This is a genomic window from Pseudoalteromonas sp. BZA4, from assembly GCF_040104395.1.
Taxonomy (GTDB): Bacteria; Pseudomonadota; Gammaproteobacteria; order Enterobacterales; family Alteromonadaceae; genus Pseudoalteromonas.
The window spans coordinates 1-57,671 of sequence record NZ_JBECOT010000012.1; the positions used below are offsets into that span (position 1 = coordinate 1).

Below are 57,671 nucleotides of genomic sequence, written 5' to 3' on the forward strand. Positions count from 1 at the left end.
TCATGTTTTTCCTTATATGACTTCGCTAAAAATCAAGTAAGGAATTAACATGAGTATTTTTTCAGGCAAAGCCTAAATGATGATAACCACCTACTGAAGTAGGTGGTTTAGGGCCGAAAATAAAAAAAGCCGCAATCAGCGGCTTTTCTCTACACTAAAAATAATTATTCAGCGTCTTTTTCTTTGTACTTTGCTGCTGTTTCAGTGATTAGTGGCTGTAATTCACCACGTTGAAACATTTCGATGATAATGTCACAACCACCGATAAGCTCGCCTTCTACCCATAGTTGTGGGAAAGTTGGCCAGTTTGCGTATGCAGGTAACTCTGCACGGATATCTGGGTTAAGTAGAATGTCAACGTAAGCAAACTGCTCACCACACGCCATAAGTGCTTGTGATGCTTGTGAAGAAAAACCACAGTTAGGTAACTTTGGTGATCCTTTCATGTAAAGAAGGATAGGATTTTCAGAAATTTGCTGTTTAATTTTATCGATGGTTTCCATTTACAACCTCAAAAAAGACATTGGCTTACTACATTGGCCTTGAAAAAGTTTCACTGTGGCCTCAGATATATAACTTAAAATCGGCATTCGTAGCCACAATTTTAAATAGTCTTTAGCAATAGCATTGCTGTTTGCTAAAACTTGAGTAAAATACTCAACAATTATAGTAACACTATAATACCACTTGGTATAGGGAAGTACGCGGTTTACCTTGCTATTACCTATAACTGAGTGGACTATCAACCAAGAAGATGGAGATAAAAAATGGCATTTGAACTACCGTCACTACCATACGCAATCGATGCATTAGAGCCACATATTTCAAAAGAGACTCTAGAGTTTCACCACGGTAAACACCACAACACTTACGTTGTGAAATTAAACGGTCTGATCCCAGGCACAGAATTCGAAAACAAATCTCTAGAAGAAATCGTATGTTCTTCAGAAGGTGGCGTATTTAACAATGCTGCACAAATCTGGAACCACACGTTCTACTGGAACAGCCTATCTCCAAACGGCGGTGGCGAGCCTACAGGCGCAATCGCTGACGCGATCAACGCTAAATGGGGTTCTTTCGACGCATTCAAAGAAGCGTTAAACGACAAAGCAGTAAACAACTTCGGTTCAAGCTGGACTTGGTTAGTTAAACTAGCTGACGGCACACTTGATATCGTTAACACATCAAATGCTGCAACGCCTTTAACTGACGAAGGTGTTACTCCAATCCTAACTGTGGATCTTTGGGAACACGCTTACTACATCGATTACCGTAACGTTCGTCCAGATTACCTAAAAGGTTTCTGGGCATTAGTTAACTGGGACTTCGCGAACGCTAACTTCGCTTAATCTTCTGTTACTAGCAGTAATCAAAAAAAGACGCTTCGGCGTCTTTTTTATTGCCAGTGCACGCCCCTTCTAAGTCGCAGCCAAGCCCTCAGCCAAAAAGCGTAATCAAGATGAGCTTTTTTCAATTAAATTCTTAATTTTCTTGCGCAAAAATTCAAAATCGTGACTAAGCTTTAATTAGCCTTTGCTTTTCTCTTAATCTAATTACACGTCATTTTAGCGGGTTTTCGGAGGTCTCTATGAGTATTTTTGAGCATTACCAATCACGATACGAAGCAGCGCAAGAAGAAGAATACAGTATTGAGGAATTTCTCGAGATCTGTAAGAAGAATAAATCAGCTTATGCCAGCGCACCTGAGCGGCTATTAATGGCCATCGGTGAGCCGGAGATTATCGACACATCAACCGATGCGCGTTTAAGCAGGCTGTTTTCTAATCGCGTAGTCGCACGCTACCCTGCATTTCACGATTTTTATGGTATGGAAGATGCCATTGAACAAATCGTCTCTTATTTAAAACATGCTGCGCAAGGCTTAGAAGAATGTAAGCAAGTCCTGTATTTACTTGGACCGGTAGGTGGCGGTAAATCATCTATTGCTGAAAAGCTAAAATACTTAATGCAGCAGGTACCTATTTACTCAATCAAAGGCTCGCCTGTTAACGACCACCCTTTAGCGTTATTTGACCCAAATGAAGACGCTGAGCTATTAGAAAAAGAATATGGCATTAAACCGCGTTATTTAAAAACAGTGATGTCACCATGGGCTGCAAAACGCTTAAGCGAATTTAACGGTGATATTAGCCAATTTAGAGTGGTTAAGCGCTTCCCATCTATTTTAAATCAAGTCGCGATTGCGAAAACAGAGCCTGGCGATGAAAACAATCAAGACATTTCAGCGTTAGTGGGTAAAGTCGATATTCGCCAGCTTGAGCACTTTGCACAGAACGACCCTGATGCCTATGCCTACTCAGGTGCACTTTGTTTAGCGAACCAAGGCTTAATGGAATTTGTGGAAATGTTTAAAGCGCCAATCAAGGTGCTACACCCACTGCTTACAGCAACGCAAGAAGGCAATTACAACGGCACAGAAGGCATTAGCGCCCTGCCGTTTAATGGCATGATTTTAGCTCACTCAAATGAATCTGAGTGGCAAACATTTAAGAACAACAAAAACAATGAAGCATTTTTAGACCGTGTTTACATCGTCAAAGTGCCTTATTGTTTACGTGTATCTGAAGAAGTTAAAATTTACAACAAACTACTCGAAAACAGTGAATTACATGATGCGCCTTGTGCACCGGGCACATTAAAAACACTGGCACAATTTACCACCCTTTCGCGAATTAAAGAGCCAGAAAACTCAAGTATCTATTCAAAAATGCGGGTGTATGACGGCGAAAGCTTAAAAGATACTGATCCGAAAGCGAAGTCGTATCAAGAATACCGCGATTACGCAGGTGTTGATGAGGGCATGACCGGGCTTTCTACCCGCTTTGCGTTCAAGATTCTATCGCGGGTATTTAACTTCGATACCACTGAAGTGGCAGCCAACCCAGTGCACTTATTCTATGTTCTTGAACAGCAAATTGAGCGAGAGCAATTTACCGCCGATGTTGAAGAGCGTTACTTAAGCCACTTAAAAGGATACCTCATTCCTCAGTATGTAGAGTTTATCGGGAAAGAGTTACAAACAGCCTATTTAGAATCGTACTCAGAATATGGGCAAAACATCTTTGACCGCTACGTCACTTATGCAGATTTCTGGATCCAAGATCAAGAATACCGTGACCCAGATACCGGCCAGTTATTTGACCGTGCAGCTCTAAACGCAGAACTTGAGAAGATTGAAAAACCTGCAGGTATTTCAAACCCTAAAGATTTTCGTAATGAGATAGTTAATTTCGTACTACGGGCGCGTGCCCACAACCAAGGCAAGAATCCGCTTTGGACCAGCTACGAAAAACTTCGCACAGTTATTGAGAAGAAAATGTTCTCAAATACCGAAGATCTGCTGCCGGTTATTTCCTTCAATGCGAAAACCTCGGCTGAAGATCAGAAAAAACACGAAGACTTTGTCAATCGTATGGTTGAGAAAGGCTATACCCAAAAACAAGTACGTTTACTTTCTGAATGGTATTTACGCGTTAGAAAATCGCAGTAAAAAACGTTTGTTTTAAGGGGGTTGTTATGGCGCATTTTATTGACCGACGCCTGAATGGAAAAAACAAAAGTACCTTGAATCGTCAACGGTTCATCAGGCGTTATAAAAAACAGATTAAAGAAGCGGTATCTGATGCCATTAATAAGCGCAGCGTAACCGATACCACCAGCGGCGAGAGTATCTCTATTCCGCAACGTGATATCAGTGAGCCAATTTTTCATCAAGGACGTGGTGGCGACCGTGAACAGATCCACCCAGGCAATGACCAGTTTTCTACGGGCGACAAAATCAAGCGCCCGCAAGGAGGCGGTCAAGGTGGTGGTAGTGGCGAAGGTGAAGCCAGAGACTCTGGTGAAGGACAAGACGACTTTGTATTTTCTATTTCAAAAGATGAATACTTAGACTTATTGTTCGAAGATCTTGAGCTGCCTAACCTGCAACAAAACCAGCTCGATAAACTGGTGCAAATGAAAACCCATCGCGCTGGTTTTTGTAACGACGGCATGCCAAGCAATATTGATATTGTTCGCTCATTGCAAGGCTCGCTTGCTCGCAGAGTGGCGATGACTGCAGGCAAAAAACGTCACCTTGCTGAGCTTGAAGGCCAGCTCGCTCTGCTACAAGCTGAGCAGCAGCCAGACAAGGCGGCAATTGCCTTACTTGAACGCCAAATTGAGGAGTTGCAAAACCGCATTAAAGCAGTGCCTTTTATTGATAATTACGACTTACGTTTTCGTAATTATGAAAAGCAACCACACCCAACAAGCAAAGCTGTGATGTTTTGTTTAATGGATGTGTCTGGCTCGATGGATCAAGCAACGAAAGACATGGCAAAACGCTTTTATATTCTGCTTTATCAATTTTTAACCCGTAGCTACAAAAATATAGAGGTTGTCTATATTCGTCATCATACCCAAGCGAAAGAAGTCGATGAGCAAGAGTTTTTCTATTCTCAAGAAACCGGTGGCACCATAGTATCAAGTGCATTAAAACTGATGAACGAAATCATCGCTGAACGTTATAACCCTGAAGAGTGGAATATTTACGCAGCGCAAGCCTCTGATGGTGATAACTGGGCTGATGATTCGCCAAACTGTGGCGAAATTTTACGTAATAAACTGTTAAAGGCGGTGCGCTATTACGCCTATATCGAAATTACCGCTCGTGCTCATCAAAGTTTATGGCGAGAGTATCAATCAATAGTGCAAACCCACGACAATTTTGCCATGCAACACATTCGTGGCGTTGAGGACATTTACCCTATTTTCCGTGAATTATTTAAAAAGAATCGTCAGCAGCAAGGCGCCGCATAGCCTTGCCAGTGAGGTAAAGTATGGCCGATAAACGTATTAGCGACGGTCCTGATTGGACATTTGATCTATTAACAGAGTATCAAACTGAAATTGAACGGGTAGCGAAAATTTATAAACTCGATACCTACCCGAATCAAATTGAGGTGATCACTGCTGAACAAATGATGGATGCCTATTCGAGTGTGGGTATGCCGATTGGCTACAGCCACTGGTCGTATGGTAAAAAATTCATTCAAACAGAGCAAAACTATAAACGTGGGCAAATGGGCCTTGCTTATGAAATAGTTATTAACTCAGACCCGTGTATTGCCTATTTAATGGAAGAAAACACACTGCCTATGCAAGCCTTGGTAATGGCCCACGCCTGCTATGGTCACAACTCATTTTTTAAAGGCAATTACTTATTCAAAACCTGGACTGATGCCAGCTCAATTATCGATTACTTATTATTTGCCAAAAATTACATTGCCAAGTGCGAAGAAAAATACGGTATTACCGAGGTCGAAAACCTGATTGATTCATGCCATGCGTTAATGAACTATGGTGTCGACCGATACAAACGCCCGCAACGTATTTCACTTTTTGAAGAACAAAAACGCCAACAAGAACGTGAAGACTACCTACAATCGCAAGTCAACGAGTTGTGGCGCACAATCCCTACTTCGCAGCAAGAGTCGAAAAAGCGTGAGCGCCGTTTTCCAGAAGAGCCACAAGAAAACATTTTGTACTTCATCGAAAAAAATGCCCCACTACTTGAGTCATGGCAACGAGAAATAATTCGTATTGTGCGTAAAATTTCGCAATATTTTTACCCACAAAAACAAACTCAAGTGATGAATGAGGGCTGGGCTACGTTTTGGCATTACACCATTTTGAACCACCTGTACGACGAAGGTAAGCTCACCGATGCCTTTATGCTCGAGTTTTTACAAAGTCACACCAATGTGGTGTATCAACCGCCCTATAACAGCAATTATTATTCAGGGATCAACCCCTATGCTCTTGGCTTTAACATGATGGTTGATATTCGCCGTATTTGTGAAAATCCAACAGAAGAAGACAAGAAATGGTTTCCGGAGTATGCCGGCAGTGATTGGTTAGAAACCCTGCACTTTGCAATGCAAAACTTTAAAGACGAGAGCTTTATTAGCCAGTTTTTATCACCAAAAATTATTCGTGATTTTAAGTTGTTTACCATTATTGATCATGAAAAAGAGCCGACCCTCAATGTCGGCGCCATCCATGATGAAATGGGCTATCACCAGGTTCGTGAAACCCTGTCGGCACAATACAACTTAAGTAACCACGAACCAAATATTCAAGTGTATAATGTTGATATTAGAGGAGATCGTTCACTTACTCTGCGTTATGTACCGCATAACAATATTCCGTTAGCTAAATCCAAAGATGAAGTGTTAAAACACCTTTACAGGCTATGGGGCTTTAAGGTAAAACTGGAACAAGAAACCGCAACAGGTGAAGTTTCATTATTGGGTGAATGCCCAAGCAGTGATACCCGACACACAACAGAGTAGCCAAAAATGAATAAAAAAATACTGGTGATCATCGACTCTACAGCCGATGCTAAAACGTCTATATTACATGCAAAGCAAAAAGCCAAAGGCGTGAAGCATATTGATATTGTTGCTTTTAGCTACGAAGACACCAATAACATTTTATTCTCTATTCCACCTGATGAAGCGCTCGCTATTCAAGACAAAGAGCTCGCTAAAGTTCGTGCAGCACTTGGTCCACTTATTAGTGAGCATTTAGATGATGGTAGCTATACTTTGCAAACCCTGTGGCATGAAAGCCCAGTACAGTGGCTAGCCAATGAGCTTGATACGTCAGACTATGAAATGGTGATTAAAACTCGCCACATCGACGAAGAAACGCAATTTACAGAGCTAGACTGGCAGCTTATTCGCTTTAGTCCACTACCGCTTTATTTGGCCGCCGATAACAAGTGGCGTAACAATACCAATGTACTGGCAGCCCTTGATTTAGGCAGCGAAAAGGCGACTAAATACTGTTTAAACGAAGCAATTATCAAAGCAGGCTTAGCCTATGCTAAAGACTACGACAGCGAGTTTTACGCTTGTTATACCGTACATGTATCGCCGTTTTTACGTGATTTAGGTATTGTATTTTCAGATGAGCAAGTGATTAACGCCTTTGAAAAGCTACCCGTAGCCCAGCGTACCTTAATCGAAGCCCACGACTTAAAAGACAAGCTTAAAATCAAAGCAGGTGTGGTTGAGCAAGTGATCCCAAGTGTTGCAGCTAAATTAAATGCAGACTTAGTGATTATGGGGTCGGTGGGTAATACAGGTATTAAAGGTCATCTAATTGGTAATACCGCCGAAAAAGTCATGAAGCTACTTAAAACAGATATTCTTGTTCTTCCGCCACTTGGGGTTTAACCCGCAAACTTAATCGGATTGTTATAAAAAAGGGGCTTATTTGCCCCTTGTTTGTTTATAAATCTGTATAAGCTGTGACCTTGTTACGGCCGTTTTCTTTTGAGTGATATAAGGCTTTATCGGCTGCTTCAACCCACTTTTCGTAGCGATCAAACTTCTCGTCGAAGCACGCAAAACCAATACTGACCGTCAGTTGAATTTGTTTGCCATCAAAGTAAATTGATGAGTTCTCAATCAGTGTTCTTAGTCGCTCAGCAAAGATATGTGCACCTTGATGATCAGTATCAAGCAAGGTTACCGCAAACTCTTCACCGCCATAGCGACCTGCTAAGTCTGTTTCACGTAGAGTTTTACGCAGTAAGTCTGCAATATGACGCAGCGCCTCATCACCGCCTCGATGGCCATGCTCATCATTCACCTTTTTAAAGTGGTCAATATCAAACATTAACAAGGTGCTGCACCCGCCACTACGCACTATGCGCATGTATTCTTTGCGTAGCTTTTCTTCCCAATAACCACGGTTAGTAAGCTTAGTAAGTGCATCGGTACGGCTCATTTGTTCAAGCTTACTGTTGGCTTCTTCTAGCTCTTTTTTATTCACCGCTTCATCGGTTACATCATAGATAATGATACAGATATGCGATACTTCACCTGTGGTCGTCGTCAGCGGAATAAAAGTGGCATTTTGATACATATGATCCGCTTTACCGGTAATCGGACGGTAATTTTTAAAACGGAAAATATACGGCTGCTGCTCCCAAATAGTAAACGAGCGATTATTTAGAATGAATACAGACTCAGATTTGCTGCGAAACCATTTTTCATCAATTGATGGAAATAAGTCAAACAGGTCTTTATCTTTTACCGCGCTTGGCAATAAGCCGGAATGGTTTTCCATAAACCCATTCCAGATGCATACTTTGTAGTCTCTATCGAGCACCACTAGGCCTACATCAACGGTATTAAACATATCCATTAACCAATGGAGTTCATTCATATTAAAATCGGCTGCAGGCATAGTTTAGTCTTCTAATAAATAAGCTACTTTGTACTTAAGGGTTTTTAATGAGTCCTCGGTGAACAGCAACATCAAATCACAGTTAATATTATGATTTTCGATGCCATAGCTGATCTCAATCGCCAGCGTTCGTTGCCAGCGAGATTTATTGGCTTTTACTAAGTCGGTCACATCACAATGCTGTCCTAGCACCACAGGATGACCTTGGCTAAAACGCATATCGAGCTGTTTAGAAAGCCCAGTTAAAATCGCGCCAATTAGAATATTGCTGACATCCATCAGCAGCTCAAGCTCAACTTTATCGTTAAGCTCGCCTTCGTAATTCATAAGTGACGCAATTTCTTTAAAACTTGAATCATTCAATAGCAATAAGGCTTCACCAGACACACCACCACCGATAAAACCTTGGCACACACCAGATGTAGTGGCATTCGCATCAATCGAGCGTAAAGCCATATCGAGCTCATTTACCTCTAATACATTTACATTAGGAATAGGAAGCTTTACGAATACATTAAGAAGACGCGCTAATAAGTCCCCTGCTTGCCCCATAGCCACGTTTGTGAGCTCTTGATAGATGTCACGTACATCAGGGTCAACTTGCTCACCTAGCTTATTAGCAAGGCGCTCACGCATGGCTTTATCTTTAATGCCATGGTGCTCGATGATATTAGCAAGCTTTTCTGCAGAGCAAGGTTTTTGAATAAAGTCGATAGCGCCTAACTCAAGCACACGTTGGTGAGCGTTAGGCTGAATATCACCAGACACAACCACGGTGAGAACATGAAGGTCTTGTTCTTGAATAGCTTGAAGTACTTCGTAGCCATCCATTTCAGGCATGTTTAAATCGAGAAACAGTATTTCAGGCTGAATTTTTTTGATTTGCTCAATACAATGAACACCGTCTTCAGCAAACTCAACTTTAATATCCCAATCATCGGGTAAAGAGCGTGCTAATTGTCGACGAGCTAACTTTGAATCATCACAAACTAATACCGATGTTGACATACTCTCTCTCTAAATCCGTACTTTTTAACTAGACGCAAATTGGCCTAGCAACTTTATTCTTATTTTTATATATAAAAAATAGGGTCACGAACACATGTTAATCAAACTACTGGTTATTTACAATTTTAAATTGTACTAATCCTTGGAGCCACCTCATGAGTATAATACACTGATGTTAAATGCGTTAATTTGAAGGAATCTTATAATGTTACGTCCACTTATATTTGCATTAAGTGCAGTGTGCACGTTTAGTTATGCAGGTGATTTATCAGAAAATAGTTTAGATGCTGGTAAGGTTTCTGCCCAGTCTAAGCCAGTCACTTTACTAGGACAAGGTGTTGAAGTTGGTCAAAAAGCGCCTAATTTTAAAGTAGTAGATGGCAGCTTTACGCCAGTCACACTAGACAACTATCAAGGCCAAGCCGTGCTTTTAAGCGTTGTGCCAAGTTTAGACACCGGTGTATGTAGTATTCAAACCAAACACTTTAATGAAAAAGTAGCTTCAGAATACCCAAGTGTGGCGATGCTAACCTTAAGCGCAGACTTACCGTTCGCACAGAAGCGTTTTTGTAAAGCGGAAAATATAGACAAAGTAGTAACTTTATCTGACTCAGTATGGCGTGACTTTGGTAAGAACTACGGTTTGATTATCAAAGATATGGGCTTGTTAACCCGCGCCGTATTTGTGCTCGATAAAGAACATAACATCGTTTACAAGCAGCTTGTCGATAACCTTTCAAAAGAGCCTGATTACGACAGTGCTATTGCGGCATTAAAGAAACTGTAAAGCGCAATTTTACTTGCAGTGAGACAGACACAAAAAAACCGCCCAGAGGCGGTTTTTTATTTGTGATTCTAAAAGGTAAATTAACCTAAAAGCTCACCAAGTTGTTGGCTAACAGCTTCAACAGCTTGAGTACCGTCTAATTTGTGGTACTGAGTGTTGCCTGCTTTCGCTTCAGCTTGGTAGTAATCAACTAATGGTTTAGTTTGGTCGTGGTAAATACCTAAACGCTTACGAACTGTTTCTTCAGTGTCGTCATCACGAATGATTAGGTCTTCACCTGTGATGTCATCTTTGCCATCAACTTTAGGTGGATTATAAACAACGTGATAAACACGACCAGAGACAGGGTGTACACGACGGCCGCCCATACGCTCAACGATGATTTCATCAGCAACGTCAAATTCGATAACGTGATCAACTACCACGCCATTCTCTTTCATTGCATCTGCTTGAGGAATAGTACGAGGGAAACCGTCTAGTAAGAAACCTTTTTCGCAATCTGGCTTAGCAATGCGCTCTTTAACTAGACCGATAATAATTTCATCAGATACTAATTGACCTGCATCCATTACTTTTTTAGCTTCAAGACCAAGTGGTGTACCTTCTTTGATTGCTGCACGCAGCATATCGCCCGTAGAAATTTGTGGAATACCGTATTTGTCCATCAAAAACTGAGCTTGAGTACCTTTACCTGCACCCGGCGCGCCCAAAAGAATAATGCGCATATCATTGTCCTCTGTGTGATACTAATCTTAAAAATGGTCGATCAGTGGAGTTTTGTTTTTAGAGTCTGAATTCTTCCACAACTAAGGCTATACCTCAAGTAACTTATACCAATTGCCTATATTAGCGGCAATAAAAAAGGGAGCCTTGCTCCCTTTTCCAACTCATTGCGCTAAAACGCTTATTTGCTTAAATCTAGCATAAGTTTGTTCAATCGAGTTACAAAGCCTGCGGGGTCTTTTAAAGTACCGCGCTCAGCCAATAATGCTTGATCTAGAAGTACTTGTGACCACTGGGCAAATTTGTCTTCGTCTTGTTCAACATTTAAGTGTTTAACAAGCTGATGCTCTGGGTTAAGCTCAAAAATTGGCTTTTGCTCAGGCACTGTTTGACCAACTGATTCCATTAACTTTTGCATTTGCGAGCTCATATCGTGCTCATCTGCAACAACACATGCAGGCGAGTCAGTTAGACGGTGCGTAAAGCGTACGTCTTTAACCTTATCACCTAGTGCTGTTTTAATGCGCTCGACTAGGCCAGCAACTTCTTTTTCTGACTCTTCTTGCGCTTTTTTCGTTTCTTCGTCATCCATGTTGCCTAAATCTAAGTCACCACGGGTAATTGACTGGAATGATTTTTCGTTAAACTCTGTTAAGTAGCTCATCATCCACTCATCAACACGGTCGCTTAGAAGCAATACTTCGATGCCCTTCTTACGGAAGATCTCTAAATGTGGTGAGTTCTTCGCTGCAGCGAATGAATCAGCAACTACATAGTAGATTTTGTCTTGCTCTGGCTTCATACGCTCAATATATTGCTCAAGCGATACATTTTGTGTGCTTTCATCAGTATGTGTAGAAGCAAAACGCAATAGCTTAGCAATGGCTTCTTTGTTAGCCGCATCTTCAGCTGGGCCTTCTTTTAACACCTGACCAAATTCGTTCCAGAACGTTTGGTAATCTTCTTCGCGGTTTTTCGCCATACGCTCAAGCATCTTAAGTACGCGCGATGTACACCCTTTACGGATTGCTTGCGTTACTTTGTTGTCTTGCAAGATTTCACGCGACACATTTAGTGGTAAGTCGTTTGAATCAAGTAAACCTTTTACAAAGCGTAAATAGCTTGGCATGAACTGCTCAGCATCATCCATAATGAAAACGCGTTGCACATACAGTTTCAAACCTGATTGACGTTCGCGGTTCCATAAATCGAAAGGTGCTTTTTTCGGGATGTATAACAAGCTGGTGTATTCTGTTTTACCTTCAACCTTGTTATGTGCCCAGCTTAGTGGCTCTTCCCAATCATGACCAATATGCTTATAAAACTCTTTGTACTCTTCGTCTGTTACTTCTGACTTATCACGAGTCCATAGTGCTGTTGCGCGGTTAATACCTTCCCACTCGCCTGGCTGCGCTGGAATTTTCTCGCCGTCAGGACCTTCAGATTCAGGTACTTCTGCTTTATACATTTCTACTGGAATAGAAATATGGTCTGAATACTTAGTTACGATGCTACGTAAACGGAACTCATCAGCAAACTCTGTTTCGTCTTCACGAAGGTGAAGAATGATTTCAGTACCACGTGATGGTTTATCAATCTCTTGTAATGTGTACTCACCTTCGCCTGCAGATTGCCATTCAATACCTTGGCTTTCACCTGCTTTACGCGTACGCACGGTAACTTTGTCAGCAACGATAAATGCTGAGTAAAAACCAACACCAAATTGACCAATCAATTGTGAATCTTTGCTTTGGTCACCTGTTAGGTTTTGGAAAAATTCTGCGGTGCCTGATTTGGCAATGGTACCTAGTGAATTGATCACATCTTCACGGCTCATACCAATACCATTATCAGTAATGGTGACCGTGTTTGCGTCTTTATCGGCGCTGATACGTACTTTTAATTCCGCATCGTTTTCGTATAAATCGCCATTAGAAAGCGCAAGGAAACGTAATTTATCTGCCGCATCTGACGCGTTTGATACAAGCTCACGTAGGAAAATCTCTTTATTAGAGTAAAGAGAGTGAATCATCAGGTTTAATAGTTGTTTGACTTCTGTTTGAAAGCCTAATGTTTCTTTTTGTGCTGCAGTCATTGTGTAAATCTCCAATTAACAAAGTGTCTAATCTGCACTATGACTCTTTATATGGGGCAGGCTTTTGGAACTTCAAGGCAAAAAATTAAATTAGCGGGTAAATTCAGGTTGCTCCATCTAATTAGCAACTTTCATATCGGCTGTTACGAGTAAAATTAATCAATCCTATTAAGATATTAACATTGAAGTTTTAAATACTGATACCAAGTTTACACATGACCTTTAATAGATAAGTGATACTTATCTATTAATGAAATAGCAATTACATCAAAAATATGAGCACTGAGTAGCAGGTAAGGTCTGTAATTCTTTATTAGAGCGCAATACAGACACGTTCAAATGAGAACACTCTTTAACTCTTCTTAAATTTTTTTCACCTAGAAAAGTCCACATTGCATGACTTGCTTCAAGGTCATAATTTCGGTTACCTAGCCAAGTATTATCACCTTGACTATAAATTTTATATATAAATTCAGAAGGATACATTTTTCCGTCAGAGTCACTATTGGGCCTGAAGTAGGCAGTAAAATCCCCTTGCGAGTTTAGGAACTTAAAGAACACTGGTTTGTTTGATTCTTTTAAGAAAATATCCAGCGAGGTTAGCACATCAGAAGAGGTAAGCTCAGCTCCTAATTCAACTAGCTTCTCATCAACTTTTTTAATCAGTATTTGTCTACCCATATTATTAGCTATTGATTTTTCAAATGACTTTAAGTTGCTATAATTTACCTCTAGATAATTAATATAATCTGAAAATTTACATTCACTGAGTACACAGTTTTTAAGTGGTACTTCAATATTAACATTGCTTAACTTAATGCTTTCTCTATTACTAATTAACCAAGCGCCTTTTGACTGAGACTCTGCAGTAACTGTGAAAAAGTATTTTATGATAAATTTATTTTCTGCATTAAGATGTTCACCCTCAACCATAAATGTATTTTTAGCAGTAGCCAAAACTTTTAATGGGCACTCTTTATAAAACTCAGGTTTCTGATTTACCTGATTGCATTTTGTATCTGTAGCAAATGCAGCTGAAGAGAATGGAATTAAAAAACTAAGTAATATCAGTATTTTCATTGTTTAAAATCCTTATCAAACCATTTAATAAGACAATACTACAATTAAAAGACAAATTAAACCGTACCCAGTTAAGTAACACTCTGCAAACAAAAAAGCCTGCTTAAAGCAGGCTTTTGATACCATATCAGGTATTAATTTTGGTTTACGGCGCGTCGTCCGCTAAATGCGTGCATCAATGTCATACCATCAAGTAAGTCGAGCTCACCACCAACAGGGACACCGTGAGCAATTCGAGATGCACCTACCTGATACTTATGACAAAGCTCAGCAATGTAGTGGGCTGTGGTTTCACCTTCAACACTTGGATTAGTTGCGAGGATCACCTCATTAATGCCGCCTTGCTGCAACTTGCTTTCAAGAATATCAAGGCCAATTTCTTTTGGTCCTATGCCATCAATTGGCGACAAGTGACCCATTAAAACAAAGTAAAGACCTTGGTATTGACCAGTTTGCTCAATAGCGAGTACATCGGTTGGTGATTCGACCACACACAATAAACCACTATCTTGGCGTTTAACACTTGAACAAATATCGCATACAGCTTGCTCTGTAAAAGTACGACAAGATTGACAGTGCCCTACTTCATCCATTGCCTTGGTTAATGCATGACCAAGCTGTTTACCACCCTGACGGTCACGCTCAAGCAAATGAAAAGCAATGCGCTGTGCCGACTTAGGACCTATGCCCGGCTGGCATCGTAGCGCTTCAATTAGCTGTGTTAAACTAGGAGATAGTTGCATACAAAATCACTTAGAATGGCATTTTCATACCTGGTGGTAATTGCATACCGCCAGTCACTTTGCTCATGCGCTCTTGAGTTTCTTCAGCAACACGACGTACAGCATCGTTACACGCTGCCGCTAATAAATCTTCGATCATGTCTTTGTCGTCTTCCATTAGGCTGTCATCTAATTCAACACGACGAACATTGTGGTTACCAAGCATAGTTACTTTAACTAGGCCTGCACCTGCTTCACCTACAACTTCAAGGTTTGCGATTTCTTCTTGGGCTTTTTGCATGCGCTCTTGCATTTGCTGCGCTTGCTTCATCATGTTACCCATTCCACCTTTAAACATAACTGTCTCTCTTTCTAAACTACTTTAATTGGCATGAAGATAAGGGCAATTGTAACTAATTACAATGCCTGAATACTGTTTTCATCGATTATAGCGCTAAATAACTGCTGAAATTGCACTATATTTTCATCATTATTTATTACATCAATCGCTTGTTGATGACGTCCCGCATCAATTTTTTGTTGAATCAAATACGGTGAATCAATTACGCCATCAGCAAACTCGATACTAAGCTCAACATTATGGCCGTAAATTTCACTTAATGCGGCATTGAGCTTTTGTCTAAGCACTGCGCTATCTAAATGGCGCTGTGATGAATCAACTTCAATGTGCAGCTGATTATTCTGCTTGGTAAAGATTGAATGCAGCGCAAATTGGCGCATGCGACCACCCAGTCCCATGCGTTTAATTAAATACGCCCATTCGTCTTGTTCATGTGCAAATTTAATACTGCTGATCGGGCTTTCAAAATCATCAGGTATCGGAATACTGGCTTCTTCAACTACTGGCTCTGGCGCTTTTTGTGGATTGATCTGCTCAAGTAACTCTGGCGCTAAGTTTTCGGTGATTGTTTGATGCTTTTCTCGAAAGTCGACTTTTTTTACTTTATTACTGCTCTCCCCCGTTTGCTGGGGGATGGGCTTTTTTACTTCAGCAGCCATTGCTTGCTGCTGAGGCTGAATATTGGTCGTGGCTATGCTTTGTTGCGCTGGCGGCTCTGCTTTGGGCTTAGCTTCAGGCTGTGGTTCTGCTTTAGCATTAGTGTGCGTTACCGCACCACTTAAGCGCCCGGCACCTGAAATATTGCGGTCTTGTAAAATACGAGCAATGGCCGACTGCGCCTGACTTTGCTGCTGTTGTAATTGTGCAGGTGCTGTTTGCTGTTGCTGAGGCGCAGATGCTTCATTGGCAGTAAAGCCCTGATCATAGGCGCTATTCATCACATCATCGTATTGCGCAGCAAGTGATGAGTCCATTTCTGCATCATGATCGTCCATGTAATCTTGCGAAGAATACTCTGGTGATGAGTACTCAGCTGCTGGCACTTGCTCTGAGTGGCTTTGCTCTTGCTGTTGAGGCGCTGGTTGAACTTCAGCGGCCATTGCAGTTTCAACAGATTGCTGAGGCTGTTGACCAGCATCAGGCTCTGCTACTGCAGTTGCTTCAACTTGCTGGGCAGGCTGATGACTATGCGCCGTCTCTGTCTTGGCAGCTTGAATAGGTTCAGCTTCAACAGGTTCAGCTTGTGTTGGCTGAGGCTCTGAAGGAACAGCAGTTGTCTGTGAAGAGCTATGTGCAACTGGTGCTTGCTCTGAAGCTGCTTGTTCACGTTGCGCCGTTGATTTTTTCAATATATCACGCAGTGCACCGGCACCACTTGGCTTAACCAGCTGCTGGGTATTCGTTGGTGTTTGGCTTTGTGCAAATTGCGTAGGCTGGAATGCAAGCAGTCGCAACATGATCATTTCAAAACCAAGTTTAGCATCGGGTGCCCATTGCAAATCTTTTTTTCCATTTAATAGCAATTGGTAGTAAACCTGCATCTGCTGTGCATCAGTGGTTTGTGCCACCTGCTCAATAAAATCTCGGTTAATATCATCAAGTGCCGCTGCACTAGGCACAAGTTGCACAAGCTGAATAAGATGCGTCAGGGCAATTAAATCGTCGAGTAAGGCTACAAAGTTAGGGTTTCGGCTAACGACGGCTTTTACTTCTTGAAGTAACGCATCGCCATCTTGACACAGCAACGCTGCTAACATGGTTTGGCTATATTGAGTATCCATCAAACCAAGCATAGTTTGCACAGCCTGATGATTAATATTGCCATTGGTTTGCGCAATTGCTTGGTCTGTAAGACTCAGAGCATCACGCATACTACCATCGGCTGCCTTAGCTAAAATAGACAATGATTTATCATCAAAACTTAGCTGTTCTTGATTAAGAACATGGGCAAGCTGATCATGAATTTCTGATTGCGACAAAGCATTTAAATTAAACTGTAAGCAACGCGATAAAATCGTCACTGGCAGTTTTTGCGGATCGGTTGTCGCTAATAAAAACTTCACATGCTCTGGCGGCTCTTCCAATGTTTTAAGTAATGCATTGAAACTATGCTTTGACAGCATGTGAACTTCATCGATTAGGTATACCTTGTAACGACCACGTGTTGGTGCGTATTGAACGTTATCAAGGATTTCGCGGGTATCTTCTACTTTGGTACGTGATGCCGCATCGATTTCTAACAAATCGATATAACGGCCTGCTTCAATGTCAGTACAACTTGAACATTGGCCGCATGGCTCAGCAGAGATACCCTTATCGCAGTTGAGACTTTTTGCGAATATACGTGCAATGGTTGTTTTACCCACCCCACGGGTTCCAGTAAAGAGATAAGCATGATGGAGTCTATTTTGTGTTAATGCATTAACCAATGCCTGTTTAACATGAGACTGCCCCACTAACTCGTGAAAGGTTTGTGGTCGCCATTTCCTTGCCAGAACCTGATAACTCATTAATTATTCGCCTTCGAATTCAACCAACTTTAAGATTTTGATGCCCATATCAGCAACTCGTTGTTCACCACCAAGCTCAGGTAAAGAAACAACAAATGCTGCATCAGTTGCGTTACCGCCTAGTTTAGCAACTAATTTTGCAGTTGCTTCGATTGTGCCACCTGTCGCCAGTAAGTCATCTACCAGTAACACTTTATCGCCAGGGACAATTGCGTCTGTATGAAGCTCAAGAATATCTTCACCATACTCTAATTGGTAACTTTGTGAAATCACTTCGCGAGGAAGTTTGCCTGGTTTACGAACTGGAATGAATGGAATACCTAGTGCATAAGAAAGTGGTGCACCGAAGATAAAACCACGAGATTCAGTACCGATGATTTTTGTAAAACCTTGGTCTTTATATGCTGCAATAAAGCTGTCGATAGTTGCTTTAAATGCGTCAGCATTAGCCATTAAAGTTGTTACGTCGCGGAACATAATGCCCGGCTTTGGGTAATCAGCGATCGTTGCAATGCTCTGTTTGATGAGCGTTGAAGTTGCTTGAGTCATAATTATACTGCTCAAAAAGTTTATCTAACAAAGCTCGAGAGTATAACATCACCTTAGGGGAAAGTCGGTAGCAAGTTTCGAAATTAATCACTTAACAAGAAATATCAACTATAAAAAAGGCTGCATTATGCAGCCTATTGTCTTAAATTTGCTTGCGCAGATTAAGATAAAGAAGTGATCCAACCAAGAATAGCGTTTAGACAGCCAATGCCACCGAATACAGCTAAAAACGCAATGAAATAAGTTGCATTGAACGGATCTTTAAAGTCTTTATCATTCGACATAGTTACTACCTTTATTTAAGCACGACAAAATAAGGCGCACATAATAGTCGAACTGCCCTCATCAATAAAGAGCTTTAGCCGATTTTCAAACCAATGTATTAGTCACCACAATGCCGCGCTCTGCCATGGCACTTAAGGTATTAAGCGCTCCCTGATACAGCTGCTCTTGGCTAAATTGAGGCGCATGCTCTGCAACTGCTTGGCATACATCATTTAAATCTGCACCCGGCTGAGATTCTATAATATTAAGAAGTAATGCGGTCATCGCATTTGTCGATAAAAATTGTACTTCGTCATCGCTATCACGATAAACCACAAAGTAACTTGGTTGTGCTGCCGGTTCACTTGGTTGATTATCTGCACTGATGGTATGAACAGGAAAACTGTAACTCAAGTTACGCGCAAGTGAACTTAAGAATAATGCAGAGCTTGTCACTTGATGAGCCGATAAGCTCACTTCTTCTGCCACCTCTTGAGCAACCGATACATCAAGCTCAACCCATTCATAGTGCGCTAGTTCTAACATAAACGCGGGATCATCGCTTTGCACTTCATAGTCATTAGCAAGGAAGGCCAAAAACTCCCCTGCAATATCTAAAAAATAAGGTGATTTACAATCATGCAGGCTAAAAAACTGCCTAACGAGTCTGTACCAAGCTTGCTCTGAATATAAACTTTTTAGTACTGGATACGCAGAGCTAACAAAGCCATCCACATTGTTAAAAAATAAGTCTCGGTAAATCGCCATCCGGCGCTCTTCAATATCGCTAGGCTTAGCATGTTGCTGAGGGTCGCGGATATGCGCCATAAACGCTTGCTGTACTTGAGTAAAATGTTCAGGCACTGTGTTTCACCCTTGCTTGGTTTTGCTTGCTCGCTGTTTGCTGCAGTGCTTCAATGGTTTTTAGCTCGGTTAACAACTCACTCATCGGCGGAATATTAAAATCACGCTCTAACAAGGTGGGAAATACCCCATGAACTTCATAAGCTTTTTCAAGTAATTGCCAAACAGGATCGATAACTGGCGCACCGTGGGTATCAACCAGTAAATCTTCTGCCTCAGTGTAGTGGCCCGCAACATGCCCATAGGCAATACGTTTTGTTGGTAACGCCGCTAGGAATTGCTCAGCGTCGTAACCATGATTAATCGAATTAACGTAAATGTTATTCACGTCGAGCAGTAGTTTACAATCCGCTTCTTCTAAAACGGCATTGGTAAATTCAAGTTCTGTCATTTGCTGGCCGGGCGCGCCATAGTAAGAGACATTTTCGATGGCAATTGGCTGCTCTAGAATATCTTGTACTTGCATAATACGAGAGGCCACATGTTTAATTGCATCTTCAGTAAACGGAATAGGCATTAAATCGTACATATGCCCTTCGCCCGAGCAGTAGCTTAAGTGTTCGCTGAATAAACGAATATTATGCTCTTTAAAGAAAGCTTTTAGCGATTGCACAAAGTCAATATCAAGTGCTGCAGGTGAGCCAATCGACAACGATAAACCATGGCATACAAAGGCATGTTGTTCGGTAAGCTGTTTAAATTGTTTACCAAAACGCCCGCCTAGCTTGAGCCAATTTTCTGGTGCAACTTCTAAAAACTCAATGGGTTTTGGAACATCAATGAGCATTTCATCAAGCATTTCTCGGCGCAAACCTAAACCAACCTGCCCAAAATCAGCTACTGATTCTTTTAACATACTACCTCCTACTAAAAAGGGCCTTTACGGCCCTTTTAAAAGCTAAATGAGCGCTTAGTGGTTAGAACCACATTTACCTTCGCCACACTTACCTTCTTTAGCTTTCTTTTTGTCTGCGCCACATTTACCTTCGCCGCACTTTCCTTCTTTAGCTGCTTTTTTGTCTGCGCCACATTTACCTTCGCCGCACTTGCCTTCTTTAGCTGCTTTTTTGTCTGCGCCGCATTTACCTTCACCGCACTTGCCTTCTTTAGCTGCTTTTTTGTCTACGCCACATTTACCTTCGCCGCACTTGCCTTCTTTAGCTGCTTTTTTGTCTGCGCCGCATTTACCTTCGCCACATTTGCCTTCTTTTTCGGCTTTTTTATCGCCGCCGCATTTACCTTCACCACATTTACCTTCTGCGGCGTCTAGTTGATAGCCTGCTTGCATTTGCTGAAATTCAAATGGATTTGCACTGGCATCAGTGGCTGCAAAACTTGACGCACCTACTACAACCGCACCTAATGTTAATGCAATTGAATTTTTCTTAACTGTGTTCATTCGATGACTCTCTTTTTTATAAAGGGTTATTAAACAAGACCCGAGAACTAAAAATTACTTTCAAAATTTTTATAATTATTTTCTGAAACTGCCAAGAATGCAAATTACGATTTATAAAACAATCCAGAACAGCTAGAATACGCGTCCTAATTTTTGATGAGTTAACAGGTATCATGCGACTAGTTTTAGCACCGATGGAAGGCGTTGTGGATTTTAAAATGCGACAACTCCTAACTGATTTAGGTGGATTTGATTTATGCGTAACAGAGTTTGTTCGTGTCGTTGAAGACACACTGCCCGAGCGCGTATTTCATCGCTATTGTCCGGAGCTGAAAACAGGTGGCTATACCCGTGCAGGTACGCCAGTGCGTATTCAGTTGCTAGGTCAAGTTGCCGATGCTTTGGCAGCAAATGCTGTTAAAGCAATACGCCTAGGCTCTCATGGCATCGACTTAAATTTTGGTTGCCCTGCTAAAACAGTGAACAAAAGTAAAGGTGGTGCGGTACTGTTAAAAGACCCTGAGCACATGTACGAAATTATTAAAGCCGTACGTGATGCTGTTGATCCTTGCCATGAAGTTAGTGCCAAAATTAGGCTTGGTTTTGATGATGATAGTAATAGCCAAGAAATTGTTGATGCTGTTGTTAGCGCGGGTGCTTCAAGTCTTGCTATTCATGCCAGAACTAAAAGAGATGGTTACAACCCACCGGCATACTGGGAAAAAATCCCCCCATTGATCAAAGATAAAAATATTTCGGTCGTTGCTAACGGCGAAATTTGGCAAGTTGAAGATGCCATGCTTTGTCAAAAGCGCAGTCATTGCCAAGACCTAATGCTTGGTCGTGGTGCATTAGCGATGCCTGATTTAGCAAAACAAATAAAATCTCATGCAGAAAATGAGCATTACACTCCGATGTTATGGGAGCATGTGATATACCACATTATTCATTCATCTATGCATCAAGACGAGAGCAAGTGTGAAAAGTATTTTGCTTCTCGTACTAAGCAGTGGCTCGGCTACTTAAAACGCCAATACCCACAAGCTAACGCACTTTTTGATGAGATCCGCCGCCTAAAAGCCAAAGATGAAGTTGCAGATGTACTAAGAAAGTACGCGAAAGCGCCGAGTATTGATACAAATCATAATTAGCCAATCGATTTTGTTTGATAATACTAGTATTGCCCACTTGGAAGAAAAGCGATGAACAATACTGAAATTCAAACAAAGTTATCTGCGGAACTTGCGCAGGTTAGACAACGTTTACTCGATATGCTGGCTAATTCTGATCAAGCTTATCATCAGCAACTGCTATCGCAACTCAAGGATAATCCCCCTTCAGACTGGTTAGAGCTGACAGCAAATAATCTCGGTTCTGAGTATCAAATATTGATTGCTCGAATAGAAAAGTTAGAAGCAGCACTATGCCAAATCGATATTGGGCAGTATGGCTATTGCTGTGATTGTGAAGAAAAAATTGATGACGAACGTTTACTTGCAGATCCTGCAAGCCAACGCTGTCGACGTTGCGCTCCATAGAGCGCAGCGCTGTACTAATTTATAAAAATAAAGCTCATCGCAGGATAAAGCACGATATCCTCAATTAACCAATCAGCTTGCTGCTGATCTACACCTAAACGCTTCATCAAGTTAACACGTGCTTGCTGTTCACTCCACGTGTGATAATGAATACCTAAGTCAGTTTCCATCATAACTTGCCAGAAGTATTGCTCGCCTTGTGTTAATTTACGCTTACTTTTGAGCGGGTCGAGATAATCAAGTTGCCAATCAAGGCCTGTGTGCTGATGATTTTCTACAAAATAATTCATTACTAATGGTTTAGCGTGAGAGTCTGATACAGGTAATACAAAATCTGCACTCTGCGATTGCTTTAACGAAGCCTGTATCTCACTTAACCAATTTAAAGGTGGCTTAGTTTCACCACTAAAGTAATTAAGTTTACTTTGATACCAATCTTTACCGTTTGCCAAACCAACTAAACCAAGTTTTGTACGCGGTTTATACTGAGTTAAATATTGATTAAGTTTGTTTAGTGCTGCTTGTACACTGTCATCGCTATTATCAAGGTACGATTTGACCATATTATGTAAAAGCGTTAATTCGATTTTATTTAATTTCAGATTGCTTTGCTCAGCTGCAATTAACTGTGTTTCAACTAACTCTAGCCAGTTAGCTAGTGCATTTTCTGAGTAGTCATCTAATGAACGAGCTTGGCTAATAACATCACGTTGTACAGGCCATACAAAGTAACGCTCAGGATAACGCTCAGCAATAATTAAATAATTTAATTGCGCCTGTTGTGACACATCTAACTTAGTCGCTTTTAGTCCTTGATAAGCTTGATGACGCGCTTGCAAATAACTTTCTGAGAAAGGCCAGCTAGCAGCTTCACTTTGCTGTTCTTGAGTCGATAATAAATTATTAATAGTTTGCAGCGCTTGCTGCCCTTCACTAAATGTTTTGAAACCTGATGTTTGCTCAGAGCAAGCTATCAGCATCAGACTTGCGACAACTAATAATACGATCTGTCTTAGCATTTTAAAATTCCATAAAAAAAGCCCCAGAGGGGCTTTTTAGTTTAAAACAACATCAATTAGATTTTTACACCGTTACGAGCGGCTTTATCTTTGATGAAGGTTGACCAGCTCTTCGCGAAACGACGCGTGCGCGGATCATCCATTGCTTTAGTGATAGCGTTGTAAGCTTGCTTGTACTTCTCTTGGTAGTAGTAAGCTTCAGCTAAATCAGAGTAGATAGTTCCTTTTTTGTCAGAACCTAACTCTAATGCCTTGTTCAAACGAACAACGGCTGCACTATAGTTTTGCGATTGTAAAAGTAATGAACCCGCTTTGCGGTAAAGCTCTGCATCATCATCAAATTTAGCCGCTTCTTCATAGTATTTAGCTGCTTTTTCAATATCTTTAGAACGGTGGTAGTTAGATGCCACTGCACTGATATTTTGCTTGTTACGGACAACTTTTTCTTCGTTGATTGCCTTTTCAAGCACGACTGCTGCTTTGTAAGGAATTTCATTTAACGAATAGAAGTTAGAAAGTACTTTGTATTCAACTTCGTTTTCAAAATAGCCATTTTTGTAGGCAACTTCCATGGTCGCTAGACCTTTCTTGAAGTCTTCGGTTTGTAGATAGTATTTACCTAAACCTACCCAGGCTTTTTTGTCTTCAGGCCAAACACGAACAATCTCTTCAGCTACTTCTACCATATTTTTGTACTGTTTGAGTTCAAAATAGGCAGCTAGCTTTAATTGGTAAGCAGCCTTTGCAGGCTCCTTAGCCAATTCAATTGCTTTGTCTGCAGCAGGAAGAACCTCTTTGAAAAGTTTTAACTCGTAGTTTGCTTGCGCAATACGTGTATAAACTTTGTCGTCTTCCTCACCTGTGAAGTCCATCCAATCTGCATAAGCTTCTTTCGCTTTTGCATATTGCTCAGTACCCGCGTACATATCACCAAGAAGTTTTAAACCTTGCTCTTGGTCAGCAAAATTCAAGACATCTGGCTTAACTGCCGCTGAGATATGCTTTATAGCCAATTGATACTGCTCTTTTTGAGCGTACATTTGACCTAAGTAACGATCAACTGTTGCCTTATCGAATTCATCCGAAGGATCAATTTCTTTAAGTAGTGCAATCGCTTCATCAAGCTTTTCTTCGTTATACAAGTCAAACGCTTTAATAACTTTCTTACCAACGCGCTCGCCCATTACTTTAGTTTTTGCTTTTTTACGCGCTTCAATCTTCGCATAATCTGGCGCCGCTAAAGCAGGTGCAGTGAAAGCTACACCTGAGAGAGACATAAGAAGCGCAAGTGCAGTTACTTTAGATAAATTTCTCATTACTCGCCTCCTTAGTTACCTTGGTTAAGTTTAAAGTCTAGTTGTACTTGAAGACCAAATTGCTTTTGTGGTTTACCATCAATTACTTTTGGACGGTACTTCCACTTACGTAGCGCACGTTTAGCTTCGCGGTCGAAGATACGTTTAGGATCTGCGTCGATCACTTCAACATCTTCTACACCACCTACTTCATTGATAGTAAATGAAAGTTGTACCCAACCTTCTTTACCGTCACGCGCTGCTTGCGTAGGGTATTTTGGTTCAATACGAACGATAGGTGTAGCATCACCATCACGTCCAAATGCACCTGGACCACTTAAGCCACCGGCTGTGCTACCCACATCGATGCTTGGCATATTAAATGACAATCCACCAGTGTTTGGGTTGCTGTTCTCCGGCTGAGGCGGCTGCGGTTTAGGCGGCTGCTTTGGCGGTGGCGGAGGCGGAGGCGGAACACGCTTCCTCTCCTGCACCTTAGATTCAGGCGGATTCGTCATAATTTCGACTACAATCTGTTCTTTTTGTTCAGTCGCACGGTCAGCTCCACCGGAGATGAGGTACGCCATGAAGTAGAACAAGCCGAAAGTAACTGCCCCACCTGCAATCAGTGAAAACAGAAAACGAATCATTACTGATCTCCAGCTATTGAAATTCTTAGGTTATCACCCGTTGCTTTAATCTGGTCCATAACTTTAACCACTACGCCGTGTTTTGCTTCTTTATCAGCTTGCAAAATTACAACTTCAGTAGGTTGTTCTGCTAATAAACTTTCGATTTTTGCTGAAACACGTTCAACATCAACTTGTTGTTTATCAATCCAGATTGCACCATCAGCACGGATAGCAACAAAAATATTTGCATTTTTTTGCTTCGTAGCTTGGGCCGCTTTAGGTTTATTGACTTCGATACCAGCCTCTTTAACGAACGATGTAGTTACGATAAAGAAAATAAGCATGATAAATACGATGTCAAGCATTGGCGTCATGTCAACCGCTGCTTCTTCTTCTTCACGAAAACGTTGTTTACGTGCCATATTTAATTCTCTCTCTAGTGATGAGGCATGCTATCTACAAGTTTAGCTTTCGCCATTCTCGCTCTCGCTTCTAAACGTGAGCTAAAGAATACTCCAGATAGTGCCGCAACCATTCCAGCCATTGTTGGGATTGTTGCCATTGAAATACCTGATGCCATTAAACGTGCGTTACCAGTACCTTGAGTAGCCATGGTTTCGAAAACCGCGATCATACCCGTTACAGTACCTAATAAGCCGATTAAAGGACAAACAGCTACTAATGTCTTAATCAACAACATACGCTGATCTAATTTTTCAGACGCTTCAGAAATCCATGCTTCACGGATTCTGTGTGCGTACCAAGACGTAGTGTCTTGGCGGGCATCCCACTTAGCTACGATGTTCTTCGTCATACGAGGAAACTCAGCTAGTAGGAACCAATAGCGCTCAATCATTAAAACCCACATAAGAAAGAGTGCTATCGCGACCACGTATAATACCTGGCCGCCTGTGCCAACAAAATCCCTGATAGATTCCCAGATCTCCATCAGGACTAGCATTAGGCTTTCTCCTTCTCCGCGTGAGCAGCAATGATACCTGCGCTTTGCTCATCAAGGACATGTAGAACCGACTTACTACGACCCGCAACAATTGAGTGAAGTAGGATAAGTGGTAGAGCTGCAATTAGACCTAACGCTGTAGTAACAAGTGCTAGAGAGATATTACCAGCCATGATCTTCGGATCACCTGTACCGAACAATGTGATTGTTTGGAACGTTAGGATCATACCGATTACCGTACCTAGTAGACCTAGTAATGGAGCGATTGCTGCCAAGATCTTGATGATGTTGATACCAGCTTCGATGCGAGGCGTTTCACGTAGAATTGCTTCGTCAAGTTTAAGCTCAAGGTTTTCAACGTCTTGATTCTTGTTGTCAGCGTAAACCTTAAGAATACGACCCAGTGGGTTGTTTGTATTCGGAGTAGAAAGGTTCTTAAGCTGGCTCTTAATCTTAGTGCTAGTAAGCGCAAGATCAATAAAGCGAACGATGAAGATTAGTAAACCAACAGCAAGTAATAGCGTGATGATGTAACCTACTTCAGCACCTTGCTCATAGTATTCCATTAGTGATTTTTTCTGCGTGTTGATACGTAAAATCGCGCCACGAGTAGGGTCGATAAATACGCCTGTGTAGTTATCTGCAGAAGTGTTTTGTAAATCACTGATACCAGAAAGGATGTAGCTATCAGGTTGTTTACCTAGTGGTTGAATCGCTTTAGTTTCTGGAGAGTAGATTAAATAACCGTCGTCAGTTACTAAGTTGAAGTTACCGATACGAGTTACTTTCTTCACAGAAGATGAACCGTCAAGACCAGCAACTTCAGTTTCGAAAGTTGATACCTTAGCTGACTCTGTCATTTCAGTTTGAAGTGCAATCCAAAGTTCTTCTAATTCACGAACAGTTGGAAGCTCTTTTGCAGCAGCTAGTGAACGAAGTACTTCAGCACGTCCAGGCTTTTCAGCAGATACTAATGATGCTTCGATTGTACCGATTGCATCAGCTGCAGAACGACGAACAACACCGAACATTTCGCCTAATGTACCTTGTGCATTAAGAAGCTCTTGCTCTTTTTCTGCTAGAGTATTTTCGTTTTGCGCATACTCTTTAGATAAACGGTCACCACGTGCTTTTTCAGCAGCTAGGTCACTTTTTGCTTTGTTAAGTAACGCTTGCTTGTCAGCACGAGCTGAAAGGAACTCTTGTTCACGTTGCTTGTTTAATTTACCTTCAGAGATACGTTCTTGCTTAACTTGCTCAAGAATTTTGTCTAAAGCACCAGTATTTGCATGTGCATTAAGCGCGGTACCTGCAGAAACAGATAGTACTGCTGCAACAGCAAAACCTTTAAATAGTTTCTTCATTATTGATTACTCCGCGCCAAAAATTGGTAGTTTAACAAGTTCTAATGTCGCTTGTTTACGTGCCATACGAATAACTTCTTTAACAGGTTTTAGGTATTCTTCACCTAATTCTTTCCACTGTTTAGTGTTGTTATCCCAAACCCACGCGTGCTTAAGGTCAAATGACTGAGCTACGTAAGTGATACGACCTAAACGACCGAAGTCAACGTTGATGCTCTTGCCATCAATTTCAAGAGTACCTTGAGAAGCTGTTACAGCTGAACTGTATGCTGCTTCTACAGTATACGCTTCTAGAACTTGGCGGAATTTTTCAGATGTAGTAACTGAAGCTGACGCCATGATGTCACGAAGTCTTTCAACACGTCCAAGACGAGTTTCTAGATTGAACGGAACGTCCGCTTTGATGAATTGCTCAAGCGTATCGATCATGCGATACATCAAAGGCACAACGTTTTGTTTCGTGTTATCGATAGTTGCGATTTGACGGTCAAACGATTCGATTGAAGCATTTTGGTCAGCGACCAAACGTGCTACGTGATCGTTATAAACCTTCATTAGCTCAGTTTCGTCAACAATGCTACGGTACTCAGCGATTAGCTCTTGAGTTTGACCATATACATTGTCAATTTTAGTTTGAGACTTAACAGCAGCCTTTTGAATTTGTTGACCTGCATTTTGCACATCTTTCAAAGGATCTGCAATCACATTGCTGCTTGCAAATGCAAAAGCGCCAACCAACGCTGATGCTACAAGACTCTTTCTGATTTTAACAGACATAGTTCCCAACCAATTAAGTAATGTTACTTTTATAATTTAATTACCCTCCGAAGAGGACAACCCTGATATCTTTTAATAGATATCAACTTTCCAATAATGCTAAATGCATCAGAGTCTGTCAACTTGATGTTCGGCTTTCATCGGAAAAATTTGGTGACTCGTCGTTGCTATGAAAACAGCCAAAACAACAAATTAACAAAAATATAACAGGGATATTCAAGATACACTTCTATAGCCCTTTACTGGCGAACATTGCATTCATGTAAGGTTCAACCTTAAACATAAATGTAACATTTTATGAAATCTGAAAACGCTGAAGAAAAATGAAAAAAAAATTCAGTTTGTTCATCTAACAAATCTGTTTAGAAGAATTTTTATTCATCCACAAGCCATTCCTGCTCAATAACCAGTCAAATCAGAGACTAAACACAAGAATGAGGGAGTGGAGACCTCTCACCACTATGGGTGAGAGAATCAAAATACAGCGCGGTCTTTAACTAGCTTTGCAAGTGAGATAATTGAATCAACTTCAAGCTTTTCAAATATTTTAGCTTTATATGTACTTACCGTTTTGTTGCTAATGAAGAGCTTTTCACCGATGTCTTTGTTCGATAAACCTTGTAGTAAATAGTTCATCACTGCGAGTTCACGTTCAGTGAGTAACTCGTCTATGTCTTTTTCAGACGCTATTAGGTGCTCTTGTGGAAAGAAAGTATAGCCACGCAAAATCATTTCAACTGCAGAGGAGATATCTTCAAGGCTTTCGGCCTTGTTAACAAATCCTTGAGCGCCTAGCTTTGCTGCAGTGCGAATAATATGTTTGTCTTGCTTAGCAGATAAAAACAATACTTTGCCAGTAAACCCACTACTGACTGCGCGCTTATATAAACTAAAGCCATCTGAGTCTTCTAACTCAATGTCTAAAATTGCCAGCGCTACATTATTACTTTTTAAAAACTGCAATGCTTCCTTTTGACTTCCAACAGCTTGTACTTCGTTAACTAGTGTAGACTTAGCGAGTACCATTTTAATTGCTGTTGCCACCATCGGATGGTCGTCTACCAAAAGTATATTGTTTCCTATGCTCATCGATTAGCAAACCTTCATTATATTTCATCAAACAAGTATAAGTTACTCAGCATTTATTCCACATGTGGATAATTTAAGTTTAGCGGGTTATTTCTAGATTGCTGAAAATAACTATAAACTTTTTGCTGATCACTTTAAGGTTTGATGAAAACTACTAACTAAACATAACAGATGATGTCATGTTAAAAATAAATCTCATCTGTAAAGCATATAATACTTTAGTTATGGAGAGTAGCTTTTAGGGCATAGAATGTGAAGTTCTAGCTTATTGGCTGATTAATTTAGTCTTAAACAATGCCTTTGGAGGAATATAATTTCGGTACAGCTTGATTTATTGGTGCTTATTGGAGGTTAAAACTTGAGGTTTGGCAGGAGATTGAATGAATTTTTGGTGAAACAGAAACTGTTTCACCAAAATGCTTAGGTTCGCATAATTAATTATGCTACTTCTACGTTCTCAGCTTCAGGGCCTTTTTGACCTTGTTTGATGCCGAAAGATACTTGCTGACCTTCGCTTAGAGTGCGGAAGCCTGTACCTGTGATAGCGCTGAAGTGTACGAATACATCAGGGCCATTTTCTTGTTCAATAAAACCGAAACCTTTAGCTTCGTTGAAGAACTTAACTTTACCAGTAACCGTGTTTGACATACCAAATTTTCCTGTAAGTCAATTATTAAAATTCAGCCATAATGGCTCTATCCTCCCTGAGTGAATGCCCAAAAAACTTGGGGTAAAGTACAGGAAGAACCAATAACCAAACCGGTAACCGTACAGCCGCACATTATCCGTAAATTCAATACGCAAAAACTCAAAGCAATTTAAGACTAACACATTAAATTGCTTTTAGCTCTATTAATCGAAAATAATTTTAAGGTCAACTGCCTAAACAAAAATATATGACAGTACTATTTATAAGCAATTAATTATCAATGAAAAAAGCCCATCAAATAGATGGGCTTTTAAATCTCAATTTATAGCTTGCTAAAACTTACTTAACTTGCCAATCCATTTGCGCCTCTGCTTTGATTGGCACTACTTCTGAATCACCTAGTTTATAGCTTGCTGGTACTGTCCAGCTCTCTTTTACCAATGTAATGGTATCTTGGTTTCGAGGCATACCGTAGAAGTCTGGGCCAAAATGGCTCGCGAAACCTTCCAGCTTGTCTAAAGCACCCGCTTCTTCAAACGCTTCAGCATAAAGCTCAATAGCTGCGTGAGCAGTATAAGCCCCTGCACAACCACAGGCCGCTTCTTTTTTGTCTTTGTAATGTGGTGCAGAATCAGTACCTAAGAAGAACTTTTTGCTACCACTTGTTGCAGCACCAATTAACGCTTGCTGGTGAATGTTACGCTTTAGAATAGGTAAGCAGTAATAATGCGGGCGAATACCACCTGCTAGCATATGATTACGGTTATACAGAAGGTGATGAGCAGTAATTGTTGCAGCAACATTCTCTGGTGCATTATTAACAAACTCTACTGCATCTTTCGTGGTGATGTGCTCAAGCACAATTTTAAGACTCGGGAAGTCATTTACCACGTCCGCTAGAATTGTTTCTAAAAATACCTTCTCACGGTCAAAAATATCAATTGATGAATCGGTTACTTCACCATGTACTAACAGTAACATCCCTACTTCTTGCATTGCCTCAAGTACAGGGTAAATGTTTTTGATTGAGGTTACACCTGAATCTGAGTTGGTAGTCGCACCAGCCGGGTACAACTTAGCAGCAACAATTTTACCTGTTGCTTTAGCTTTTTTAATTTCTTCTGGTGTAGTTTTATCTGTTAGGTAAAGCACCATTAATGGTTCAAAGTTACCTTGTGGGCCCGCAGCTTTAATTCGCTCGTAGTAAGATAAAGCAGTGTCTGTGCAGGTTGCCGGTGGAACAAGGTTCGGCATGATGATCGCGCGCCCCATGTAACGGCTAGCATCACGAACGGTATCAACGAGTTGCTCGCCATCACGTAAATGAATGTGCCAATCATCTGGGCGTGTAATTGTTAGAGTTTGCATCGAATTTAAATCTGACATTGCTGGTTTCCACGGCTAAAGTTAGGGGGATAGCGTAAACGCTGAGTAAATAACCTCACTTATTTACCCAAGTTCATATTCAGGTGCCTAGTTTACACCAGTTCCAGTTTTTTTTGAAAATAACTTTGTGGATAGTTTGATAGTAGGTTAACGTAATAAATTAATACAACATTTCGGTTACCTTTTATTCTATGCCTAAGAGTTTAGACGCTGCTTTTGCACTTGAGGTCAAAACAGACCAACTACATATTATTAATCAGTTCTCATCCTCTGTGATGCAGTTAGACACGGTTGAAGAATTGTTAGAATATGTCACGTCAGAAGTGGTAAGCCGCCTAGGTTTTATAGAGTGTGTTATTTATCTAGCCGACGATAAAACTCGCACCCTCAAAGAAATGGCGTCTATTGGCACAGCAAGCAGCCACGATACTTATCATATCGACCGAACAGAAATCAGCTTTGATCAAGGTATTACGGGGTATGTCGCAAGCACTGGTAAACCGTTAATGATTGGCGATGTCAGTGAAGACCCACGTTATATCGCTGATTCTCGCCCTGCTCTTTCTGAGCTTTGCGTACCATTAGTTTACAAAGAAAAAGTACTGGGTGTCATTGACTGTGAGCACCCGCAAAAAGATTACTACAACGATGCGCATTTAGAGATTTTATCAACAGTGGCGCACCTATTAAGTGCCAAGATAAATCAAGTTCGTACTGTAGAAGACTTACAGCAAACCGTTATGCAGTTAAACGATGCGCAAAAGCTAGAACGCTCGATGCTGCAAATTGCTAACTTAACCTATCAATCAAGCGAGCTAGATAGCTTCTTTGAATCTTTACACGGCATTATTACCTCTTTACTGAGGGCTGATAACTTCTTCATTGGCCTGTATGATAAGCAACTAGATGTACTTGATTTAGTTTATATTATCGAAGAAGGTGTGCGTTCTAACGCGCATAAAAAAATATCAAAAGAACAATTAAAAGATACTGCATCTTATTACTTATTAAATATCGACCAGTCCTTACTTTTTACGAAAGAAGAATTTCAACAGCACATTGATGCGGGCCATTTTAAAATGGTTGGTCGCCAGGCCGAGTCTTGGCTAGGTGTGCCATTTAAAGTAAATGAGCGTATAAGCGGTGTCATTGCCGTACAAAGTTACAGTAAAAGCTATCACTATGACGAGCATGATCGTGCTTTACTTACATATGTGAGCCGCCAAATTAGCATGGCGATAGACCGTCAATTATCAAGACAAGAGCTTGAGCACCGCGCTCTTCACGACGAATTAACCGGCCTTGCCAATCGCTCATTGTTAATTGAACGCATCAAACATGCGATCCTTCGCCTAGCAAGAGCTGATAAGCGCAATCAACACGCCCTGCTCTATCTAGACTTTGACCGATTTAAGAGTATCAATGATTCATTAGGTCATGAGGTTGGTGACCACTTTTTGGTCAAAATCTGTGAGTTGATCTTAGGTACTATTCGCAATACGGATACTTTTGCCCGTTTAGGGGGCGATGAGTTTGCCATCTTTATGGAAAACATCACCGATAAACAACAAATTAATGATGCTCTAGGTCGCATTCAACAGGTACTATCAGAGCCTCTCAATATTGACGGCCACCTTTTGCAAGCATCTACCAGTATAGGCGTTGCCTTTTGTGAAAGCAGTCGCGACCAAGCTTATAAGCTATTACAACATGCCGATGCAGCAATGTACGAGGCAAAGTCATCTGGCCGTGGTAAGGTTAAGTTTTTTAACAATACCATGCGTAAAAAACTTAAAAATCATGCTGATATAGAAAATGATTTACAGCATGGTATTGAGCATGACGATTTTGAGCTTTACTACCAGCCCATTTTTACCATTCAAGACACAAAAGTTGTTGGTTTTGAAGCACTTGTGCGCTGGCACCACCCAAGTAAAGGCTTTGTCTCGCCAAATGATTTTATTCCCGTTGCAGAAGACACAGGCCAAATTATTAATCTAGATTTACATTTGCTTGAGCTTGCTGCAAAGCAAATCGCAAAGTGGACGAGTGAAGGTAAAGCATTTGGCAGAATTACCGTGAATGTATCATCACGTCATTTTGCTAGCCTAGATTTTGTAGCGCAAATACATTCCTTATACAGACAATATAAATTGCCTCTTGGCTCACTATGCTTAGAAATCACAGAGTCTGGCCTTATTGGTAATTTAGAGCTGGCTACAAAAATCATAAAAGGCCTTGAGCCTCTTGAAGTAAAACTGTGTTTAGATGACTTTGGTACTGGCTACTCTGCGCTTGGTTATTTACACCAATTACCTATCCATATTTTAAAAATCGATAAAAGCTTTATCGATCATTTAAATAAAGCGCATAACCCCTTGGTTGATGCTATTTTATCGTTAGCTCAATCGTTAAAGCTCGATGTTGTTGCTGAAGGGATTGAAACAGAAAAACAATTGGCAATCTTAAAACAAACTCAATGTAAGTTTGGTCAAGGCTTCTTAAAAGCGAAACCCATGCCAGCCAGTGAAGCAGAAAAAGTCATTACTTACGGCCTATAATGCTAATATAAAAAAGCCTTGCAAATGCAAGGCTTAGTTTATTTATACTTTACAAAAAGTTACAGCTCGCCGGGTGCAAAGTTATCAACGGCTATTGCTTGTTTACGTAGCTCATTGGCTTGATTCATACGCTCTGCAACGGTTTCGTTAATCAAGTTTTTCTCTGCCGCTGCGGCAATTGCGCCCTCAAGTTCAAGGTTTTTGGCAATAGTGCCTTCTTTTTGCCATTTACGAAGCTGCTTAAAGTCTTCATGGGTATCAATCATGGCTAAAAAGGCATTTTCCATTACACCAGTCCCTGCATTTTCATCGACATAACAAAGGTGGGTTAATCTGTCTCTAAAGACCCCAGGTTTGCTCATGTGCTCACACATTGTTTGGGCTAACTCATCACTTGGACGGTGGTAATGATTACCTAGTGGGAACACAATACGTTTCAGTAAGAAATTAATTACAGGATTAGAGAAGTTTTTAAAGAAGCCGTCGAATGCCTGACCAATGCAGAATAACGAATGCTCAACGGCATATTGCACAAATGGTAGGTCAGCTTGCTGACGCCCTTCATCTTCGTAGCGTTTCAGTACACATGAAGCAAGATACAAGTGGCTAAGCACATCACCTAAACGTGCCGAAATCATCTCTTTGCGTTTTAACTCACCACCTAATACTAGCATCGCAACATCAGTACAAAATGCTAAACCACGACTCATGCGGCTTAACTGTTTGTAGTAAACCGTGGTTGCGCCACATACAGGGGCTTTAGCGAAGTAACTGCGTGTTAAACCGTGCACAAATGCCATACCTGCATTACTGCCAGCAAATAAAATATGTTGCAGTAGTAATGAGTCAAATTCTTTTAAGGCAACATCATGGTCTTCCATTGCTGCTGCTTCCATTTCTTTTAAAACAAACGGATGACAGCGAGTAGCGCCTTGACCAAAGATCATCAAATTACGAGTAAGAATATTTGCACCTTCAACGGTAATCGATACCGGGATCCCCATATAGCCATGGGCTAAATAGTTATTTGGCCCGACTTGAATACCTTTACCAGAATGAATGTCCATAGCATCATTCATTACTGTACGACCCATTTCAGTCATATGGTACTTAGCTATAGCGGTAACCACAGACGGACTCAATTTTAAGTCAATCGCCCCTGCGGTCATTAGCCTTGCTGATTCTAAGGTGTAAGTTAATCCACCAATACGTGCCAATGCCTCTTGGACACCCTCAAATTGGCCAATCGACACACCAAATTGTTGGCGTACGGTTGCATAGGCTGATGTCATTCTTGAAGCCAAATGGCCAGTTGCTGTACTAAGTGCCGGTAACGAAATACCGCGGCCCGCACTTAAACATTCAACTAACATACGCCAGCCTCGACCAGCGCCCTTTTTGCCACCGATGATCCAATCAAGCGGAATAAACACATCTTTACCGTATGTTGTGCCATTCATAAATGCCATGTTTAACGGATAATGACGCTCACCTGTTTGTACACCTTCGTGATCAGTTGGAATAAGCGCACACGTAATGCCAAGCTCTTTTTTATCTCCTAATAAGCCCTCAGGATCGTACATTTTAAATGCAAGACCCAGCACGGTGGCAATTGGCGCAAGGGTGATATAACGTTTTGACCAGTTAAGTTTTAAACCAATCACTTCTTCACCATTATGCATGCCCTTACAAACCACCCCTGTATCAGGAATACTGCCTGCATCAGAGCCTGCCTCTGGACCCGTTAATGCAAAACAAGGCACATCATCACCCTTAGCTAGGCTTGGCAACCAACGCTCTTGTTGCTCGGTAGTACCATAATGAAGGAGTAATTCACCTGGACCTAAACTATTGGGCACCATTACGGTGACCGCAGCGGTTAAGCTCTTAGTAGCAATTTTCGAAACAACGGTTGAATTTGCAATCGCCGAAAACTCGCGACCACCAAATTTTTCAGGAATGATTAACGCAAAAAAACCTTCTTTTTTTAGGTAGTCCCACACTTCTTTTGGTAAGTCTTTATCTTTTTGCACAATTTGATAATCATCAAGCATGGCTAACAAGGTTTCAACTTGCTCGCCCATAAATGCGCGTTCTTTTTCGCTGAGTTCAGGTTTAGGAAAACGATGCAGTTTTTGCCAATCTGGGTTACCACTGAATAATTCACCATCCCACCAAACATCACCTGCTTCCATGGCTTCACGTTCTGTTTGCGATAACGGCGGCAAAACTTTTTTAAACATACTAAACGTAGGTCGTGTGACAAGATTGATGCGAATGTCTTTCACAGCAAAAATTACAATCACAGCAACCAGTAACAGAATGATTACGGTCGTCATTGTGCAATCCTTTTATTTTATTTAACTGGTTCAAGTATGACTGATCGTGCCATAAATACAACGTAAGCAGCTCTTACTTAGGTTGTTTTTACCGATGCAGTTTGTTGTTTACTAAGACACTGCTATTATGCATGGGCAATAAATAACAATAAACTTCTAGGGAACGTTATGAAAAAGACTCCATTTAAGCTCAGCATCAGCGCGCTTATGGTCGCAAGTGCACTAGCACTTACAGGCTGTAATGATGACGCTACGAGCAATAAAACAACGACTGCTGAAGTCAAAGCAAGCCAAGTAACAGCACAAGATGCCGCTAAATTTATCGCCGATACTGAAAAAGAATTAAGCGCGCTTTATTTAGAAGCAAGCCGTGCTGAGTGGATTTATGCCAACTTCATTACCCATGATACTGCGGAACTATCTGCTGAAGTAAATCGCAAGATGACCGAAGCCGTTGTTCGCCTTGCTAATGAAGCTGCAAAATTCGATAGTTTAGAGCTAGATTACGATGCGCGTCGTAAACTCGATAAACTTAAACTAGCGCTTACCTTACCTGCACCACAAGATGCTGAAAAAACAGCTAAGCTCTCACAATTAGTGGCTGAGCTAGGGGGTATTTATGGTAAAGGTAAATACTGTAAAGAAGATGGTAGCTGTTTAAGCCTTGGCGACATGACCGCTAAAATGGCAACGAGCCGTGATTACAATGAATTGCTTGATTTATGGCAAGGTTGGCGTCAAGTTTCAAAACCTATGCGCCCGCTTTATGAGCAACAAGTTGCCCTCACCAATGAAGGTGCAAAAGAGCTAGGTTATGCAGATACAGGTGCTATGTGGCGTAGTAAATACGACATGCCAGCCGATGATTTTGCAAAAGAACTCGACCGCATTTGGGGCCAAGTTAAACCGCTTTATGATTCATTACATTGTCACGTTCGTGCCAAGCTAGGTGAAAAATATGGCGAAGATAAAGTACCTCAAGACCAGCCTATCCCTGCACACCTTTTAGGTAATATGTGGGCACAAACGTGGGGTAACATTTACGATGTTGTTGCACCAGAAAATGCCGATCCTGGTTATGACGTAACAGAACTATTAGCTGAACACGATTACGACGAACTTAAAATGGTACGTGGCGCTGAGAAGTTCTTCACCTCAATGGGTTTTGCGCCATTGCCAGATACCTTCTATGAGCGCTCACTATTCACTAAACCTCAAGATCGTGACGTACAGTGCCATGCGTCAGCTTGGAATATTGATAGCAAAGACGACCTACGTATTAAGATGTGTATTCAACGCACAGGTGAAGAATTCTCTGTTATTCACCATGAGTTAGGCCATAACTTCTATCAACGCGCTTACAACACGCAGCCTATTTATTATCAAGAAAGTGCGAACGATGGTTTCCACGAAGCGATTGGTGACACCATTGCTCTTTCTGTAACGCCAGGTTATTTAAAAGAAATTGGTTTATTAGACGAGGTGCCTGATGAGTCAAAAGATATTGGCCTGTTAATGAAAATGGCATTAGACAAAGTAGCATTTATTCCATTTGGTTTATTGGTAGACCAATGGCGCTGGAAAGTTTTCTCAGGTGAAGTAACGCCAGAGAACTACAACAAAGCGTGGTGGGAATTACGTGAAAAATACCAAGGTGTACAAGCGCCTATCGCACGTAGCGAAGCAGACTTCGATCCAGGTGCTAAGTATCACGTACCAGGCAACACGCCTTACACACGTTATTTCTTAGCGCACATTTTACAATTCGACTTCCACAGAAGTTTATGTGAAATTGCCGGTAACGAAGAAGCTATTCACCGTTGTTCTGTATACAACTCTGCTGAGGCAGGTGAAAAACTAAATGCTATGTTAGAAATGGGCTCAAGCCGCCCATGGCAAGAAGCTCTTGCTACTATCACTGGTAAAGAAGAAATGGATGCAACAGCAATCTTAGATTACTTTGCACCGTTACAAAAATACCTTGATGAGCAAAATGAAGGCCGCCAGTGCGGTTGGTAATGATAAAAACGAAAAAGCCCGCATAATGCGGGCTTTTTTATATCATCAAATTAATGATTAAAACTGTAAGCTTACGTTTGCAAAGTATGCATCGTAGTCTGAGTCATCCCAGTTGTTTGCATAACCTGCTTTTAAACCAACGTTTTTGTTAAAGAAGTGCTGTGCACCAAAGCTGTAGTCATCTTCTTTATTAAACGTTACAAATGCTGACGTTGCTTTAGAGAAGTAGTAGTTAGAACCTAGTTCCCAAGAGCTACCGCTATCGTCTGTATCCGAGATTGTACCTTCAATTGTTAGGTAGTTACCTTGTTGAAGATCCATGAAGTATTTTGCATTTACTGCACGGTAATCAAACTCATCGTCAGCTGTGAATGTGAAACCTAAGTAATCAGTGCTGTTAAGCTGGTGATTGTACTTAAGGTCGAACATTACAGTGTTATCGCCGTCTTCTACGTCGATAAATGTCGCTTTAAGAAGAAGGTTAGGATTAAAGAAGTAACCTGCAGACACATTGAATAAATCAGTATCTGAACCGTAATCGTAGTTGCTGTAACCCGCACCAAATACAAAATCTTGTACGAAGTATTCACCACCGATGTTAGTTACATCACCAAAGTCATCATCTGCGTACGAACCAAACACATTGGTTGTTCTGTTGATGTATTCAAACTGGTCGTATGGACCCATTGTTTTCTTTGGCGCGAAGTAATACGTTGAATCAACACTTACTGTGTCGTTGCCATCGGTGTCCATGTACCCTAAATGGCTGATTGATTGGTAACTATCCGCAGCAGTCGCGGCAGTTGACAGAAGCATACTCGAAATAATAACTGCTAACTTTTTCATAAACAGATTTCCCTATTAACATTGTTTCATTGCTGTTGAAAACTAGCCTGATGGCTAAGTTGGGCACATGCTAACGTGAGAAAACTGAATGGAAACTTAACTAAGCATTTGTTTTTACTTGATTAATTGTAATAAAGTGTCGGCAAATGTAAAGAAAAAGTTGGCCGAAACTTGCGTCTCTAAACCAACTTTTAGTGAAAAAATAAAGCTTGTCAGTACCTTATAAAGCAAACTCGCTTATAATTCTATAAACCTCATTAATGTTATCTCCTGCTTTAAAGTCTTTACTGATTGGCGTTGGATCTGAACCAACCCAAATTTTTAGTTCAGCATCAAGGTCAAAATGCCCAGCACTCTCTTTACTAAACTTAGTAATTTTTGAGTAAGCAATACTCAGCATTTCAACTTTAGAGCCAGTAACACCCTGTTTATCAATAATAATTAATCTTTTATTGGTAAAGATGAACATATCACGAATGACTTTATAGGCTTTTTGTACTGTTTCACCATCAATCAAGGTATTAGCAAGCAGCTCTTCTAAATCATCATTATCGACTTCACTTGCGTTACCCATTAATCCGCTTAATAGACCCATAATTAGCTCTCCTTATGAAAAATTTGATTTTCGAGTGTGTGACCATTTACCAGTTGACGATACTGCCAGCCTTGTTGATAACAAAAGTGTAGAAGATTGATATCAAAAGGCTCAGCGGTTTTTTCAAACTCGATCACATATTCTTTTGCTTGGCTCATATAAACATGATGTACATGGGCAAGGCCAGCAAGCTTTGCTTCTACATCATCATATTGTTGATTTAACTGCAGCGTAATAAAGTGTTTATTATCCTGCGTGCTAGAACGGGCTTGATGCTCACTTAACACCCCTTTATCGAGGTGTAAAACCCCAGAGCATAATCGCTCAAGCTCAGTTAAGTCATGGGAGCTTAAGATAAATGTTGCTTCGTTACTTAAAGAACTTACCAGCTCCCTTACCTCACGAGCATGAATTGGATCCAGGCCTGCAGTTGCTTCATCAAGCATCACTATTTCAGGTGAACCAATTAATGCCTGTGCAATCGTCACTCGCTTACGCATACCATGAGAAAGGTCATCCGGTCGCTGCTTAGCCACTTCTGACAAACCAACCAGCTCTAAAACACGAGCCGTTTCTTTTTTACGAACCGCACCACTGAGCCCTTGTAATTGACCATAAAAGTTAAGTTGATGTGCAATACTAAAACGAGGATCAAGCTGAGCATCTTGCGGTAACGCGGTTAGCTTGCCAAATAACGCCGCGCTGCCTGGGGTATGCCCCATTACCGATAGCTTTCCTGAGCTTGGTAAAATATAGCCACATAACAAACTGAATAACGTTGTTTTACCCGCACCATTAGGACCAACTAGCGCTACCGGTGCCCCTTTGTTTATCTCAAAGCTAACGTTATCGAGCGCTCGTTTAGCCCCGTAGTTTTTTGACAAGCCTTGTGCCTGAATTAAAACGGTCATAATGAGCTCCTCGCAAAAATTCGTTCACCAGCAAGCAGTAGCACTGCCGTTTGTAAAAGTGGTAAACCTAGAGCCAATGTAACACCTGCACGCTGACCTGCCATTAAATCAAGTTGATAGCCCGGAAATATGTAATTTAAAACCTCAAATGCAGGCCATTGCCATGTTAGTAAGCCAATAACAATATTACCGCCAGCAAAGAACAAAATAGCCAATACAAACGCAAGACGCGATGAACGGGCAAATGTATTCAAAAAGCTCATCAAGGCAATAAATGGCATAACCGCAACAAGCAAATAAAATAACAACATAAAGCTTCGCGATAAGCCAGAAAGCAGCAAACTTGGCTCACGATAACCGAGCATTGCAACGGTTGCCATCAAGGTAACAAACAACAATGCCGCTAAAATGAGTAACTGCCCTAAAAAGCGACCAATAATAATTTCTGAACGAGTCGCTCTAAGTGATAAAAAGCGTAACGTACCTCGTTGTCTGTCGCCCACTGTTTGATCACTACATAAAAACAAACAAAAACTTGGGAAACTAAATAAGGCAATCAGCCAATAAACAGCAAGTTCAGATTCAGGCCAATCAAGCAATTTACTGATGCCAATGGCGCCAAATGCTTGTCTAGCAAAGTCGGCAAAATCAGGTGAGCTAATCAAGGTCACAGATTGGGCAATGGGATAGCGTAAAATAAGTAGCCAACAAATGGCAAAAGCGGCAACCGCCAACAAACCACGTTTGGTCAGAAATAGTCGTACCAGCTCAAATTGGGCAATTTGTGCAAGACGTTTAGGATGTAACTGCGTCACTCATAATCCTTAATGAATTTTATTATTAGAATTACACTAAGTTGAAACAGCTTGAATTACCAGAAAAAAAAGACCCGACAAGCGGGTCTTATGTAACAAAGTATAAACTTTTAACCTAGAGGTGGCTTTCGTACACTGCAAGCGCTTGGTCAAGGTCGGCTAGTAAATCAGCCACATCTTCAAGACCAATGTGAAGTCTTATTACTGGACCTTGCGACCAACCTGTTTCAGAGCGAAGCCCTTTCATGCTCAGGTTTGCCGTGACTAAGCTCTCATAACCCCCCCAAGAAAAGCCCATTTTAAAATGGTGTAGGTTGTCTAAAAACGCATCAATCGCTTGTTGATTACCTTGCTTCATTACAAATGAAAATAAGCCGTTACTGCCATCAAAGTCTCGTTTAAAGAACTCATGACCCGGGCACGTTGCAAAAGCAGGATGGCGAATATGATCAACCAATGGGTGTGTCTCAAGCCATTTAGCCACTTCGATGGCTGCTTGTTCATGCTGTTTTAAACGCACAGCCATAGTACGCAGACCACGTAGCGCTAAATAAGCATCATCAGCAGAGGTACATTGACCAAGTAGGTATGAATTTTCGCGAAGGGTTGGCCAATATTTTTTATTGGCAACCGCCACCCCCATCATCACATCTGAGTGACCAACGATATATTTTGTCGCTGCTTGAATACTAATATCTACGCCATGCTCAAGCGGTCTAAAATGCAGGCCATTACCCCAGGTGTTATCTAGCATGGTCATAACACCACGCTCATTTGCCTTAGCAACCATGGCTGGCACATCTTGCACTTCCATGGTGATTGAGCCAGGTGATTCTAAAAACAATACGCGAGTGTTATCTTTAATAAGCTCACTAATCCCTGCACCAATTCCCGGCGGGTAATAAGTTGTTTCAATTCCTAATCCAGCCAGTATTTTGTCGCAAAAATCACGGGTCGGCTCGTAAGCAGTATCCACCATTAAAATATGATCGCCCGTTTTCACAAACGAGAGTAGCGCATTGCTTATTGCAGCCGCACCTGATGGATATAGCGCACAGCCTTCGCCGCCTTCTAGTTCTGCAATTGCTTCTTGAAGAGCAAAGTGTGTCGTCGTACCGCGGCGGCCATAAAATAAAGTTTTGTCGCCTCGTTTCTTCGCCGCTGCTTTTAAATCAGCCACTGAATCGAATACTACCGTTGATGCACGTTGCACCACAGGGTTCACAACCCCTTGTGTGTACGCTTTTTTACGCCCTGCAGAGACGATTTGGGTATTTTTATTTGTCTTTGTCATAATTTGTCCAAGCTGTGCTTTACAGGTTGCGCCAGTGCTCAACCAAAAATCGAGAAATAGAATCTTGTCGGGTTAGTTTAAGATGACTGCCCTGCTCATGCCATTGGCCGAATTCATTAAGTTCAGCACGGCTAAACCATCTTGCATCGTCTAACTCATCTTTATCTACTTGAATATCTTCTGAAACTGCTGTGGCCATAAAGCCAAACATAATTGATGATGGAAATGGCCAAGGCTGTGAAGCGATATATTGAATATCTGTCACCGCAACACCAGCTTCTTCCATAACTTCGCGGGCAACGGCCTGCTCTAGTGTTTCACCTGGGTCTACAAAACCAGCAAGAGTTGAAAAAACACCTTCAGGCCAGCTTGCTTGACGGCCTAACAAGCAGCGCTCAACCCCATCTGAAAAGGTTTTAGTAACTATCATAATCACCGCAGGATCGGTTCGCGGAAAGGTTTGATGCTGGCAAGTTTGGTTCTCACATAATCGTGAATGCCCAGCTTCAACCATGTTATTTTCATGACCACAACGACCACAAAACCGGTGTGTTGCGTGCCAAAAACACAAGCCCCTTGCCAGTGCAGCAATCGAGCCTTGTTTTAGCTCAACTTGTGGGCCTAACTTGCGAATATCTACAAATTCAGCGTCATTAAGCATAGGCTCAATGAGTGAGTCTGGAACATGGCTGACATCTAAAGCAAAATGAGCCACATCATCGTCGTCTAAACCCAATAAAATGCTTTTTGATAAATCGAGATGATCCACTTGAGATAAGCGTAAATAACACACTTCAGGACTGTCTTTAACAAATAAACTTTGATTGTTATTGACCAATAACCAGCGACTCTGAGAATTCATTTGAGCCTTTAACCACTTTGGATCTTTACGACGATTTGATGCACGATCCAATGGCATTTGAGAGTAATTCAGCATGGCGTTCCTTGAAAATAGTTTACTCGCTAAAACTACCATAAGCGGATGATAAACCCAATTTATTACAGGCATAAAAAAAGCCCAAACTGGGCTTTTTTATTCTCTCTCACAATTTTACAAAGTCGCTAGGTGCGCTTGTAGTTTTTGGTTCTCAGCTTCAATATGCTGATAGAACTCTAAATCTTCTAATTTACTTGCGGCAGCTTTATCAATGATGATCACCGTATCTTTATGAAGTTGCAGTGCTGAAGCTGGGCATTTAGCCATTAACGGGCCTTCTACCATGGCGTGAACGGCATCCGCTTTACTTGCACCGGTTGCTAAAAGCACTACTTTTTTGGCTTCTAAAATAGTGCCAATACCCATAGTGATTGATAAATGCGGTTGATACTCACCCTCAGCAAAAAATCGCGCATTGTCTTCAATTGTCGCTTTCGTCAGTGTTTTAACACGGGTGCGTGATGTCAAACCAGATGAAGGTTCGTTAAAGCCAATGTGACCATTACGGCCAATACCAAGTAGTTGTATGTCAACACCACCAGCGTTAGTGATTTTTTGCTCATATTCAGTACAAGCAACAAGCGGATTTACTGCATCACCCGGCGGTACATGGGTGTTCTGTTTGTCGATATCAACATGGTTAAATAGCTGTTCATTCATAAAGTAACGGTAACTTTGTGGATGCTCGCCAGTTAAACCTAAGTATTCGTCTAAGTTAAATGTTGTCGCTTGGCTAAACGAAATATCGCCAGCTTTATTTTTTTCGATCAGTTGTTGGTACAAAGCAACAGGTGTTGAACCTGTGGCAAGACCAAGTACCGAGGCTGGTTTTTTTAGTAATTGTTTCGCAAAGATGTTGGCACCATACGCTGCAACTTGGGCTGCATCATCAAGAATCACTATTTGCATATCGTTTAGCTCTAATTATAAGTTGGAAAAAAATGGGACCTAAAACCCAACCCCACGTGCAATCGAGCTGGGTTTTAGATCAAACCACTGCCAGGATACGATGCAGTAGCTATAACCATTATGACAACGCTGTCATTATCACTTCTAGTTTTATCTTTGTAAAGTAAAAGTGAATAAAAAATTACTCTTTCTGTTAGTGTTTAATAATTATCAAACACTAACAAAGATCTTACGGCGATACATCCAATGCAATACCAGCATTTGTACTGCTAATAACGCAATGACCGCCATCAGGGGTTGCCACGCCTCTGGCACAGCTCGAACCACCCCACCAAATACGCTTTGGCTTACATAGCCCCAATTCACAAGACTTGACGCTAAATAAATAATAATCGAGTTTGCACCTATGATCACAAATGGATACGCAGCGCGTTGCCCCGGTAAAATATCAACCAGTGCATAAAAAACGGCGAGCAATATGGCACTCCAGCCAACGGTTACAAGCACAAATGAGCTGGTCCAAAGTTCTTTATTTACTGGGAACTGTAAATCCCATAACCAACCTAAACACACACTTACCACACCTGCGGCGAATAATAAGGCGGTCATTTTCCACTCGCCAATTTGCTGAGCTCGAGCCACTAATTGACCTGCAAACACACCCATTAATGCATTGACTATCGCTGGGATATTCGACAACACACCTTCAGGGTCTACCACACGGTTTTGATAACTAATCCCCGGCAGTAAGTGTGCATCAAACCATGCATTCCAACTCCCTGCCGCTGAAAGGTCGCCGGCACTGCCACCCGGCACTGGAACAAAACAAAGTAGTAACCAATAACCCACTAAAATAGCCGCAGCGGTAATAATTTGTGTTCGTAAACTAGTATGCCAAACCAACATTGCACAGAAGAACCACGCAATAGCGATGCGGCCAAGCACACTGGCATAGCGAATTTCATCTAACGCCATCGGCATCCCTGTGCCCCAGCCGTGGTTATACAAAATACCTAATAAACACAATAGTAAAAGACGTTTACCCGCCTTGCGGTAATACACTTTGCGCTCATCAAACGGTAAATGGTCAATGCGTTTCGGGGCTAGCCCCATCGCCACACCCGATAAAAATATAAATAATGGGAAAATTAGATCGTAAAATGTGAAGCCATGCCAAACGCTATGTACAGTATGGGCTTCAAAAACTTTCCAGCCAGTCCAGCCTGTTAAAACGAAGAGCGCTGCGAATAGTGACTGTCCGCCTAATATCCAAAACATATCCATGCCGCGCAGTGCATCCAGTGATGCCAAACGTTTTCTTGTTGGTTGTGTTGTTGTCATTGTATTACCTTAAATAGAAAAAGCCCCGCGATACAACGGCGGGGTTTTTACCAGGGAAGCTTGTTATAGCGCTTTTCCAGCAATAAAGGTGGCTTGTACATTTTGCTGTGCGTCTAACACCACAAAGTCAGCGTCAAACCCGCTCAGTAAGCGACCTTTTTTATGTAAACCTAAATATTGTGCAGGATAAAGTGATGCCATACGTAAGCTCTCAGCAAGGCTAACATCCAATGTGTTCACTGTGTTGCGCACCGCACTTGCCATATCAAGCACGCTGCCCGCTAATTCACCGGTCGTTGAATTTAATCTATCGCCAGTACGAATAACTTTACGACCATCAAAGAAATCAAACTCCATGTCATCAGTCCCCACAGGTGGCATTGCATCTGTGACTAGCATAATTTTTCCACGCTGTTTGGTGCGAATTGCTAATTTTGCTGATGATGGGTGTACATGGTGACCATCAACAATTAAACCGCACCAGCTGTTATCATCCCAAAGTGCAGCACCCACAACACCCGGCTCTCGTGATGTAAATGCTGACATGGCATTGAATAAGTGGGTAAAACCATCAGCCCCTGCCGCAAGTGCTGCATTGGTGGTCGCAAAGTCTGCATTGGTGTGGCCAATACACACTTTTACACCACTCTCGACTAAGCGTGCGATATCATCAGCACTGACATTCTCAGGTGCTAAGGTAACCATTTTAATGCCTAGATCTTGGCGGGCATAAATCGCAAATTCTTGTTCTGTAATAGGGCGAATGAATTGCTCGCTGTGGGTGCCTTTTTTCCCTAATGAAAGGTGCGGGCCTTCGAAGTGAACACCCATTACGCCCGGAACACCTTCAGCAATTGCTTGTGCAGTGGCATCGGCCGCTTTTGCCATGACTTCGACTTGGTCAGTGATCAGGGTTGGCATAATCGCAGTTGAACCAAACTTACCATGTGCTTTGGCTATTCTATCTAAGCAATCTGACGTTTGTTCAGCGTTAAAAAACGCCCCGCCACCGCCATTCACTTGTACATCAATAAAACCGGGGGCCACTAAACCCGTTAATGCAACGGCATTAGCATCTGCTTCAACACGCTTAAACACACCATTATCGACGCTAAAATACACGTCAGATAAAAATTCGTCACCGGTAAACAATGAACTTGCATGATAAATCGTCATTACAAACTTACCTCTTGGTTTTGTTCAAGCACAGATTGCTGAGCAAAATACACCGCGCCCATTTCTGGTGGTTGAATAGGAGATTCAACGCGTTTCGCAATATCCTCTGCAAGCCACTTATTTAATGGCTCAGCTAAGCCACCAATCATAGATAAACGTGGCGGGTTATTCTCTAATAAACGCTGAGCTAATTTACTAACGTAATCAGCACCCTCTTTAACAATCGAAACCGCAACTTTGTCATTGTTATTGGCTGCTTCAAATACATAGCGGGCTAATTTGGCAAAACTACTCGAAGGCTGACCAGACATTTTCTCAACAATCGCCATTGCATTGTCAGCTGCAAAATGCTCGGTGATCACGTTAGTCAGATTTGTTGCTTCGCCTAGGCCATCAAGGTCTAACAAGGTCGCTTTTATTGCTTCAAGACCCATCCAGGCACCACTGCCTTTATCGCCTAGAGCAAAGCCATGACCGCCAAAGTTAGTTGTGCGACCATTTACACATGAAAAACCACATGAGCCAGTGCCTGTGATGATCACTGCACCATCACTCCCTTCATGGGCGCCGATACAGGCTGTGTGTAAGTCAGTGGTGAGGAACATTTGTTTAAATGGATGCTCCCATTCCATAATCTTGTCGTACAAGCTAGGTAGGTTTACGCCTGCTAAACCTAACCCGGCATAAAGCTGATGAACGGTTTCAAGCGGTAATCCCGCATCACGAAGTGCTAATTGTGTTGAGACCATAATTGATTCGAGAGTACGTTCCAAACCATGTAATGGATTTGCAGGACCACCTAGGCCAGTTCCTAATACACCTTGTTTAACAGAGTAGATAGTTGCTCGACATTTCGTTCCGCCACCATCGATACCAATAAACAATTGGTCCTCATTCACACTCTTCGCCATCATTTAACGACCCCTAGCCTTCGTTTAGTTTTTGTCTAAATCGCATTATTTTTCTTATCAGAATGCGAAATCATCTCAACCTTTGTTGATTTAATGTTACACAACAAATGACAGCGTTGTCATTATATTTTTTATAAAAATTCGTATAACTTTCATATTTATTTTTAATTTATTGAATTAAAACGCTTTATTTAATAGACAAGAAAATTAGAAACCACATCAACAATGTCCTATAACACCTTTATTTGTGCTTTTTTGCATAATTTAGTGCGTTGTGCGTGACTATTCCTTTATTTATCATCAAGTGTAGCTAATGTTAGCTTAGCTGAAATAATACTTTAGTTAAACATTTTATTTTTATTGGAATATTTTTTTACCTTGATAGTAGCAGTGAATCGTCAATACAATGAAATTCAGCAGCAGATTGCTTTAAGATATCAGCGGTGAGGTACTCTGCACCATAGACATCACACGGTAGCTGATACTTATTTGCTAAGTGACCAAGCAATAACGCAAAATCACCATCCCCCGAAAGTAATACCATTTTATCGAGCTGCTTAGCATGCTCTAGCATGTCAATGGTAATGCCAACATCCCAATCCCCTTTCGCACTGCCATCTTTGCGCTGAATAAAAGGTTTCAGTTTTACCTCAAAGCCTATTGCGCGCAAAATATTTTGAAACTGCGATTGCTTTTCATCCCCACGGTAAATTGCATACGCAATGGCGCAATCGATTTGGTAGCGTTCGCTCATTTGTGCCCAAAAGGCATTGTAGTCAAAATTTTTCTTGTAGCTTTCTCTACAGGTGTAATAAATGTTTTGTACATCTACAAAAATACCGACTTTTGGCTTATCAACTGCTGACATAACTTTTCTGTTTTTAGTGATTTGTGTCCACTGTAGCATATCTAGGTTGATATTTACGAAAAAGTAACCTAAATTGGTTACATAAAACAAAGTAACCAAATTTGGTTACTTATCGAGATGTAACTAAATTAAGTTACTTAATCTAAGGGATCATAATGATTGCGGTGATCAGCGGTGATTTAATTAAATCACAAAAAATTCCACAACAAGAATACGACGCCATGCTTTATCAGCTTGATCAAAGCTTACGCTTTGTTGCTAAGCGCTTTAACGCAAGCTTTACCATTTACCGTGGCGATGCATTGCAAGTACAGCTAACAGAGCCTGAGCTGGTATGTCATGCTGCCATCTTGTTGTATTTGCAAATGAAGGCAGCCAATTATGAGCTGCGACAAAGCTTGGCTATTGGCTCACTCGACAACCCACGCGCCGATATAAAAACAGCCACAGGCAGTGCTTATACATTATCTGGCCGTGGTTTAGATAACATCGGCCAGCAACGCTTAGTGTTAAATATTGAAAATAACCCCCTTGAAGAAGGCTTTGCGCTTAATATTGCGCTTGTCGAAGTCCTGCTTGAAAAAATGAGTCAAAAGCAGGCTAATGCCCTGTTTTATTATTTAACCGCCGAGAACAACAGCCATGCAGAGCTTGCCAAAGAGCTAAATACAAGCCGAGAGAATGTCACTAAGTTACTCAACCTAGCCCATTATCAACTTATCGAGCGCTTTATAAATTACAGCCAAACCACACTCAAAGGATTGTTATGACCAGTTTTGCTCTATTACTCACCGCGTTAGTACTGGGCCACTTACTTGCAGACTTTTATTGGCAGCCAATGAGCTGGGTGCACGATAGAAACAACCGTCACTTTCGTGCCAGTAAGCTCTATTTGCACGTATTGACACATGGTGTGACCTCTTTAGCTGTACTCACACTGTGGGAATACACATACGGCTGGCAAGAGTCCTCTCGTGTATTGATAGCAACGGTTGCGATTATGCTAAGCCACTATGTCATTGACTTGGCTAAGTCGTATTCAAATAAAGGCGTAGTGCCGTTTTTACTCGACCAGTTGGCGCATCTTGTTGTGATTGTAATGCTAAGCGTTTGGCTTAGTGATAAGAATGAATTTTATAGCTTAGCGTGGCAAAAGCTGATTGCCCTCGATACCTTGTTTGTTATTGCAGCTTATTTGTTGGTGCTCAACCCAAGCTCTGTGTTTATTCGCATGATGCTAGAGAAAATCAATATTCAGATAAACAATGAAGGCAGTATTCCTGCTGCGGGGCATTTTATTGGCTTGCTCGAACGAGTGTTGATGTTGAGCTTTATCTTGCTAGGTGAATACGGCGGCGTGGGCTTTCTGCTAGCGGCCAAGTCTATCTTCCGATTTGGTGATTTAAAAGAAAGTAGCGAAAAACAACTCACTGAATATGTCATGCTGGGCACTTTGTTAAGTGTCACCGTAACACTCTTTATTGGTGTCGCCACCTTATATTGCATTAAACTCGTTTAATCGCTTAGAAAAACAAAAACGCGCAATTGCGCGTTTTTTGTTTTAACTGTTATTAACTATCCGCAGCGGGTTTACGTCTTGGGCGAGATGGTCCCGATACACGCTGGCGATTACCTGCTGGTTTATTGTTATTCGATTTATTCCCGTTGTTAGCGCCTTTTTGGTTTTGGTCCTGCTCTTTACCCTTACCCTGCCACTTACCTTGTGAAGGTCGCTTTTGCGATTTAGGTTTTGGCTTTTGTGCAGGTTTTGCTGCACCTTGACCATCTTGAGCTGGTGCTTTTGGCTTTTTTGGTTTTTTTGGTTTTTTCGGCTTGATTGGACGCGTATCTAGTGGCTTTTCAGCAACTGGTTTGCTTGGCTCAAAACCTGCTTCGGTTGCACGCGGAATAAGCTCACCAATAAAGCGCTCAATACCATATAAATCGTCGGCATCATCTGCTGTTACAAACGATATAGCATGACCCGATGCACCCGCTCGGCCTGTACGGCCAATACGGTGAACGTAATCTTCATAAATATTCGGTAAATCGTAGTTAACAACGTGAGGTAGCTCAACGATATCTAGGCCACGAGCAACGATGTCGGTTGCCACTAATACGCGCACTTCACCCGATTTAAAGCCTTCGAGTGCCTTAACGCGAGCGCCTTGCGATTTATTACCGTGAATGGCAGCACCCACAATATCATCGCGTTCAAGCTGCTTAACTAAACGGTTTGCACCATGCTTGGTACGGCAAAATACTAATACTTGTTGCCAATCATTGGTACGGACCAAATGGCTAAGTAATGCTGTTTTGCGTGATTTATCTACCGCATAAACAGATTGAGCAACCGTTTTAGCTGTGGTGTTTTTTGCCGCGACTGAAATTTCAACGGGGTCGTTAATGAGCCCTTTTGCAAGTTCACGAATTTCATCAGAGAAAGTCGCTGAGAACATCAGGTTTTGACGTTTAGCAGGCAATTTAGCAATGATACGTTTGATGTCATGAATAAAGCCCATATCAAGCATACGGTCGGCTTCATCAAGGATCAGCACTTCTAAATCATCAAACTTAACAGCATTTTGATTGTGTAGGTCTAATAAACGACCAGGTGTGGCAACTAAAATATCAACACCTTTACGAAGGCGCATCATTTGCGGATTAATTTTAACGCCGCCATAAACAACAAATGAGCTAACATTTGAATGCCTAGCGTATTGCTCAACATTTTCGCTTACTTGTAAAGCCAGCTCACGGGTTGGTGCCAATACTAATGCACGTACTTTGTTGCCACCCGCTTTAGGGCCTTTTGACAAACGCTCAATTAACGGCAGCGTAAAACCTGCTGTTTTACCTGTGCCAGTTTGCGCTGCGGCCATAACATCGCGGCCTTCAATGATCGCAGGGATAGCTTGTGATTGAATAGGCGTAGGTGCTTCATAGCCCTTTTCTAAAACTGCATTTACTAAAGCTGGTGATAAACCTAACCCATCAAAACTCATACTATCTCTCTTTAAAAAATTCAGCCGATTCGGCGAAGTGCGCGCATTATACCTAGGATAGTCAATAATGCATGGAATTATTTTCAAACTAACACTTAATGCTGAACTTAGCAGACTAATTTTAGGCATAAAAAAAGCGGCTCTAATGCCGCTTTGTTCTCATACTCAATCTTTACTTAACACCAAGTTCGCGTAAACGCTCTTGTAAGTAGCTGTCTGCTGTGTAGCGCTCAGAAAGCACAACATCAGGACGCGGGTGTAAGAATAATGGTAACGAAATACGTGATTTCGTTGACGCTTTACCCGTTGGGTTGATCACACGGTGAATCGTTGATGGGAAGTAACCACCTGACGCTTCTTGTAGCATGTCACCAATATTGATGATCAGGTTACCAAAATCACATGGTACGTCTAACCAACCGCCATCTGTTTTTTGTACTTGTAAACCTGGCTCATTTGCCGCAGGTAATACAGTTAATAAGTTGATGTCGCCATGCGCTGCTGCACGGATTGCACCTGGCTCTTCATCACCTGTCATTGGTGGGTAATGAAGAATACGCAGGAGTGTTTGCTCAGAGTTAGCAATCATATCTTTAAGGTCGATAGAGAACTTAGCACGCACCTCTTCTGGTGCCTCAGCTTGAACCCAGCTTAATAATGTTGCTGCAAACTCATTTGCTAAACGGTAGTACTCACGGATTTCTTCTTCTAGCTGTGCTGGAACACGGCCTTTTGGATAAACGTGGTAGTACTCTTTAATATCTTTAACGGTAAAGCCTTTTGCAACTTCTGACACTGATGGTGGGAAGTAACCATCTTGTGTTTCTTTTGAAAATAAAAACTCGTGCTTTTGCTCAGAATTAAAGAATTCTTGCCAATTTTTGTAAATAGACTCAACTAATGACTGAGGAATTGGGTGATTTTTTAATACACCGAAACCTGTGTTTCTTAGTGACTCAACAAATTGAGCGGCCGCATCGCTCGCTTTATAATCAACGGTAGGTAAATGTTGCATTTGTCTTTTCCAGTGAATAAGGTTCTAGAAGTCTGTGCTAAGCATAGCATTTCTTCATTATAGCGCTTCGCGAGGATAGAGAAACACAGGCAAAAACATAAGGACTTATGTCCGCCCTACCTTGCTTAGCTCCTTAACTTTGATACAGATCAACTAAGCCTTTAAGTAGTATAATATGTACTATTAGCTAAACTTTGATATGGTTAATTAGACACATTTCAACGCTAAAGGATCGCTAATGTTCAAAAGTCTGCAAATCTTACTTTTCAGTGCGCTGATACTCGTTACCAATCAGGCCATCTGTGCAGAACAAGCAAACTATAAAGTCGAAAACATTAAAGACAACGTATATCGATTTAATGCTGGCCATTACCACAGCGCTTTTATGATTGTTGATAACCTCGCCTTGGTGACTGATCCTATTAATAGCGATGCCGCAAAATACTTAAAAAGCTATATCAAGAAAACCTTTAACGCCGAAATCAAGTACATGCTGTACAGTCATAGCCATGTTGACCATGCGATGGGCGGTAATGAACTAATCGATAACACCACCACGGTCGTTGCTCACCAGTTTGCAGCTGAGGACTTTAAATTAAATAAAGTGCCTACTGCCCTACCTGATCTTACATTTACCGATACACTCAAAGTCAATTTAGGTGATAGTTACGTGCAGCTGAAATATTATGGGCCCAATAATGGCCGCGGCAATGTCAGTATGCGTTTTATGCCTGCCAATGTACTTTATGTTGTTGATTGGATTGTGCTTGGCCGCATGCCATATAAAAACCTGATTGGTTACGATATTAACGGCATGCTGCATTCAACCAAAGCAGTGCTAAATGAACCTGCGTTTGCTGCATTTATAGGTGGCCATGCAGATACTGGCAACCGCGATGATGTTGTCTCTTATTTACACTATATTCAAGACTTACACACCGCTGTGCGCGATGGCATGTTAAAAGGTAAAAACCTTGCGACCTTACAAAAAGAAATAAGCTTGCCTAAATACAGCCATTTAAAAATGTACCAGCAATGGCTACCACTGAATATTGAGGGTGTGTATAACAACCTTGTCGAGATGGGCTATTTTAATTTTCGCAGCGACATTGATGCTCAGTTTTAACTGAGCATCAATGTCGGGATAAAAACGCGTTAAGTTCTTTACTCATACGCGTTACAAGCGCTTTTTGGCCACCATCATACATATCGTTATGGCGCAAATCTTTAAGCTTAATTTGCGTCACTGGGTATGCAGCGAGCTCTTGCGGCGTTAGCAATACGTTGCCATCTGCTGGGTAATCGCTACCGCGTAGTGTCAGTACAGCAATATTTTTGTTTCGCGGGATCAGCATACGACGATGATCAAGGGTGATCAGCTTAGAAACCTTAGCGGGATAAATAGCGGCATATAATGCTGCAATATCTCCCCCATTTGAGTGCCCAAATAAAGTGAGCTGATTAAAGTCATACGCAGGATAACGCTTTGCAAGTTCTACGGCTAAAAACTCAAGGGTTTGTACACCACGGTGCCAGTTTTCCATACGGGTGGTCATGTAGGGTGGCTCCGGGTTTAAACTCGGATCACCTTTTAACTCATGAGCAACTTCAACCGTTAAATAACCATGCTGATGAAAGGCCTGCTGGGCAAATTGATAGTCTGTATGTGCCATACCATAGCCTGCCCCAATAAACGCCACTGGGCATTTTTTATTTATCGTGCATTTGCTATCGGCTGCTGTAATGGTCACTGGAATATGGCGTGCCCGCTCAGTATCAAACAGTGTCTCAGTTTGATTTGCAAAGGCTGTTTGCCCGCTAAGGGTTAACGCGAGCATTAGCGCCGCCTTTTTAATATTTAACATACTATAACTGCTCTAATTTGAATTCTAAGCTACGTTTAACCATAGGCCATTCACCATCAATAATTGAAAACACCACGGTGTCGCGTACGCATCCATCGGCCATTATTTGGTGATTTCGAAGCACCCCATCTTGTTTCGCTCCTAAGCGAGCAATGGCATTGCGCGAAGCCTGGTTATGCCAATGAGTACGAAACTCAACGGCAATCACATTAAGTGTTTCAAATGCATAACTCAGCAGCAGTTTTTTACAATCAGTATTAACCCCAGTACGCTGAAAACGCTTGGCATACCAGGTATAGCCAATTTCTAAACGGCGGTTTTTATTGTCGATATTACAAAAGCGAGTTGAGCCTATCACCTCATCGGTGTGTTTATCGATAACAGCAAATGGTATTGCGCGACCAAGTGACTGTTGTTCAAACGCCATACTTAAATAATCGTCAACGCGTTCTTCATTGGGCACTGAGGTAAACCAAAGCTCCCAAAGCTTTCCATCTGAAGCGGCGCTAACTAAAGCATCACGGTGCTCAAGCGTTAACGGCACTAATTTAACAAATTGACCTTCTAAGGTGATGGGACTTAAATCCATAACTTTTCTTAAGTAGCAATAATATTTAATCCACCAGCTCTATATCGAGCCCTGCTAATAAATCCAAAGCAGCATAACGTTCAAATTTGGCCTTACTGATATTGTTAGCAGTTATATCAATAGCAAAGTGGCTAGCGCCAATAAAGTTAGCCTTACTGAGGTTGGTTTGTTGGAACAAGCTGTCACGAAAGTCCGTATCAGTAAAATCAGCTGAAGATAAATCTGCATGTCTAAAATCAACATCTTTGGCAAAACAGCTACGCATTTTTAAAGCTTTTAAACTAAGTTCAAAAAAGCTGCTGTGGCTAAGTTCACAACCAACAAAACTCACTGGAGCACGGTTGGCGAGTAGCGGCCAATCAACATCAGTAAAGCGCACGCTGGTTAATTTACACTGTTTAAAGCTTACTTCTTCAAGCGAGGTGTATCTAAGTCCAAGGGCAGCTAAATTACAGTTTTTAAACTCGCACTCTATGAACCGACAGTTTTCAAACTGACTATTGCTAAAGTCACAGTCGATAAATTCACATTGCTCAAATTCGCAATGCGAAAATGTTTGCCCTGCAAGGTTTGCTTCAAAGGTGTGTTCAAAATAAAGCGAATGGCTTGCGATCACGCGGTGGTCTCAATATCTTGTTTAAGCGCAAGTACTGCAATAAAAATAAGACCAAACAATGGAATTAGCGCTAGTAACCCACCAATAACGGCCACCACGATTGGTGTTGAGGTTTTGCGCTTACCTAAGTAATAGCTGATAGCGGCAAACACAGGGATTAAAATAACAATTATTTGGCCGATTAAAGTTGCATTGATATTCATACTCTTTCCTTGAAGAACATACTAAATATTTATTTAAACACAAAAAAACCCTAAGGCATACACCTTAGGGTTATTATTCATTAAGTCTTATAATTCAGGTTATTATGAATTATTCAGCGTCTTTCGCTATAACATCAATTGCAAGCTCAGTTAATGCATCTGCATTTGCTTTGCTTGGTGCATCTGTTAATAAACATGATGCTTGAGTTGTTTTAGGGAAAGCAATAACGTCACGAATGTTATCAGTACCGCATAACAACATAACTAAGCGGTCAAGACCAAACGCAAGACCTGCATGCGGTGGCGTACCGTATTTAAGTGCGTCAAGTAAGAAACCAAACTTGTCTTGTTGCTCTTGCGCTTCGATACCTAAAATTCTGAATGCTGTTTCTTGCATTTCTGCATTGTGAATACGCACCGAACCACCACCAACTTCGTAGCCGTTTAATACCATGTCGTATGCATCTGATAGTGCACCAGCTGGGTTTGCTTCAAGCTCTTGAGGAGAAATACCTTTCGGTGCAGTGAATGGGTGGTGAACCGCATGCAATGTACCTTCGTCGTCTTCTTCGAACATAGGGAAGTCAACAACCCATAATGGTTTCCAGCTATCAAGATCAGTAATGCCTAAATCAACACCAATCTTAAGACGTAGCGCACCCATTGCTTCGTTTACAACGTTGCGCTTGTCAGCACCAAATAAAATGATGTCGCCAGATTGTGCGTTAGTACGCTCAAGTAATTGGTTGATCACCTCTTCGTTTAAGAACTTAGCGATTGGTGATTGTACACCTTCAACGCCCGCAGCACGGTCGTTCACTTTCATCCATGCTAGGCCCTTCGCGCCATAGATACCAATGAATTTAGTGTAATCGTCGATTTGTTTACGAGAAAGCTCAGCACCGCCTGGTACAGTTAATACAGCAACACGGCCTTTTTCGTCATTAGCAGGACCAGAGAATACTTTAAACTCAACGTCTTTCACTAAATCAGCAACGTCTACAAGTTGCATTGGGTTACGTAGGTCTGGTTTATCAGAACCATATAAACTCATTGCTTCGCTGTATGGCATTACTGGGAAGTCGCCTAAGTCAACGTCTAATAATGATTGCCACATTTCGCGGATCATTTTCTCAGTCATTGCACGCACTTCATCTGAGCTCATGAATGACGTCTCTAAATCGATTTGTGTGAATTCTGGCTGACGGTCAGCACGTAAGTCTTCGTCACGGAAACATTTAACAATTTGATAGTAACGGTCAAAGCCCGACATCATTAATAATTGTTTAAATAACTGTGGTGACTGAGGTAAAGCGTAGAAGCTACCCTTGTGAACACGGCTAGGTACTAAGTAGTCACGCGCACCTTCAGGTGTTGCTTTTGTTAGTACCGGTGTTTCGATATCTAAGAAACCATTGTCATCTAAGAAACGACGCACAAAGCTACTCGCTTTTGCACGAAGTTTGATACGGTCGCTCATTTCAAGACGACGTAAATCAAGGTAACGGTATTTTAAGCG

56 protein-coding genes (1 of these 56 running past the window's edge) are annotated in these 57,671 nt (G+C 41.5%); 13 read left to right on the top strand and 43 right to left on the bottom strand.

Annotated elements, in window-relative coordinates; genetic code table 11:
• Positions 1–164: 164 nt before the first annotated feature.
• The gene (locus ABMY41_RS07165; protein WP_054551536.1) at positions 165–503 is read right to left on the bottom strand and encodes a Grx4 family monothiol glutaredoxin; all 339 of its coding nucleotides are present in this window, start codon (positions 501–503) and stop codon (positions 165–167) included.
• Between the two features lie 264 nt (positions 504–767).
• On the opposite strand from ABMY41_RS07165, the gene ABMY41_RS07170 reads away from it, so the two are divergent.
• The 5 genes from ABMY41_RS07170 to ABMY41_RS07190 all read left to right on the top strand — a co-directional run bounded on the left by ABMY41_RS07170 (position 768) and on the right by ABMY41_RS07190 (position 7,247).
• A complete protein-coding gene (locus ABMY41_RS07170) occupies positions 768–1,349 on the top strand; it encodes a Fe-Mn family superoxide dismutase (protein ID WP_054551537.1) in 582 nt (193 codons plus the stop codon).
• Positions 1,350–1,588: 239 nt separating this feature from the next.
• Positions 1,589–3,511 carry a PrkA family serine protein kinase gene (locus tag ABMY41_RS07175; RefSeq protein WP_289096426.1) on the top strand — a complete coding sequence of 641 codons (1,923 nt, stop codon included), beginning with the start codon at positions 1,589–1,591 and terminating at the stop codon, positions 3,509–3,511.
• A gap of 26 nt (positions 3,512–3,537) precedes the next feature.
• The gene (locus ABMY41_RS07180) at positions 3,538–4,824 is read left to right on the top strand and encodes a YeaH/YhbH family protein (RefSeq protein ID WP_349274403.1); all 1,287 of its coding nucleotides are present in this window, start codon (positions 3,538–3,540) and stop codon (positions 4,822–4,824) included.
• A 20-nt stretch (positions 4,825–4,844) separates the two neighbouring features.
• Positions 4,845–6,359 (top strand): SpoVR family protein, encoded by a 1,515-nt coding sequence (locus tag ABMY41_RS07185; protein ID WP_054561728.1) that lies wholly within the window; start codon positions 4,845–4,847, stop codon positions 6,357–6,359.
• A gap of 6 nt (positions 6,360–6,365) precedes the next feature.
• Positions 6,366–7,247 carry a universal stress protein gene (locus tag ABMY41_RS07190; RefSeq protein ID WP_194441594.1) on the top strand — a complete coding sequence of 294 codons (882 nt, stop codon included), beginning with the start codon at positions 6,366–6,368 and terminating at the stop codon, positions 7,245–7,247.
• Positions 7,248–7,302: 55 nt separating this feature from the next.
• Here the strand turns inward: ABMY41_RS07190 and ABMY41_RS07195 are convergent, their stop codons facing one another.
• Both ABMY41_RS07195 and ABMY41_RS07200 read right to left on the bottom strand, forming a co-directional pair.
• Positions 7,303–8,265, bottom strand: coding sequence for a diguanylate cyclase (locus ABMY41_RS07195; RefSeq protein ID WP_175082182.1), 963 nt, complete (start codon positions 8,263–8,265; stop codon positions 7,303–7,305).
• A 3-nt stretch (positions 8,266–8,268) separates the two neighbouring features.
• Positions 8,269–9,273, bottom strand: a complete 1,005-nt coding sequence (locus tag ABMY41_RS07200; RefSeq protein ID WP_175079076.1) for a response regulator — start codon at positions 9,271–9,273, stop codon at positions 8,269–8,271.
• A 205-nt stretch (positions 9,274–9,478) separates the two neighbouring features.
• On the opposite strand from ABMY41_RS07200, the gene tpx reads away from it, so the two are divergent.
• Positions 9,479–10,060, top strand: coding sequence for a thiol peroxidase (gene tpx, locus ABMY41_RS07205; protein WP_054561732.1), 582 nt, complete (start codon positions 9,479–9,481; stop codon positions 10,058–10,060).
• Positions 10,061–10,140: 80 nt separating this feature from the next.
• Here tpx and adk read toward each other — a convergent pair whose 3' ends face one another.
• The 11 genes from adk to ABMY41_RS07260 all read right to left on the bottom strand — a co-directional run bounded on the left by adk (position 10,141) and on the right by ABMY41_RS07260 (position 20,627).
• Entirely contained in the window at positions 10,141–10,785 is a 645-nt protein-coding gene (adk, locus tag ABMY41_RS07210; RefSeq protein WP_349274404.1) for an adenylate kinase, read from the bottom strand.
• Positions 10,786–10,964: 179 nt separating this feature from the next.
• Complete coding sequence (gene htpG, locus ABMY41_RS07215) at positions 10,965–12,878, bottom strand: molecular chaperone HtpG (RefSeq protein WP_349274405.1); 1,914 nt, start codon at positions 12,876–12,878, stop codon at positions 10,965–10,967.
• A 267-nt stretch (positions 12,879–13,145) separates the two neighbouring features.
• Complete coding sequence (locus ABMY41_RS07220) at positions 13,146–13,958, bottom strand: hypothetical protein (protein WP_349274406.1); 813 nt, start codon at positions 13,956–13,958, stop codon at positions 13,146–13,148.
• Positions 13,959–14,092: 134 nt separating this feature from the next.
• The gene (gene recR / locus ABMY41_RS07225) at positions 14,093–14,701 is read right to left on the bottom strand and encodes a recombination mediator RecR (RefSeq protein WP_054551546.1); all 609 of its coding nucleotides are present in this window, start codon (positions 14,699–14,701) and stop codon (positions 14,093–14,095) included.
• Between the two features lie 10 nt (positions 14,702–14,711).
• Positions 14,712–15,038 (bottom strand): YbaB/EbfC family nucleoid-associated protein, encoded by a 327-nt coding sequence (locus ABMY41_RS07230; RefSeq protein WP_054551547.1) that lies wholly within the window; start codon positions 15,036–15,038, stop codon positions 14,712–14,714.
• 59 nt (positions 15,039–15,097) lie between these two features.
• Complete coding sequence (dnaX, locus tag ABMY41_RS07235) at positions 15,098–17,551, bottom strand: DNA polymerase III subunit gamma/tau (protein ID WP_349274407.1); 2,454 nt, start codon at positions 17,549–17,551, stop codon at positions 15,098–15,100.
• Positions 17,552–17,554: 3 nt separating this feature from the next.
• Entirely contained in the window at positions 17,555–18,100 is a 546-nt protein-coding gene (gene apt, locus ABMY41_RS07240) for an adenine phosphoribosyltransferase (RefSeq protein WP_054551549.1), read from the bottom strand.
• Positions 18,101–18,261: 161 nt separating this feature from the next.
• Positions 18,262–18,384: a hypothetical protein gene (locus ABMY41_RS07245; RefSeq protein WP_254907726.1), complete on the bottom strand. Its 123-nt coding sequence runs from the start codon at positions 18,382–18,384 to the stop codon at positions 18,262–18,264.
• Between the two features lie 85 nt (positions 18,385–18,469).
• Complete coding sequence (locus ABMY41_RS07250) at positions 18,470–19,228, bottom strand: putative DNA-binding domain-containing protein (RefSeq protein ID WP_349274408.1); 759 nt, start codon at positions 19,226–19,228, stop codon at positions 18,470–18,472.
• Positions 19,221–20,084 carry a DUF692 domain-containing protein gene (locus ABMY41_RS07255; RefSeq protein WP_175082178.1) on the bottom strand — a complete coding sequence of 288 codons (864 nt, stop codon included), beginning with the start codon at positions 20,082–20,084 and terminating at the stop codon, positions 19,221–19,223. The genes ABMY41_RS07250 and ABMY41_RS07255 overlap by 8 nt, the downstream gene beginning before the upstream one ends.
• A 54-nt stretch (positions 20,085–20,138) precedes the next feature.
• Positions 20,139–20,627 (bottom strand): hypothetical protein, encoded by a 489-nt coding sequence (locus tag ABMY41_RS07260; RefSeq protein WP_349274409.1) that lies wholly within the window; start codon positions 20,625–20,627, stop codon positions 20,139–20,141.
• A 173-nt stretch (positions 20,628–20,800) separates the two neighbouring features.
• Between ABMY41_RS07260 and ABMY41_RS07265 the strand changes: the two genes are divergently transcribed.
• A complete protein-coding gene (locus tag ABMY41_RS07265) occupies positions 20,801–21,778 on the top strand; it encodes a tRNA-dihydrouridine synthase (RefSeq protein WP_062564203.1) in 978 nt (325 codons plus the stop codon).
• Between the two features lie 51 nt (positions 21,779–21,829).
• The gene (locus tag ABMY41_RS07270; RefSeq protein WP_054561739.1) at positions 21,830–22,165 is read left to right on the top strand and encodes a TraR/DksA C4-type zinc finger protein; all 336 of its coding nucleotides are present in this window, start codon (positions 21,830–21,832) and stop codon (positions 22,163–22,165) included.
• A 14-nt stretch (positions 22,166–22,179) separates the two neighbouring features.
• Here ABMY41_RS07270 and ABMY41_RS07275 read toward each other — a convergent pair whose 3' ends face one another.
• From ABMY41_RS07275 to pyrC, 10 genes are all read right to left on the bottom strand, one after another.
• Positions 22,180–23,184, bottom strand: coding sequence for a hypothetical protein (locus ABMY41_RS07275; protein ID WP_349274410.1), 1,005 nt, complete (start codon positions 23,182–23,184; stop codon positions 22,180–22,182).
• Between the two features lie 56 nt (positions 23,185–23,240).
• Positions 23,241–24,500 carry a tetratricopeptide repeat protein gene (locus ABMY41_RS07280; RefSeq protein WP_289098064.1) on the bottom strand — a complete coding sequence of 420 codons (1,260 nt, stop codon included), beginning with the start codon at positions 24,498–24,500 and terminating at the stop codon, positions 23,241–23,243.
• A gap of 11 nt (positions 24,501–24,511) precedes the next feature.
• A complete protein-coding gene (locus ABMY41_RS07285; RefSeq protein ID WP_287245851.1) occupies positions 24,512–25,129 on the bottom strand; it encodes an energy transducer TonB in 618 nt (205 codons plus the stop codon).
• Positions 25,129–25,533, bottom strand: coding sequence for a biopolymer transporter ExbD (locus tag ABMY41_RS07290; RefSeq protein ID WP_058585247.1), 405 nt, complete (start codon positions 25,531–25,533; stop codon positions 25,129–25,131). Before ABMY41_RS07290 ends, ABMY41_RS07285 begins: the two co-directional genes overlap by 1 nt.
• Positions 25,534–25,547: 14 nt before the next feature.
• Positions 25,548–26,072 (bottom strand): MotA/TolQ/ExbB proton channel family protein, encoded by a 525-nt coding sequence (locus tag ABMY41_RS07295; protein WP_058585248.1) that lies wholly within the window; start codon positions 26,070–26,072, stop codon positions 25,548–25,550.
• Entirely contained in the window at positions 26,072–27,436 is a 1,365-nt protein-coding gene (locus ABMY41_RS07300) for a MotA/TolQ/ExbB proton channel family protein (protein WP_058585249.1), read from the bottom strand. The genes ABMY41_RS07295 and ABMY41_RS07300 overlap by 1 nt, the downstream gene beginning before the upstream one ends.
• 6 nt (positions 27,437–27,442) lie before the next feature.
• Positions 27,443–28,213 (bottom strand): DUF3450 domain-containing protein, encoded by a 771-nt coding sequence (locus tag ABMY41_RS07305; RefSeq protein ID WP_058585250.1) that lies wholly within the window; start codon positions 28,211–28,213, stop codon positions 27,443–27,445.
• A 474-nt stretch (positions 28,214–28,687) separates the two neighbouring features.
• Positions 28,688–29,302, bottom strand: coding sequence for a response regulator transcription factor (locus ABMY41_RS07310; protein WP_063705929.1), 615 nt, complete (start codon positions 29,300–29,302; stop codon positions 28,688–28,690).
• 438 nt (positions 29,303–29,740) lie between these two features.
• The gene (locus tag ABMY41_RS07315; protein WP_036967526.1) at positions 29,741–29,950 is read right to left on the bottom strand and encodes a cold-shock protein; all 210 of its coding nucleotides are present in this window, start codon (positions 29,948–29,950) and stop codon (positions 29,741–29,743) included.
• Between the two features lie 340 nt (positions 29,951–30,290).
• Positions 30,291–31,337: a dihydroorotase gene (gene pyrC, locus ABMY41_RS07320; protein WP_055196831.1), complete on the bottom strand. Its 1,047-nt coding sequence runs from the start codon at positions 31,335–31,337 to the stop codon at positions 30,291–30,293.
• 191 nt (positions 31,338–31,528) lie between these two features.
• Here pyrC and ABMY41_RS07325 point away from each other — a divergent pair, with 191 nt between their 5' ends.
• Positions 31,529–33,898, top strand: a complete 2,370-nt coding sequence (locus tag ABMY41_RS07325; protein ID WP_349274411.1) for an EAL domain-containing protein — start codon at positions 31,529–31,531, stop codon at positions 33,896–33,898.
• Positions 33,899–33,957: 59 nt separating this feature from the next.
• Here the strand turns inward: ABMY41_RS07325 and ABMY41_RS07330 are convergent, their stop codons facing one another.
• Positions 33,958–36,237 carry an acyl-CoA dehydrogenase gene (locus ABMY41_RS07330; RefSeq protein ID WP_349274412.1) on the bottom strand — a complete coding sequence of 760 codons (2,280 nt, stop codon included), beginning with the start codon at positions 36,235–36,237 and terminating at the stop codon, positions 33,958–33,960.
• A gap of 168 nt (positions 36,238–36,405) precedes the next feature.
• On the opposite strand from ABMY41_RS07330, the gene ABMY41_RS07335 reads away from it, so the two are divergent.
• Positions 36,406–38,256 carry a M2 family metallopeptidase gene (locus ABMY41_RS07335; RefSeq protein ID WP_175082172.1) on the top strand — a complete coding sequence of 617 codons (1,851 nt, stop codon included), beginning with the start codon at positions 36,406–36,408 and terminating at the stop codon, positions 38,254–38,256.
• Between the two features lie 57 nt (positions 38,257–38,313).
• On the opposite strand, the gene ABMY41_RS07340 is transcribed toward ABMY41_RS07335, so the two are convergent.
• The 11 genes from ABMY41_RS07340 to ABMY41_RS07390 all read right to left on the bottom strand — a co-directional run bounded on the left by ABMY41_RS07340 (position 38,314) and on the right by ABMY41_RS07390 (position 48,859).
• A complete protein-coding gene (locus tag ABMY41_RS07340; RefSeq protein ID WP_062564210.1) occupies positions 38,314–39,102 on the bottom strand; it encodes a putative porin in 789 nt (262 codons plus the stop codon).
• Between the two features lie 220 nt (positions 39,103–39,322).
• The gene (locus tag ABMY41_RS07345; RefSeq protein WP_054561750.1) at positions 39,323–39,697 is read right to left on the bottom strand and encodes a PH domain-containing protein; all 375 of its coding nucleotides are present in this window, start codon (positions 39,695–39,697) and stop codon (positions 39,323–39,325) included.
• 2 nt (positions 39,698–39,699) lie between these two features.
• Positions 39,700–40,608: an ABC transporter ATP-binding protein gene (locus ABMY41_RS07350; RefSeq protein ID WP_058585256.1), complete on the bottom strand. Its 909-nt coding sequence runs from the start codon at positions 40,606–40,608 to the stop codon at positions 39,700–39,702.
• The gene (locus tag ABMY41_RS07355) at positions 40,605–41,423 is read right to left on the bottom strand and encodes an ABC transporter permease subunit (RefSeq protein ID WP_063705939.1); all 819 of its coding nucleotides are present in this window, start codon (positions 41,421–41,423) and stop codon (positions 40,605–40,607) included. The genes ABMY41_RS07350 and ABMY41_RS07355 overlap by 4 nt, the downstream gene beginning before the upstream one ends.
• A gap of 115 nt (positions 41,424–41,538) precedes the next feature.
• A complete protein-coding gene (locus tag ABMY41_RS07360) occupies positions 41,539–42,717 on the bottom strand; it encodes a cystathionine beta-lyase (RefSeq protein WP_251599701.1) in 1,179 nt (392 codons plus the stop codon).
• Between the two features lie 19 nt (positions 42,718–42,736).
• A complete protein-coding gene (gene nudC, locus ABMY41_RS07365; RefSeq protein ID WP_252948558.1) occupies positions 42,737–43,654 on the bottom strand; it encodes an NAD(+) diphosphatase in 918 nt (305 codons plus the stop codon).
• 114 nt (positions 43,655–43,768) lie between these two features.
• Positions 43,769–44,563, bottom strand: coding sequence for a glucosamine-6-phosphate deaminase (nagB, locus tag ABMY41_RS07370; protein ID WP_349274413.1), 795 nt, complete (start codon positions 44,561–44,563; stop codon positions 43,769–43,771).
• 210 nt (positions 44,564–44,773) lie between these two features.
• On the bottom strand, positions 44,774–45,904 hold the full coding sequence (locus ABMY41_RS07375) for a DUF5009 domain-containing protein (RefSeq protein WP_054561756.1): 1,131 nt from the start codon (positions 45,902–45,904) through the stop codon (positions 44,774–44,776).
• Between the two features lie 63 nt (positions 45,905–45,967).
• Positions 45,968–47,080, bottom strand: a complete 1,113-nt coding sequence (gene nagA / locus ABMY41_RS07380) for an N-acetylglucosamine-6-phosphate deacetylase (RefSeq protein ID WP_349274414.1) — start codon at positions 47,078–47,080, stop codon at positions 45,968–45,970.
• On the bottom strand, positions 47,080–47,994 hold the full coding sequence (locus tag ABMY41_RS07385) for a BadF/BadG/BcrA/BcrD ATPase family protein (RefSeq protein WP_138619301.1): 915 nt from the start codon (positions 47,992–47,994) through the stop codon (positions 47,080–47,082). The genes nagA and ABMY41_RS07385 overlap by 1 nt, the downstream gene beginning before the upstream one ends.
• 370 nt (positions 47,995–48,364) lie before the next feature.
• Positions 48,365–48,859 (bottom strand): NYN domain-containing protein, encoded by a 495-nt coding sequence (locus tag ABMY41_RS07390; protein WP_175082166.1) that lies wholly within the window; start codon positions 48,857–48,859, stop codon positions 48,365–48,367.
• Between the two features lie 155 nt (positions 48,860–49,014).
• On the opposite strand from ABMY41_RS07390, the gene ABMY41_RS07395 reads away from it, so the two are divergent.
• Entirely contained in the window at positions 49,015–49,629 is a 615-nt protein-coding gene (locus ABMY41_RS07395) for a hypothetical protein (protein WP_175082165.1), read from the top strand.
• Positions 49,626–50,378: a DUF3307 domain-containing protein gene (locus ABMY41_RS07400; RefSeq protein WP_349274415.1), complete on the top strand. Its 753-nt coding sequence runs from the start codon at positions 49,626–49,628 to the stop codon at positions 50,376–50,378. The genes ABMY41_RS07395 and ABMY41_RS07400 overlap by 4 nt, the downstream gene beginning before the upstream one ends.
• Positions 50,379–50,430: 52 nt before the next feature.
• Here ABMY41_RS07400 and ABMY41_RS07405 read toward each other — a convergent pair whose 3' ends face one another.
• Together ABMY41_RS07405 and ABMY41_RS07410 are read right to left on the bottom strand one after the other, a co-directional pair.
• Entirely contained in the window at positions 50,431–51,864 is a 1,434-nt protein-coding gene (locus ABMY41_RS07405; RefSeq protein WP_349274416.1) for a DEAD/DEAH box helicase, read from the bottom strand.
• Between the two features lie 172 nt (positions 51,865–52,036).
• A complete protein-coding gene (locus ABMY41_RS07410; RefSeq protein WP_054551580.1) occupies positions 52,037–52,879 on the bottom strand; it encodes a 2OG-Fe(II) oxygenase family protein in 843 nt (280 codons plus the stop codon).
• Positions 52,880–53,117: 238 nt separating this feature from the next.
• Here ABMY41_RS07410 and ABMY41_RS07415 point away from each other — a divergent pair, with 238 nt between their 5' ends.
• Positions 53,118–54,005, top strand: a complete 888-nt coding sequence (locus tag ABMY41_RS07415; protein ID WP_349274417.1) for an MBL fold metallo-hydrolase — start codon at positions 53,118–53,120, stop codon at positions 54,003–54,005.
• A gap of 7 nt (positions 54,006–54,012) precedes the next feature.
• Here the strand turns inward: ABMY41_RS07415 and ABMY41_RS07420 are convergent, their stop codons facing one another.
• From ABMY41_RS07420 to aspS, 5 genes are all read right to left on the bottom strand, one after another.
• On the bottom strand, positions 54,013–54,744 hold the full coding sequence (locus tag ABMY41_RS07420) for an alpha/beta hydrolase (RefSeq protein ID WP_289098076.1): 732 nt from the start codon (positions 54,742–54,744) through the stop codon (positions 54,013–54,015).
• Position 54,745: 1 nt separating this feature from the next.
• A complete protein-coding gene (locus ABMY41_RS07425; protein WP_252948567.1) occupies positions 54,746–55,333 on the bottom strand; it encodes a GNAT family protein in 588 nt (195 codons plus the stop codon).
• A gap of 25 nt (positions 55,334–55,358) precedes the next feature.
• Positions 55,359–55,949 (bottom strand): pentapeptide repeat-containing protein, encoded by a 591-nt coding sequence (locus ABMY41_RS07430; protein ID WP_252948569.1) that lies wholly within the window; start codon positions 55,947–55,949, stop codon positions 55,359–55,361.
• A complete protein-coding gene (locus ABMY41_RS07435; protein WP_058585269.1) occupies positions 55,946–56,152 on the bottom strand; it encodes a hypothetical protein in 207 nt (68 codons plus the stop codon). The genes ABMY41_RS07430 and ABMY41_RS07435 overlap by 4 nt, the downstream gene beginning before the upstream one ends.
• Positions 56,153–56,261: 109 nt before the next feature.
• Positions 56,262–57,671, bottom strand: partial view of an aspartate--tRNA ligase gene (gene aspS, locus ABMY41_RS07440; protein ID WP_175079050.1) — the 3' portion only. It continues 360 nt past the right edge of the window; 1,410 of the gene's 1,770 nt are visible here — the last part of the coding sequence; its start codon lies beyond the right edge, outside the window; it ends in the stop codon at positions 56,262–56,264.

Bases quoted from the DNA above. Each gene is read 5' to 3' on its own strand.
- ABMY41_RS07165 (WP_054551536.1), bottom strand. From the start codon at position 503: ATGGAAACCATCGATAAAATTAAACAGCAAATTTCTGAAAATCCTATC.
- ABMY41_RS07170 (WP_054551537.1), top strand. From the start codon at position 768: ATGGCATTTGAACTACCGTCACTACCATACGCAATCGATGCATTAGAG.
- ABMY41_RS07175 (WP_289096426.1), top strand. From the start codon at position 1,589: ATGAGTATTTTTGAGCATTACCAATCACGATACGAAGCAGCGCAAGAA.
- ABMY41_RS07180 (WP_349274403.1), top strand. From the start codon at position 3,538: ATGGCGCATTTTATTGACCGACGCCTGAATGGAAAAAACAAAAGTACC.
- ABMY41_RS07185 (WP_054561728.1), top strand. From the start codon at position 4,845: ATGGCCGATAAACGTATTAGCGACGGTCCTGATTGGACATTTGATCTA.
- ABMY41_RS07190 (WP_194441594.1), top strand. From the start codon at position 6,366: ATGAATAAAAAAATACTGGTGATCATCGACTCTACAGCCGATGCTAAA.
- ABMY41_RS07195 (WP_175082182.1), bottom strand. From the start codon at position 8,265: ATGCCTGCAGCCGATTTTAATATGAATGAACTCCATTGGTTAATGGAT.
- ABMY41_RS07200 (WP_175079076.1), bottom strand. From the start codon at position 9,273: ATGTCAACATCGGTATTAGTTTGTGATGATTCAAAGTTAGCTCGTCGA.
- tpx (WP_054561732.1), top strand. From the start codon at position 9,479: ATGTTACGTCCACTTATATTTGCATTAAGTGCAGTGTGCACGTTTAGT.
- adk (WP_349274404.1), bottom strand. From the start codon at position 10,785: ATGCGCATTATTCTTTTGGGCGCGCCGGGTGCAGGTAAAGGTACTCAA.
- htpG (WP_349274405.1), bottom strand. From the start codon at position 12,878: ATGACTGCAGCACAAAAAGAAACATTAGGCTTTCAAACAGAAGTCAAA.
- ABMY41_RS07220 (WP_349274406.1), bottom strand. From the start codon at position 13,958: ATGAAAATACTGATATTACTTAGTTTTTTAATTCCATTCTCTTCAGCT.
- recR (WP_054551546.1), bottom strand. From the start codon at position 14,701: ATGCAACTATCTCCTAGTTTAACACAGCTAATTGAAGCGCTACGATGC.
- ABMY41_RS07230 (WP_054551547.1), bottom strand. From the start codon at position 15,038: ATGTTTAAAGGTGGAATGGGTAACATGATGAAGCAAGCGCAGCAAATG.
- dnaX (WP_349274407.1), bottom strand. From the start codon at position 17,551: ATGAGTTATCAGGTTCTGGCAAGGAAATGGCGACCACAAACCTTTCAC.
- apt (WP_054551549.1), bottom strand. From the start codon at position 18,100: ATGACTCAAGCAACTTCAACGCTCATCAAACAGAGCATTGCAACGATC.
- ABMY41_RS07245 (WP_254907726.1), bottom strand. From the start codon at position 18,384: ATGTCGAATGATAAAGACTTTAAAGATCCGTTCAATGCAACTTATTTC.
- ABMY41_RS07255 (WP_175082178.1), bottom strand. From the start codon at position 20,084: ATGTTAAAAGAATCAGTAGCTGATTTTGGGCAGGTTGGTTTAGGTTTG.
- ABMY41_RS07260 (WP_349274409.1), bottom strand. From the start codon at position 20,627: ATGAACACAGTTAAGAAAAATTCAATTGCATTAACATTAGGTGCGGTT.
- ABMY41_RS07265 (WP_062564203.1), top strand. From the start codon at position 20,801: ATGCGACTAGTTTTAGCACCGATGGAAGGCGTTGTGGATTTTAAAATG.
- ABMY41_RS07270 (WP_054561739.1), top strand. From the start codon at position 21,830: ATGAACAATACTGAAATTCAAACAAAGTTATCTGCGGAACTTGCGCAG.
- ABMY41_RS07275 (WP_349274410.1), bottom strand. From the start codon at position 23,184: ATGCTAAGACAGATCGTATTATTAGTTGTCGCAAGTCTGATGCTGATA.
- ABMY41_RS07280 (WP_289098064.1), bottom strand. From the start codon at position 24,500: ATGAGAAATTTATCTAAAGTAACTGCACTTGCGCTTCTTATGTCTCTC.
- ABMY41_RS07285 (WP_287245851.1), bottom strand. From the start codon at position 25,129: ATGATTCGTTTTCTGTTTTCACTGATTGCAGGTGGGGCAGTTACTTTC.
- ABMY41_RS07290 (WP_058585247.1), bottom strand. From the start codon at position 25,533: ATGGCACGTAAACAACGTTTTCGTGAAGAAGAAGAAGCAGCGGTTGAC.
- ABMY41_RS07295 (WP_058585248.1), bottom strand. From the start codon at position 26,072: ATGCTAGTCCTGATGGAGATCTGGGAATCTATCAGGGATTTTGTTGGC.
- ABMY41_RS07300 (WP_058585249.1), bottom strand. From the start codon at position 27,436: ATGAAGAAACTATTTAAAGGTTTTGCTGTTGCAGCAGTACTATCTGTT.
- ABMY41_RS07305 (WP_058585250.1), bottom strand. From the start codon at position 28,213: ATGTCTGTTAAAATCAGAAAGAGTCTTGTAGCATCAGCGTTGGTTGGC.
- ABMY41_RS07310 (WP_063705929.1), bottom strand. From the start codon at position 29,302: ATGAGCATAGGAAACAATATACTTTTGGTAGACGACCATCCGATGGTG.
- ABMY41_RS07315 (WP_036967526.1), bottom strand. From the start codon at position 29,950: ATGTCAAACACGGTTACTGGTAAAGTTAAGTTCTTCAACGAAGCTAAA.
- pyrC (WP_055196831.1), bottom strand. From the start codon at position 31,337: ATGTCAGATTTAAATTCGATGCAAACTCTAACAATTACACGCCCAGAT.
- ABMY41_RS07325 (WP_349274411.1), top strand. From the start codon at position 31,529: ATGCCTAAGAGTTTAGACGCTGCTTTTGCACTTGAGGTCAAAACAGAC.
- ABMY41_RS07330 (WP_349274412.1), bottom strand. From the start codon at position 36,237: ATGACGACCGTAATCATTCTGTTACTGGTTGCTGTGATTGTAATTTTT.
- ABMY41_RS07335 (WP_175082172.1), top strand. From the start codon at position 36,406: ATGAAAAAGACTCCATTTAAGCTCAGCATCAGCGCGCTTATGGTCGCA.
- ABMY41_RS07340 (WP_062564210.1), bottom strand. From the start codon at position 39,102: ATGAAAAAGTTAGCAGTTATTATTTCGAGTATGCTTCTGTCAACTGCC.
- ABMY41_RS07345 (WP_054561750.1), bottom strand. From the start codon at position 39,697: ATGGGTCTATTAAGCGGATTAATGGGTAACGCAAGTGAAGTCGATAAT.
- ABMY41_RS07350 (WP_058585256.1), bottom strand. From the start codon at position 40,608: ATGACCGTTTTAATTCAGGCACAAGGCTTGTCAAAAAACTACGGGGCT.
- ABMY41_RS07360 (WP_251599701.1), bottom strand. From the start codon at position 42,717: ATGACAAAGACAAATAAAAATACCCAAATCGTCTCTGCAGGGCGTAAA.
- nudC (WP_252948558.1), bottom strand. From the start codon at position 43,654: ATGCTGAATTACTCTCAAATGCCATTGGATCGTGCATCAAATCGTCGT.
- nagB (WP_349274413.1), bottom strand. From the start codon at position 44,563: ATGCAAATAGTGATTCTTGATGATGCAGCCCAAGTTGCAGCGTATGGT.
- ABMY41_RS07375 (WP_054561756.1), bottom strand. From the start codon at position 45,904: ATGACAACAACACAACCAACAAGAAAACGTTTGGCATCACTGGATGCA.
- nagA (WP_349274414.1), bottom strand. From the start codon at position 47,080: ATGACGATTTATCATGCAAGTTCATTGTTTACCGGTGACGAATTTTTA.
- ABMY41_RS07385 (WP_138619301.1), bottom strand. From the start codon at position 47,994: ATGATGGCGAAGAGTGTGAATGAGGACCAATTGTTTATTGGTATCGAT.
- ABMY41_RS07390 (WP_175082166.1), bottom strand. From the start codon at position 48,859: ATGTCAGCAGTTGATAAGCCAAAAGTCGGTATTTTTGTAGATGTACAA.
- ABMY41_RS07395 (WP_175082165.1), top strand. From the start codon at position 49,015: ATGATTGCGGTGATCAGCGGTGATTTAATTAAATCACAAAAAATTCCA.
- ABMY41_RS07400 (WP_349274415.1), top strand. From the start codon at position 49,626: ATGACCAGTTTTGCTCTATTACTCACCGCGTTAGTACTGGGCCACTTA.
- ABMY41_RS07405 (WP_349274416.1), bottom strand. From the start codon at position 51,864: ATGAGTTTTGATGGGTTAGGTTTATCACCAGCTTTAGTAAATGCAGTT.
- ABMY41_RS07410 (WP_054551580.1), bottom strand. From the start codon at position 52,879: ATGCAACATTTACCTACCGTTGATTATAAAGCGAGCGATGCGGCCGCT.
- ABMY41_RS07415 (WP_349274417.1), top strand. From the start codon at position 53,118: ATGTTCAAAAGTCTGCAAATCTTACTTTTCAGTGCGCTGATACTCGTT.
- ABMY41_RS07420 (WP_289098076.1), bottom strand. From the start codon at position 54,744: ATGTTAAATATTAAAAAGGCGGCGCTAATGCTCGCGTTAACCCTTAGC.
- ABMY41_RS07425 (WP_252948567.1), bottom strand. From the start codon at position 55,333: ATGGATTTAAGTCCCATCACCTTAGAAGGTCAATTTGTTAAATTAGTG.
- ABMY41_RS07435 (WP_058585269.1), bottom strand. From the start codon at position 56,152: ATGAATATCAATGCAACTTTAATCGGCCAAATAATTGTTATTTTAATC.